Genomic DNA, 56,011 nt, shown 5'->3' with positions numbered 1-56,011 from the left:
CGTCTACCACGACAACTGGGTGCAGGATCTGTACGGCGAGGACGTGCTCGCGCCCGATCCCCCATTCGACGCCGACGTCGCCCCCCTCGGCCCCACCCCACCGGAGCCGCAGCCGCGCCGACGGCGCCGGCGCCACGATGCCTGAGGCCGCCCCGGCCTCACGGAGCCGCCGGGCCGGCCGCCCCACACGCGACGGGGAGGCCGGCTCGTCCCGGCCCTCTCGACAGCTCAGCCGCCCCCGCCCGCCAGGCAGTCCGTGACCCACTGGTGGAAGGCCCCGATGTGGTGCTCACTGGGGACCAGCACCCCGCCGTTGCGGTAGGCGCGGGAGCTCATGGCCGGCTGGGTGCGCTCGCAGGCGTCGAAGTCCTGGGCGTTGACCCGGTGGAAGAGTTCGACGGACTTGGAGACATCGGCGCCGGAGTCGACGATCTCGGGCAGGTACAGCCAGTCGCATTCGACGACGGTGCGGTCGGGAGCCATCGGGAACATCCGGTGGACGATGACATGGTCCGGGACGAGGTTGACGAAGACCTGCGGGCGGACGGTGATCGCGTAGTAGCGGCGGTCCTGGGTGTCCTCGATACCGGGGAGCCGGCCGAAGCCCTCGGTGCCGTCCACGGTGAATCCGGTGGCCTCGTCGGCGAACGCCGCACCGTGCCCGACGTAGTACTGGGCGGCGAAGCCGTCGGCGAACTCCGGGAGCACATCGGTGAGTTCGGGGTGGATGGTGGCGCAGTGGTAGCACTCCATGAAGTTCTCGATGATGAGCTTCCAGTTGGCGCGCACGTCGTAGGTGAGGCGCTTGCCGAGGGCGAGTCCTTCGGTGCGGTAGCGGTCGAGGGAGGCGGCGTCACCCAGCCGCTCGACGGCCGCGCCGATCACGGTGTCCTCGAAGGACGGCGGCTCGTCGGCCAGGCACACCCAGGCGTAGCCGAGCCACTCCCGGAGCGGCACGGTGACCAGGCCGCGTTCGGTGCGGTCGAGGTCCGGCATCTTCTGCAGGTTGGGGGCGGCCACCAGGCGGCCGTCGAGGTCGTAGGTCCAGGCGTGGTAGGGGCACTGGAGGTTGCGGCGGACCTCGCCGGACTCCTCGGTGCACAGCTGCGCGCCGCGGTGCCGGCAGATGTTGAGGAAGGCGCGCAGCTCACCGGCGCGGTTGCGGGTGATCAGCACGCTCTCCCGGCCGATCCGGACGGTGCGGAAGGCGCCGGGCTTTTCCAGGTCGGCGGCGCGTACCGCGCAGAACCACAGCCGCTCGAAGATCTTCTCCTGCTCCTGGCGGAAGATCTCGGGGTCGGTGTAGTGATGGCCGGCGAGGGTGGCGATCAGGCTCGGGGCGGCAGCGGTCGCGGGCGTGGTGGATGCCGGCGAGGACTCGGTGGGCGTGGTCGTCATCGTGTCTCCTTCGTGGATGCGCTCGGCTTCAGCTGGGTGAGGAAACGAAGCTCCCGCGTGAGCGGGGCAGGGAAAGCCGATTCGCCGTCAGGACGGATCGGCGTCCACCCGCAACGGTGGCGAGGCCGTCCACTTGGGCCAGGAGCTCTCAACTGTCAGTCCCCCCGGATAGGTTGCTGTTCATGGCGACGAAAGCGAAGGCAGCAGGTGCCGGGCACGCCCGGTTCGCCTACCGGCTTCGTGTGTCGTCCACGGCCCGCGCCGCACTCGAAGCGGAGTGGGACCGGTGCCGGTGGGTGTGGAACGAGTGCGTGGCCAAGTCCAAGCAGGTCGGCGCTTGGAACAAGACCCGTCCTGACGGGGTGGAGAAGCGTACGTGCGGACCGGTGCAGCTGGCCGCGATGCTGACCGAAGCCCGCGCCCGGATCCCGTGGCTGCGGGAGGGTGCGTGTGTGCCCCAGCAGCAGTTGGTTCGGGACTTCGGCAGGTCCCGGGCGAAGGCGCTCAAGGACATCAAGGCCCGGTTGCCGGTGCGGCAGCGGGCGGGGATGCCGAAGTACAAGAAGAAGCGCGAAGCGCTCCCCACCCTCGAATACACCAAGCGGGGTTTCTGTCTCAGGGATGGCCGCCTGCACCTTGCGGGCGGCACCGTGGTGAGGGTGGTGTGGTCGAGGGACTTGCCCAGGCCGCCGTCCTCGGTGCGTGTGTACCGCGACAGTACCGGCGCCTGGTACGTCTCCTTCGTCGTCCCCACCGTGCCCGAGAACCTGCCGACCACTGGGCGTGTGATCGGGATCGACTGGGGCGTTACGGAGACTGCGACCACCACCAGCGGCGACCATGACCTTCCCCATCCGCAGTACGGGAAGAGGGCCGCCCAGCGTCTGACGAAGTACCAGCGGATGATGGCGCGTCGCAAACCCGCGAAGGGGCAGGCCGCGTCGAAGGGCTACCGCGAAGCGAAGCGGCAGACCGCGAAGCTGCACAAGAAGGTGGCGCGGCAGCGTCAGGACACCGCGCGCAAGTGGGCCAAGCGCGTTGTCCGTGACCATGACGCTTTGGCGGTGGAGGACTTCAAGCCGAAGTTCCTTGCCAAGTCCTCGATGGCCCGCAAGGCGGCCGACGCCGCGATCGGCGCCACCAAGGCGGCGTTGGCCGAGATGGCCCGCAAGCATGGGCGGGCCGTGCATCTGGTGCACCCCGCGCACACCACGATGGACTGTGCGCAGTGCGGAGCGAGAACCAAGCACGCACTTCCTCTTTCCGAGAGAACCTATGCCTGCACCGCGTGCGGAGCCGTATCCCCCAGAGATAAGAACTCCGCCCGCATGATGCTGGTCCGGGCTGGTCTTCAACCCGGCTAGCGCTGATCGTGTAAGACCTGTCGGCCCGCCGGGCCGCAGGCGACGTGAGCCAGGAATCCCCCTCGTTCACGAGGGGGAGGAGTCAAGGAGGCTCTCCTCAAGCGGCCGCGGCGGCGGGCCGGCGGGGGTCGAACAGCTCGATGGGGTGCGCGGTGGCACCGGTCAGCGCGAGATCGGCGACGATCTCGCCGACCACGGGGACGAACTTGAAGCCGTGTCCGGAGAAGCCGCAGGCGACGGTCACCGTCTCCGGGTGCGCGGGGTGCCGGGTGATCACGAAGTGTTCATCGGGGGTGTTGGAGTACATGCAGGTGGCGGCCTTGAGGAAGCGGCCGGGGAGAGCGGGGATGCGCGGGGCGAGCTGGTCGGCCATGGCGCGTACCTCGTGGTCGTGCACGGTGCGTTCGATGGTCTCCGGGGTGCAGACGGTGCCCTTGCGGAAGAACGCGACCTTGGCGCCGCCGTCGGGTCCGTCGATCGACGGGAAGCCGTAGATCTGGACGCCCCGGTCGTCCTCCCAGATGTAGATCGGGTGCCGGTCGGGGACGAAGGGCGCGGTGCCGCCGTCCGGGGCGAACCAGTACATGACCTGTCGCTCGATGGTGAACGGCATGCCCAGGTCGGTGAGCAGCTGGGGCGCCCAGGCCCCCGGACAGATGACCAACTGGCCCGCGGTGTAGGTGCTTTCGGGGGTGTGGACGCGGACCCCGGCACCGCCGGGAAGCTCCTCCCAGCGGGTGACCGGCTCCTCGAAGTGCAGCTCGGCGCCGTCCTGGCCGGCGAGCTGGAGATGTGCGGCGACGGTGTGCTCCGGCCGGACCAGACCCGCCCGCGCCTCGTACAGCGCGACCTCGTCCGCGGCGGGGGTGAGGGTCGGGAAGCGGCGCCGGATCTCCTCGGGTTCGAGCATCTCGTGCGGGAGGTCCCACTGGCGGGCGGATTCCAGACTGCCGCTGACGGTACGGCTGTCGGGGCGGCCGAGCATCACCCCGCCGCAGAGGGTGGCGATCTCCCGGCCGGTGTCCCGCTCCAGCTTCTCGTAGAGCTCGTAGGAGCGCAGCAGCAGCGGTACGTAGGCGGGGTCCTCGAAGTAGGACTGGCGGGTGATGCGGGAACCGCCGTGGCTGGAGCCGCGGTGGTGTACCGGACCGAACTTCTCCAGGCCCAGGACCCTGGCGCCCCGGGCGGCGAGGTGGTGGGCGGCGGCGCTGCCCATACCGCCGAGGCCGAGAACGATGACGTCGTAGGTGGGAGCCATGCGGTTGCTCCTTCTGCGTACGGAGGCGAGCGGATCACCGGTGGACCACGGACGGGCTGCCCTGGTGCTATCGGCGGATGCGCTCCATCTGCGGGTCGAAGAGTGGCTCTTGGGCGACGGTGGCGGGGATCTTCTCGCCGAAGTACTCGATGTGTACGGCGGTGCCGGGGGCCGCCGCGGTGACCGGCAGCCAGGCGTAGGCGATCCCGCGGCCGAGGGTGTAACCGTAGGCCGCGGAGGTGACATAACCGGCCGGGGCGCCGAAGGGGGCACCTCCCGCTCGAGCGGAGTCGAGAGTGGGGGCATGGACCGGTTCCTTGCCGAGCACGACGGCCGCGGGGTCGTCGAGGGTGAGGCAGGTGAGCCTGCGGGAGACGGTCTCCTCGGTCACGCCCTCCAGCGCCGCCCGGCCGAGGAAGTCGCCCTTGGCGGGGCGGACCGCGAAGCCGACCCCGGCCTCGTAGGGGTTGTGCTCGGTGGTCATGTCATGGCCCCAGGCGCGGTACCCCTTCTCCAGGCGGAGGCTGTTGAAGGCGCTGCGCCCGGCGGCGATCACCCCGTGCTCCTGCCCCGCCTCCCAGAGCGTGTCCCACAGCCGCAGCCCCATGTCGGCGGTCGTGTACAGCTCCCAGCCGAGCTCGCCGACGTAGCTGAGGCGCATGGCGGTGACCGGGACATGACCGAGGTAGGTCTGCCGGGCCCGGAAGTAGCCGAAGGCCTGGTGCGAGAAGTCGTCGCGGGTCAGGGGCTGGACCAGAGCGCGGGCGAGCGGGCCCCAGACACCGATGCAGCAGGTGCCGGAGGTGATGTCACGGACCTGGACTCCCTCCTCGGGGGCGTGCCGCAGCAGCCAGTCGAGGTCGGATCCGCTGTTGGCGCCGACCTGGAAGCGGTCGGGGGCGAGCCGGGCGACGGTGAGATCGGAGCGGATGCCGCCGGTCTCGTCGAGGAGCAGGGTGTAGGTGACCGCGCCCGGCTTCTTCGCGAGGTTGTTGCTGGTCATGCGCTGGAGGAAGGCGAGGGCGCCGGGGCCGGTGACCTCCAGCCTGCGCAGCGGGGTCATGTCGTAGAGGGCGACCTTTTCACGGGTGGCTCTGGCTTCGGCGGCGGCGATCGGCGACCAGTAGCGGGCCGACCAGGCGTCGCGCTCGGGGAGCTGAAGCCCTTCGGCGAGCGGGGCGTTGGCCTCGTACCAGTGCGGGCGCTCCCAGCCGCCGCCCTCCAGGAAGTATGCGCCGAGCTCCTGCTGCCGTGGGTAGAAGGGGCTGGTGCGCAGCGGCCGCGGCGCTTCCATGGGCTGCAGCGGATGGATGACGTCATAGACCTCGATGAAGCTCTGGGCGCCGCGGTCGGCGACATAGGCGGGCGAGCGCTGGGCGTCCTCGAAGCGGTAGAGGTCGCACTCGTGGATGTCGATGGCCGGCCGGCCGTCGGTCATCCACTCGGCGACGGCGCGGGCGACGCCCGCGGAGTGGGTGACCCAGACCGCCTCGGCGAGCCAGAATCCGCGCAGTTCACGGGATTCGCCGAGGACCGGCATGCCGTCGGGGGTGAAGGAGAAGACGCCGTTGAAGCCCTCGGCCACCCGGGACGAGCCCAGTGCGGGCAGCAGTCCGACGCTGTCCTGCCAGCTCGGCGCGAAGTCGTCCTCGGTGAAGGGCAGGGAGGACGGCATCACGGGCGCATTGTCGAAGGCGGGGACGCCGAAGGGGTCGACGGGCATCGGGCGGTGGGCGTAGGAGCCGATGCCGATCCGGTCGATGTGCTCGCGGAAGTAGAGGTCGCGGTCCTGGAAGCGCAGGATCGGCTTGCTCGCCTCTGTCCGTGGGTCGTTGACACCGGCCAGTTCGGGCAGCGGTTCCGTGGTGGCGTACTGGTGGGCCAGCGGCAGGAGCGGTACGTCCACCCCGGCCATCGCGCCGATCACCGGGCCCCAGAAGCCGGCGGCCGTGACGACATGGTCGGCGGGGAAGGTGCCGCGGTCGGTGGTGACGCCGGTGACCCGGCCGTCCTCCCGCTCGATCCCGGTGACGGTGTGCCGCTCCAGGAAGCGGGCGCCGCGTTGTTCGGCCCGTGCGATCTGGGCGCGGCAGGCGAGTACGGCGCGGGCCAGACCGTCGTCGGGGGTGTGGAAACCGCCGTACAGCGCGGTCTCGTCGAGCATCGGCCACAGCTCCTTGCACTGCTGCGGGGAGAGCAGTTCACCGCGGACGCCCCAGGAGGCCGCGAGTCCGGCCTTGCGGTGCAGATCGGCCCAGCGGGCCTCGGTGGTGGCGATCTCCAGACCGCCGACCGGGTTGAAGCAGGGCAGTCCGTCCACGTCGAGGGAGCGGAACTTCTGGACGGTGTAGGCGGCGAACTCGGTCATGGTCTTGGACGGGCCGGTCTGGAAGACCAGGCCGGGGGCGTGCGAGGTGGAGCCGCCGGGGGCCGGCAGCGGGCCCTGTTCGAGGACGGTGACCTCGGTCCAGCCGCGGGCGGTCAGCTCATCGGCGAGGGAGCAGCCGACGATGCCGGCACCGATGACAACCACGCGGGAACTGTGGGCGGGCGTACGGGACATGTCCCTCCTCCTGCTGGTCGGGGTGGTGCACCGAGGGTGGCTGTGACGCCGTTACAGGACCACGACGGAGCGCAGTACCTGTCCGTCGCGCATCTTGTCGAACGCGGACTCCACCTCGTCCAGGGCGATCGTCTCGGTGACGAACCCGTCGAGGTCGAGCCGTCCACTGAGGTAGCGGTCGATGAGGACGGGGAAATCGCGGCTGGGCAGGCAGTCGCCGTACCAGGAGGACTTCAGGGCGCCGCCGCGCGAGAAGAGGTCGATGAGCGGCAGTTCGATGCGCATGTCCGGGTCGGGGACACCGACCTGGACCAGGGTGCCGGCCAGATCCCGCATGTAGAAGGCCTGTCGGTAGGTCTCGGGGCGGCCCACCGCGTCGATCACCACATCCGCGCCATGGCCGCCGGTCAGTCCGCGGACCGCCTCGATGGGGTCCGTACCGCGGGAGTTGACGGTGTGGGTGGCTCCGAAGCGGGTGGCGCCGTCCAGCTTCCGGTCGTCGATGTCGACCGCGATGACCCGGCGCGCGCCGGCGATCGAGGCACCGGCGATCGCCGCGTTGCCGACCCCGCCGCAGCCGATGACGGCGACGGTGTCCCCGCTGCCCACCCCGCCGGTGTGCACGGCCGCGCCGTACCCCGCCATCACCCCGCAGCCGATGAGACCGGCCGCTTCGGGACGGGCGTTGGGGTCGACCTTGACCGCCTGTCCGGCCGCGACCAGGGTCTTCTCGGCGAAGGCCCCGATGCCGAGCGCGGGGGCGAGCGGGGTGCCGTCCACCAGAGTCATCGGCCGGGTGGCGTTACGGGAGTCGAAGCAGTACCAGGGCCGGCCGCGGCGACAGGACCGGCAGCTGCCGCAGGGCGCCCGCCAGGCGAGGACGACATAGTCGCCCGGGGCGAGATCGGTGACGCCGGGGCCGACGGACTCGATGACGCCCGCCGCCTCATGGCCGAGCAGGAAGGGGAATTCCTCGCTGATCGCACCGTCCCGGTAGTGCAGGTCGGTGTGGCAGACCCCGCAGGCCTGCACGGCGACGAGCACTTCTCCCGGGCCGGGATCCGGCACCACAATCGTCTGCGGCTCGACCGGTGCGCCTCGTTTCGCCGCGACGACGGCAAGGACCTCGTGTGGCATGCCCTACCCCTCACTGTTGCGCACTGCACGACTGGTTGCGCGATGAGAGACATCGTGGAGACGCCGGATCGGCACCGTCAAGAGGTACGGGCCAGCTCTTGTAATTGGGCTCATGACGCACCCGGACACGCGGGCGGGGCCGGAACATCCGCTCCGGCCCCGCCTCCGCGCCCGCACTCGTCACCGGGTCAACAGGCGTACCCCATCCGCCGCGACAGCTCCTCAGCTGCGGCAACGGTGCCCTTGACGACCTCGGGCAGCCGCTCCTCGGCCAGCCGGTAGGCGGGCACCGACACACTGATCGCCCCGATCACCGCGCCGTCGTGCGCCCGCACCGGCGCCGCGACCGCACGCAGCCCGAGCTCCAGCTCCTCGAACGCCACCGCGTAACCGCGCTCGACCACTTCGGCGAGCTCCCGGCGCAGCGCGGCGGCCGAGGTGACCGTCCGCTCGGTGAGCCGCGGCAACTTCCGTGCCAGCACGGCCTCCTGGACCGGTGCGGGCTGGAACGCGAGCAGCGCCTTGCCGCTGGAGGTGGCGTGCAGCGGGGTGCGCCGGCCGAGCCAGTTCTGCGCGGTGACCGACGCCGGGCCGCGCGCCTGCATGATGTTCACGGCGGCATCGCTCTCCAGCACCGCGATGTTGACCGTCTCCCCCATCTCCTCGGCCAGCTCCCGGCAGACCACCGCGCCTTCCTGCGAGATGTCCAGCCGTACGGCCGCCGCACCGGCCAGCCGCAGCACCCCGGCGCCCAGGTAGTACTTGCCGCGCTCCTGCTCCTGCCCGACCAGCCCGCGGTTCTCCAGCACGCCCAGCAGCCGGAACGCGGTCGACTTGTGGACGCCCAGCTCATCGGCGACTTCGGTCACCCCGGCCTCGCCGTGCCGGGCCAGGATCTCCAGGACCGTCACCGCCCGGTCCACCGACTGCACACTGCCCGGCTGTTTCGGCGGCTTGTCCTCCGCCTGCCCCTCCACGATGTCCGTCATCTGTTGGATCTCACCACCTGGCACCCCGGCCGAGGCCCGGGATTCGAAGGATCGGCATTTCCGGGGATCGCTTGACGCATCCGCTCCCCATCTGGATTCTGTTGCGCATAGCGCTTCATCGTGCGCACCGCGAAACTCGATGATACCGAACAGTAACAGGAGGACCCGTGATTCCTGTCTGCCATCTCGCCGATCTGCCCGCAGGCGAGTCCGTACGCATCGACACCGCACCTCCGATCGCCGTCTTCCACGCCGACGGGCAGCTGTACGCCATCGACGACACCTGCACCCACCAGGACGCCTCGCTCGCGGACGGCTGGCTGGAAGGGTGTCTGGTCGAATGCCCGCTGCACGCCGCTTCATTCGATCTCCGCACCGGAGCGCCGACCTGCCTGCCCGCCCGCCGGGCCGTGCGCACCCACCACGTGACCGTCGAGGACGGCATGATCCACGTCCACCACCACGCCGCCGAGGAGGGCACCGCCGCATGAAGTCGGTCGCTGTCATCGGGGCCTCGCTGGCGGGCCTGTACGCCGCGCGGGCCCTGCGCGCCCAAGGATTCGACGGCCGTCTGGTGATCGTCGGGGAGGAACACCACCGCCCCTACGACCGGCCGCCGCTGTCCAAGGACTTCCTCACCGGCGCCACCGCTGACCAGGGTCAACTGGCCCTGGCCGACGCCGAGGAGATCGCCGAACTGGACGCCGAATGGCTGCTCGGCACCCGGGCCACCGGGCTCGACATCCACGGGCGCACGGTGCTCCTCGACGGCGGCCGGTCCCTGACCACCGACGGTGTGGTCCTCGCCACCGGCGCCACCCCGCGCCGCCTCCCCGGCCCGGCACCCACCGGAACCCACACCCTGCGCACCCTTGAGGACGCCCAGGCACTGCGCGCACAGCTGACCCGGGGCCCGGTCCGGGTCGTGGTGATCGGCGGGGGCTTCATCGGCGCCGAGGTCGCCTCGTCCTGCGCCCGTCTCGGCCATCACGTCACCGTGGTCGAGGCCGCCCCGCTCCCCCTCGTCCCCCAACTCGGCGACACCATGGCCGGGATCTGCTCCGCCCTCCACGCGGACCACGGCGTTACCCTGCTCACCGGAACCGGTGTCGCCCGCCTGCACGACGGCGGCGCGGGGAACCGTGTCACCGGGGTCGAACTGGCCGACGGCCGGATGCTCCCCGCCGACGTGGTCGTCATCGGCATCGGGGTACGCCCCAACACCGCCTGGCTGGAGGGTTCCGGACTCCCGCTCGACGACGGGGTGTGCTGCGACGCGGGCGGGGTCACCCCGCAGCCCCACATCGTGGCGGCCGGCGATGTCGCCAGGGTGGACGGCGTCCGCGCCGAGCACTGGACCAGCGCCACCGAACAGGCCGCCGTCGCCGCACAGAACCTGCTCGCCGGCGGCACCGTCGTCACCCACCGGAGCCTGCCGTACTTCTGGTCCGACCAGTACGGCGTGCGCATCCAGTTCACCGGCCGGCGACTGCCCACCGACACCCCGCGCATCGTCGAGGGCTCGCCCGACGACCGCAGCTTCCTGGCCTGCTACGAACGCGACGGGCGCACCACCGCCGTACTGGCCCTCAACCGCCCCCGCCCCTTCATGCGCCTCCGCCGCGAACTCGCCCGCGCCACCCAGCCGGTCACCACCTGACCTCCGTCCAGGAAGGCGCGACAGCGGAACGGGAGCCGGATGACGCCTGTGGAGTGATGCCTGTGGAGTGATGTCTGCGGAGGGACGACTGTGGCGCAGCAGACACTGAGAAGCGGATGACGGAGTTGCCTTGGGGTGTTCGGAACAGCGGAACGTCTGCCGGCCGGCGGCGTTCCGCGACCGCGTTCTCTTCCTAGGAGACCCACACGTGACTCCCAGCGCCTCCGCCACCCGAGCGGCCCAGACACTCTCCCGTCCCGTCACCCTGGGCGGCCTCACCGTGCCGAACCGGATAGCCATGGCGCCGATGACCCGCGAGTTCTCGCCGGGCGGTGTCCCGGGCGCCGATGTCGCGGACTATTACGCGCGCCGCGCCGCCGGCGGCGTCGGCCTGATCATCACGGAGGGCACCTACGTCCAGCACACCGCCGCCGGAACCAGCGCCGCCGTCCCCCGCTTTTACGGTGAGGACGCACTCGACGGCTGGGGGCGCGTCGTGGCGGCGGTCCATGCGGCGGGCGGGACGATCATGCCGCAGCTGTGGCACGTCGGCATGGCCCGCCAGGCGGGCGCACCGCCGTTCCCCGACGCCCCGCCGTCCGGCCCGTCCGGGATCGCCCTCGACGGCACACCCTCCGGGCATGCCATGACCCAGCGGGATCTCGACGATGTCATCGCGGCCTTCGCCGAGGCGGCGGCCGCGGCCGAGCGGCTCGGCTTCGACGGCGTCGAACTGCACGGTGCACACGGCTACTTGATCGACCAGTTCCTGTGGTCGGGCACCAACCGGCGTACCGACGCCTACGGCGGCAGCCCCACCGCCCGCACGCGGTTCGCCGCCGAGATCGTGGCGGCCTGCCGGGAAGCGGTCTCCCCGGACTTCCCGGTCCTCTTCAGGATGTCCCAGTGGAAGATGAACAACTACCAGGCCCGCCTTGCCGATTCGCCGGAGGAACTCCAGGCGGTCGTGGCGCCGCTGACGGAGGCCGGCGTCACCGCGTTCCACTGCTCGACGCGCCGCTACTGGCTTCCCGAGTACGAGGACTCGGACCTCAACCTCGCGGGATGGGTCAAGAAGCTCTCCGGCCGGCCGACCCTCACCGTGGGCTCCGTCGGACTCGACAACGAGTTCATCGGGACGTTCAAGGGCGAACAGGCGGGCGTCGCCGGCATCGACCGGCTGCTGGACAGGCTGGAGCGGGACGAGTTCGACCTCGTCGCCATCGGGCGGGCCCTGCTCGGCGACCCGGAGTGGGCCGCCAAGATCTTCGAGGGCCGCACCGACGCCCTCGTGCCCTTCGACGCCTCGATGCTGCGGACGCTCAGCTGACACCGGACGCACCGGGCGCGGCCGGTCCGTGCCGCGCCCGGCGCCACCGCCCGCACCGTTCCGCCGGGCAGCTTCCCGGCCCCGCCGGCCGGCGGTCAGACCGCGTTCAGCTGGGCGGCCGCGGCGTCGACGGTCTGGGTGAGCAGGGTGGCGATGGTCATGGGGCCGACGCCGCCGGGAACCGGGGTGATCAGGGCGGCGCGGGTGCGTGCCGAGTCGAAGTCCATATCGCCGACGTTGCCCGGGTTGGAGCCGGCGTCTATCACGACGGCGCCGGGCTTGAGGTGCTCACCGCGCAGGAACCGGGGCCGGCCGACGGCCGCGATCAGGACATCGGCCTCCTTGGTGAGCGACGCCAGGTCGGTGGTGCGGGAGTGGCAGTAGGTGACGGTGGCATTGCGGCCGAGCAGCAGCATCCCCACCGGCTTGCCGAGGATCGCGCTGCGGCCGACCACGACGGCATGCTTGCCGGCCAGGTCGACGTCATAGTGATCCAGCAGCCGGAGGATGCCGCCGGGCGTGCAGGAGGCGAAGCCGTCCAGGCCGAAGCTCATCGCGGCGAAGGAGTGGCAGGTGACGCCGTCGACATCCTTCTCGGGGGCGATCGCCTCGAACGCGGCCCGCTCGTCGATGTGCGGGCCGGCCGGGTGCTGCAGCAGGATGCCGTGCACGGTGGGGTCGTTCGACAGCGCGGTGATCGTGTCGACCAGCTCCGCGGTCGTGGTGGCGGCGGGCAGTGCGACATGCCGGGAGAGGATTCCGGCCTTGGCGCACCGGTTGCGCTTCATGCGTACGTACGTCACCGAGGCGGGGTCCTCGCCGACGAGGACGGTCGCCAGACACGGGGCCGTGCCGGTGCGTTCGGTGAGGTCGGCCGCGCGCCGGGCGGCCTGTTCGACCATGCTGCGGGCCAGTGCGCTGCCGTCCATGAGGCGGGCTTCCGGGGACATGAGCTGCTCCTGAGCGTCGTGTGGGATCGCCCAGGCGCGCGGCACGGACCGTGGATGGCCGAGCCGCTCCCCGGTGGTACTCCACCCAAGCGCCAGTCACGGCTCGGCGCCCACTGTAATCGACGTCTGATCACCCGCCCAGGGGCGGCATCGGCCCACGGCGGCCATGGCGCTACGGCGGCCACGGCAGGCGACGCCCTCGGCGGCCCGTATGCCTCCGGCGCGCGGCGGCTCAGGCCCCTCACCCCCCTCCCTGACCGGGTGCGGAGAGGGGTGGTTGAGGGGCGGCGGTGGCCTCCCATTGACTGAGGATGCCGTCCCAGTCGTGCTGGGCAGCGGTGATGGCGTTGGCATCCCAGGTGGGCTGGGTGGGCTGCTGATACTGCTGGTGTTCCTCGTACACCCGGTATTCCTGGTACTCCTGCGGGTCCGGGTAGTTCTGGTACGGCTGCTGCTTCCAGGGCTCTTGCTCGTAGTGCTCCCGTGGGGGCTGCTGTGGTCGCTCGCGCCAGGTCAGATGTGGGGTCTCGGGTTGTGGGGAGGGCGGGGGACTGACCATCCGGCGGTGCCGGCCCGCGCGGTCCGACGCCGGAGGCTGGACCGGGCGGCTCTCGGCGGACAGCTGTTGCGCGCGGGCCACCAGCAGCCGGACGTCGAGACCGAGTTCGGTGGCCAGGGCGGTGAGGTCAACTCCGTTGTGCCAGCTGCTCATCAGGACGGCGTCCAGCGCCGGTGCCCAGGCAGGCTCGGAGGGGGGCTGGGGCACGGCGACCGGGACCGCCTGTGGTGGTGCCGAGGGGCCCGGAGGGTGCACGGCGGCCCCTGGTGCGGCGGCCGTCTGCGCCGGCTGCGGTGCGGGGGCCTGCTGTGCGGGGGCCTGCTGCGCGGGCTGCTGCGGTGCGGGGGGCTGCTCGCACGCGGGCTGGGCGAGCAGGCTCTTGGCGACCGCGCGGGCGTCTTCCTTGCCCACCGTGCGCCGGGCCAGCCGCACTTCGCGTTCCTCCAGGCCGAGCAGCTCCGCCACCACCGCGTCACTGCCCACGGTCACGGCGAAGGCGGCCAGGGTCCGCGAACGGCGGGCCTCGGCCTCGTCGAGGAGTCCCTGCGTCCGGCGGACCTCGTCATCGCTGCTGCAAAACGCCTGTGCGAGTACCGCGTGGCGCTCCCACAACTCCCTCGGTTCCATGACTGCGACAACGTTCCTTCGTCCGGATTGGACCGCTTCCCGGCTATAGATCACTGCATAAGGTGATATTCGATGGAGACGCGTCCCTGCCTGCCTGGCAGAAGTACGGACGGCTGCAAAAATACGCAGTGACCCCAGCGTCGAAGAATCGTTTCTACGGCCATGAGCGTCCCCTCTTCCGGCACCGTCGCAGGTCACGGACAGACGTCCCTCCCCCGCCCCGGGCAGATGCCGCGGTGGATCACCGCGGAGGTCATCAGGCAGACACCGGTGTACGCCGGGCTGGTGAAGCAGTGGACCGAGCGTGCCGCCACGGTGCCCGGGGTCGCCGACCCCGAGTGGCAGCGCCTGGTCTCCTACCGTGCGCTGATGGAGGAGACCGAGAGCGCCCTCACGGCCCTCCGGCCCCATCGCGCGCCCGACGTACTGCCACCGAGAAAGCCGTCGGTCCCGTCGGCCCGGCCCGCCCGTCTGGACGCCGGAACCGGGTCCGCGGCGGCCGCCGGGCCGGCGGCGCAGACGGCACCCCGGCCGGAGTACCGTTGAGTTGTCGAGGATTTACCGCTGTCCGGCGACTGCGCCGGCAGCGGCTTTGACCAGCGACGGAGCCCGGGTGAGCGCAACGGATGACACGGACTTCAGCCCGATCGGGGTGATCGGGCGGGTGACCGTCTCGATCCCGACCGACGGCCCGGGAGAGGTGCTGCTGCCCGTACGCGGCGGCTCCGAAGCCTTCGCCGCCTGGTCCCGCGAGCCCATCGCCCGGCACACACAGGTCATCGTGGTGGAGCACACCTCGGCGCGGTCGGTGATCGTCGCGCCGCTGCCCGCGTGACCCGGCGGTCCCGCAGACCGTGCCCGCCGCCCCCGTGAGCACTTCCTTTTCCCGCGGCCGTCCCCGCGCCCCGACCGAGGCCGGTCGCACCGGACCAGGAGCCTTCCGATGTTGTTCTGGCATGTTCCGGCGCCGAACGAGGCGCTGTTGATCTCCGGCTCGAAGCGCCGGGCCGGGGACGCCCAATTCCGTATCGTCACCGGCCATGGCTGCTGGGTCCTGCCCGTCAAGCAGAAGGCGTCTCTGCTGTCGCTGTCGCTGCGGGAGGCGGAGATCTCCGAGGACTGCGTCACCCAGCAGGGCATCCGGCTCGGCGTCCGGGCGGTTGCCGTCTTCAAGGTCGGGGACGACCAGACGTCCATTGCCAACGCCGCGCGCCGGTTCCTGTCCGAGCAGGCCACGATGGAGGAGCTGGTGGGGCGGATCTTCGCCGGTCATCTGCGCTCGATCGTCGGCGGACTGACCGTCGAGCAGATCATCCGGGAGCGGGACCGGGTCGCCCAGGAGGTCAAGGACGGCAGCCACTCCGAGATGGAGAAGCTCGGCATCGTCGTCGACGCCCTGCAGATCCAGGAGATCGCCGACACCTCCGGCTACATCACCAATCTCGCCGCCCCGCACGCCGCCGCGGTCGCCAGCGCGGCCCGGATCGCGCAGGCCAAGGCCGACCAGGAGGCGACCGAACGGGAGCAGCAGGCGGCGGCGCTGAAGGCCGAGTACGAGCGGGACACGGCGATCAAACGGGCCGGGTTCCTCGCCGAGACCGAGCAGTACAACGCCCGTGCCGCGCAGGCGGGCCCGCTCTCCCAGGCCAGGGCCTCGCAGGAGGTCATCGAGGAGCAGACCGCGCTGGCCCAGCGGCAGGCCTCGCTCGCCGCCCAGCGGCTGGAGGCCGAGGTACGCCGCCCCGCGGACGCCGAGGCCTACCGGCTGCGCACTCTGGCGGAGGCCCAGCGTGACCAGGTCCGGTACGAGGCGGACGCCCGCGCCTACACCGAGCGGACCGTCGCCCAGGCGCGCGCCGACGCCAACACGGCCCTCGCGGGCTCGCTGCGGGACGGCAACCAGGAGCTGATCGCCGCCAACCGCACCGTCGAGAACCTCCCCGCCCTCACCGAGGCCGCAGCCGAGGGCCTCGCCGGCGCCCGGCTGACCGTCCTCAACGGCACCGACGGGATGAACGAGATCGTCTCCGGCATCGTCGGCCAGGGACTGGCCATTCTCGACAGCCTCAAGAAGGGGACCGGCGCGCCCGATGCCACTCCCCCGCTGGCCGACGGCGCGGGATCACTGCCGCGGAAGGTGACGAAGCTGAAGCAGGACGGCGCCGGGTCCGGTGCGTCCTGACCGGACATCCGTACGGGACCGGAACGGCGTGCCGGGCCGTGGCGGCCGGTCACCCGTCGAGGACGGCGAGGTCGAGTTCCCTGAGACGGGCGGGGTCGGCGATCACGTCGTAGGCGGTGATCCTGTCGCCCTCGACGGTGACGGTGAGGGCGAGGAGCAGCCGGCCACGCGGGGCCACCACGATCCCCACGGCCCCGTTCACCAGCGCCGGCGCCGCGAACCGTGCCTTCCGCCCGAAGACCAGGGTCCCCGCGGCCACCGAGTGCGCACCGCGGAGCTCCGTCGGCGCGCCCGGGGGCAGCGCAGCGGGGTCGGCCCGGCGCACGACGTCGGGGGCCAGCACCGCGAGCAGCGCGTCGAGGTCACCGTCGCGCGAGGCGGCGAGAAAGGCGTCGACGGCCTTCCGTTGCCGGGCGAGGTCGGCGGCGGGAACGGCGGGGGTGCCCTGGACCTTGTGACGCGCGCGGCTGGCGAGCTTCTTCGTGGTCACCGGCGAGCGTTCCACGAGGGGAGCGATCCGGTCGAACGGCACGGCGAACATGTCGTGCAGGACGAAGGCGATCCGCTCGGCGGGAGCCAGGGTGTCCAGCACCACCAGCAGGGCCCGGCCGACCGAGTCGATCAGCAGTGCTTCGGGTTCCGGGCCGATCCCGTCCGCGGCATCCCGGGCCGGGTCGGGCGGTTGCTGTCCGACCGGTTCCTCCCGTCGTGCGGTGCGGGAGCGCAGGATGTCGAGGCAGAGCCGCGACACGACCGTCGTCAGCCAGCCGGGCAGGTTCTCGACGGTTCCGCTGTCGACACGGCTGAGCCGTAGCCAGGCTTCCTGCACGGCGTCGTCCGCATCGCTGAGGGAGCCCAGCATCCGGTAGGCGACCGCGCGCAAATGGCCGCGCTGTGCCTCGAACCGTTCCGCCAGCCGGTCCTGCTCGTCCATCGGTCACCTTTCCTCGTCCCGCTCCGTCACCTTGATGACGCGCACCACCGGGCCGAGGTGACCGGACGCCCGTGATCCGGCCCGGATTCCGGGCCCGGCCACCTCCCTGGCCCGATGACCAGGAGGAACACACCATGAGCAGTACCCTGCCGACCACCGCCGACCAGCCGCTGCTGCGGCGCGCGGACCTCGGCGGCCTCTCCTTGCCCAACCGTGTGGTGATGGCCCCGCTCACCCGGGGCCGCGCGGCCAACGCCGCGCTCGTCCCGACGGAGTTGCACGCCGCCTACTACGGCCAGCGGGCCACCGCAGGACTGATCATCACCGAGGGGACCTGGGTCAGCGAACGGGCGGTCGGCTTCGTCCACGTCCCCGGCATCTACCGCGAGGACCAGATCGCCGGGTGGCGGCGGGTCACCGATGTCGTGCACGCCCTCGGCGGCCGTATCGTGCTGCAGCTCTGGCACACCGGCGCCGCCTCGCACCCCGACCACCTGGGAGGCGAGCTGCCCGGCGGGCCGTCGGCGGTCAACCCCCGTACGAGGGCCTTCACCGCCGGCGGGTTCAAGGAGACCGTCACTCCCCGGGAGATGACCACCGCCGACATCGCGGCCACGGTCACCGACTTCCGTACCGCCGCGGAGAACGCCCGGCGGGCGGGGTTCGACGGGGTCGAGATCGGTGCCCTCGGAGCCTTTCTGATCGCGCAGTTCCTCAACCCGCGGCTGAACCGCCGTACCGACGCCTACGGCGGCGACCGTACGGGCCGGCGGCGTCTGCTGCTGGACATCGTCGACGCGGTCGCCGTGCCATGGCACGGCCGGTGCGTCGGCCTCCGCCTGGCGCCCTACTGGACCGAGGGGGAGCATTTCCGGGCCGATGAGGAGATGCTCGCCGACTACGACGCGCTGGTGACGGAGCTCAACGACCGTCCGGTCGCCTACCTGCATCTGCGGGGCCGGGACCGCACCGCGGCGGACGGAACTCCCGACCTCGCGGCGCTCGCACGCTACCGGCGGCGGTTCGACGGCCCCCTGATCGCGAACAACGGCTTCGACCGTGAGTCGGGGAACGCCGTCCTCGACGCCGGGATCGCCGACGCCGTGTCCTTCGGCACGCACTTCATCGCCAACCCCGACCTCGTCACCCGGTTCGCCCTGCGGCAGGAGCCGGCCGTCGGCGACCCGGCCACGTACTACACGGGCGGGGCGGAGGGCTATGTCGACTACCCGGTGAGCGGGATGGGTGTTCCCCTGCTCGAACGGCGATGACTGCTGGGAGTTAGGGCGTGTCGTTCGGATCAGGGCGGATCAGGGAGCCCTGATCCGAACGACACGCCCTAACGCTCGCTTGACGGACCCGCCGCATACCGGGTCGCTCCACACGTCCATCGGCACGTAGCCGATGCGGCGCCCGTCCGCCCCCAGGAGCCGCCCCATCCGCTTCAGCGCCCGCAGTGCGACGGAGCGACGAGTGATCACCAGCTCCTGGACCCGGCGCAGCATCCGCACCTCCAGTTGCTGAATGTCGGCCGCAGACCGCAGCCACGCCGTCACCGCAAGGTTCGCCGGACCGGCGAGCGCCGCCACCGAGCGGACCCCTGGCAGTACCACCAGCTCCCGCGCGGCGGACTCCAGGCGGTTCGCCGGGCACTGCGCGGTGTAGAGCACCTGGACCGGCCACCCCGCGCTGTGCGCCGCAACCTCGCATCGGAAGGCGAGCGTTCCCTCCCGCATCATCCGGTGGACCTTGCGGCGGACCGTTGCGGCGCTGACTTTCGTACGCTCCGCCAGCTGCGTCCAGGAGCAGCGGCCGTCCGGACCGAGCACCGACAGGATCCGAAGCTCTTCCGGACCAGGTGACACCGTTCCGCCATGAGGCGCGGGGCTGATCGCGGTGAGCTGCCGCACCTGTTCCGCGTTGAGCGCGTCCAGCCGCCACTGCCGACCGTCCGCGTACTCCCGGGTGACCGGGTGTACCGCGATGCGCTCCACACCGGGCAGCCGGTGCAACCGATCGGTGACGTACCGCGAGAGCACCCCCAAGTTGCCCGCGCTCACCATCAGTTGCAGGTCACCACCGTTGTGCGTGAGGTCGACCGACACCACGTGCGGGTCGTGGACGAGGGCCTGCGCCACCGCGTCCACAGCTCCACCCGCGCAGTCGACCTCCACCCGGGCGCGGCACAGTCCGTCGTGCCAGGCGGGGTAGTACGCCATCAGCCACGCGCTGCCCTGCTCTTCCAGGCGGGCCCAGTGGTGAGCCACCGTCGTGTGGTCGACGCCCAGGACCTCGCCGAGTGTGTTCCAGGGCGCGCGCGGCGCCAGCTGCAGGGCGTGCACGATCGAGAGGTCCAGCTCGGTCAGATCCACGGACTTGTGCATGCGGGCCATTGTGCGTGACGTGATCGGGCGAATCGAGGGGTGCGCACGCCCTCAAGGGCATCATCGGGCGACGTCCTGGGCACCCGCGCAGCCGGCGGGTGCCCCCGCACCGCGCCCGTACGCCCACGGACGCGGCCTCGCCCCGGAGGCACCCCTTGCACACCCCTCCACAGCCCCGGACCACCGATACCTTCACCACGCGGATCTTCACGGCTGACCGGATGCACACCCTCGCAACCGGCACCGCCCTGCCCGCTTTCGCCACCGTCGGAGAGTGGATCGCCGCCGCCGGCACCGTCGAAGAGCTGCGCGCCCGCTTCCCCGAGGCACCCGTGCACGACTTCGGCGACCGCACCGTCGTCCCCGGTTTCAATGACGCGCATCAGCACCCGACGTCGATGGCGGAGGCGATGCTGCACGTGGATCTCTCCCCGGAACGGGTGTGCACCCACGAGCAGTTGGAGGCCGCGTTGCGCGGCCGCGCCGCCGAGCTGCCCTCCGGAGCATGGCTGATCGGTGCCCGGTACGACCATGGCAAGACCACCGGCGGCACGGTGATCAAGCGCCGGGACCTGGACCGTATCTGTTCCGACCGCCCCGTGATGGTGACGCACATAGCCTCGCACTGGGCCGTGTTCAACTCCGCCGCGCTGAGTGCCGCGGGCCTCGACGACGACAGCGAGCCCCCGGCCGGCGGCGCCTACGGCCGCGACGCCGAGGGCAGGCTCGACGGCGTCCTGTACGAACAGGCCATGATGCATCTGCGGAGCTCCCCCGCCCCCGGCCGCGACCCCGTCGTCCCGGTCAGCCCACTCGCCGACCGGATCGAGGCCCTGGGCCGCTACCAGCGGATGATGCACTCGGCAGGCATCACCTCGGTCGGGGACGCAGCCGTCGCCGGCGATGGACTGGAGCTCCTGCAGGCCGCCGACGCAGCCGGCGCGCTCACCCTGCGGGTCAATGCCCTTCTGCTCTACACCGCGGTCCCTGGCATGGAGTCGATCGGGCTGCGCACCGGCCTCGGCGGCACCCGGCTGCGCATCGGCGGAGTCAAGGCCCTGGTCGACGGCGCCGTGGCGGGTGGCACCTGCCTGCTGGAGGAGCCGTACGAGGGAACCTGCGAACACGGCATCCAGGCGATGTCCGAGGCCGAGCTGCACGATGTCGTCCGGCGTGTGCACGGTGCCGGGGGGACGGTCTGCGTACATGCCAACGGCGACCGTGCGATCCGCCTGGTCCTCGACGCCGTCGAGGCAGCGCAGGCGGCCGATCCGCGCCCCGGCACCCGGCACCGGATCGAGCACTGCAGCCTCGTCGACGACACGATCCTGCGCCGGATCGCCGCGCTCGGGATGGTCACGGTGCCGTTCGGGAGCTATGTCGCCTTCCACGGCGACAAGCTCACAGGCTGGTACGGCGCCAAGCGGCTGGAGCGGATGTTCGCACACCGCGACCTGCTGGACGCGGGCATTCCCACCGCGGGGTCGTCCGACTACCCCTGCGGGCCGTACGAGCCGCTCCTCGGGCTGCAGAGCTGCGTCACGCGGCAGACCGCGGACGGCACCGTGCTGGGCGGCAACCAGCGGATCACGGCGGGAGAGGCGCTCGCGCTGTACACCACGGGCGCCGCCTACGCGGCCGGCGAGGAGGCCGTGAAGGGACGTCTGGTGCCCGGCATGCTCGCCGACTTCACCGTCCTCGACGAGGACCCGCTGACGGCCGACCCGCAGCGGCTGGCCGCCATCGGCGTGAGCGAGACGTGGGTTGGCGCCCGGCAGGTGTGGCAGGCCTGACCGGGCCCGCAGCTGCCCGCCCCCGCTGCCCGGCCGGCAGCCGCCGTCCCCCTGCCCTCAGCCCGCCCCGTCCCGTCGCCATCGTCATCCGCACCGCCGCACGTTCCGCCTCCGCCGGCCGCGAGGCGCCCCACCCGACCACGACCCGTACGAGGACACCATGACCGGAAAGATCGCAGGCCCCCTGATCGGACTCGGCCTCCCCGCCACCGCTCTCCTGGTCGCGATGCCGCTGCTCGCCGACACCCCGGTGAGAGTCTTCGGCATACCCCTCCTGTTCTTCTGGATCTTCCTCTGGATCCCGCTCACCAGCCTGTGCCTGGGCACCTCCTGGTTCCTCTTCGACCGGCATCGGCCGGATCCGGATCACGACACCCCGCCGGCCCCGTCGCCAGACCTCGCCGCTACCGCCGGCACCGCCACATCCGCCGTGGGAAGGGACCACTGATGGCCATCGCCGTCTTCTGCATCATCGTGGCCGCCTCACTGGTGATAGCCGTGGCCGCCCGCCGCGGCTCCGGTAAGGGCGACGTCTCGCATTTCCTCGTCGGCGGTCGCTCCTTCAACGGCCTGCTGCTCTTCTTCCTCTCCGTCGGCGAGGTCTACAGCATCGCCACGCTGCTCGGGTTCCCGGCGGGCATCTACTCCCAGGGAGCCGGTTACGGCGTCTGGTTCATCGGCTACATCCTGTTGGCGTACCCCATCGGCTACTACGTCGGCCCGCTGATGTGGCGGGCGGCCAAGCGGTACGACGCCATGACCGTCCCCGACGTCATGCGGGCCCGGTTCGGCAGCCGGGCCCTGGAGATCACGGTCGCCCTCGCCACCGTCACCTTCCTGCTGACGTACGCCCAGTTCCAGTTCGCCGGGCTGCACGCGGCGCTGGCCGCGCTGGGATTCCACCTCACGCCGGAGATCACCGTGGTGATCACCGTCGCCATCTCCCTGGTGTACGTGACGCTGACCGGCATCAAGGCGCCCGCCATGGTGTCGGTGCTCAAGGACATCGCGCTGATCGTGGCCGTGGGGCTCGTCGGGCTGTTCGCCGTCTCCGGCCTGCGCGACTCCGGTGCCGGGCCCGGTGCCCTGTTCGACGCCGCCCGCGAGGCCGGCTCGCCCGCGACGCTCACAGGTGAGCCGCTGGTGCACGCTCTGACCACCATGGTGGTGCAGGCCCTGGGCTTCTACCTGGGCACGATGGGGCTGGCGTTCGTCGTCGCGGGACGCTCCGAGCGAACCGTCCGCCGCACCATCGTCGTCCAGCCGCTCTACATGCTGATGTACCCGCTGCTGGTCTTCGCGTCCTACTACAGCCTCGCGCATCTGAAGCTGGCCGATCCCAACCATGCCTTCCCCGCCGCCGCCCAGGCCACCGGAGCCGACTGGCTGGTCGGGCTCTCCGCGGGCGCCGCCGCCCTCACCGGACTGCTCACCGTCTCCGTGCTGGCGCTCGGCTTCGGCGGCGTTCTGTCCCGGAACCTGCTGCCCGCCGCCGACCCCGCCCGGCAGCGGCGCTGGGTCTCCGCCAGCACGGCCGGCTACCTGGTCGTCTCCGCCGTGCTCGCGGTCACGGTGCAGGGGCTCATGCTCGACGTCCTCGCCTTCGCCTACGTCATCGGCTCGCAGGTGGTCCCTGCCTGGCTGGTGACGCTCTTCTCCCGGCGCATCACCGCCCCTGCGGTCCTCACGGGCCTCGTCGTGGGGCTCGGGGTGGGCGTGGCACTGCAGGCGTCCGGACACCCGGTGGTGCACGGAGTCAACGGCGGTCTGATCGCCCTCACCGTCAACCTCGCCATCACCTTCGCCAGTGGGCTGTTCCTCGCCAGACGTACCCCCGCCCCCGCGGTCGAGCCCGCCCTGACCTGACGGCGGCGTGCCCGGCCCTGTCCCGCGGGGCTACCGCGGCCTGGCAAACGCATTCCCCGGCCAGATCAGCGCGCGAGTGGGGAAGCGCCCCGTCAGCCGGCACGGGCCGCCGGACACACGAAGGTGCCCGGCGGCCCGTGCGGGCCCCGGTCAGGTCATGGCCGCCGCCGGCGCACGGCCGGCCCGGATCACTTGGCGGGTTCCGTGGGTGTACCGCGCCAACGGGTCAGGACGAAGTGCGCGATGACGCCGAAGAGCAGCCCCCAGAAGGCGGATCCGATGCCGAAGAGGGTGACACCAGAGGCGGTGGCGAGGAAGGTGATCAGGGCCGCCTCGCGGTCCTTCTCCTCCTTGACCGCCCCGGTCAGCCCGCCGGCCAGCGCACCGAGCAGGGCGACTCCGGCGACCGCCGCCACCAGTTCCTTGGGCAGGCCCGCGAAGAGCACCACCAGCGTGGAGCCGAAGGCCCCGATGAGGAGATAGAACGCCCCGCAGGAGACTCCGGCCACATAGCGCCGCTTCGGGTCGCGGTGCGACTCGGGGCCGGTGCAGATGGCGGCGGTGATCGCCGCGAGGTTGATGGCATGGGAGCCGAACGGTGCCAGCGCCGTGGAGACCAGGCCCGTGGAACCGATCAGCAGGCGGTCCTTGGGCTGGTAGCCGGATGCGGTGAGCACAGCCATACCTGGTGCGTTCTGTGAGGCGAGCGTCGCCAGGATCATCGGCACCGCGATGCCGATGAGGGAGGCGAGCGAGAACTCCGGGGTCGTCAGCACCGGCTTGGCCAGCTCGATCCGGTCCAGATGGATGTCCAGCCGGGAGCTGACGGCACTGGCCGCGACACCCGCAGCCAGGGCGACCAATACGGCGTACCGGGGCAGCCACCGCTTCGCCAGGAGGTAGGCGACCAGCACGGAACCGGCAATGAGAGGTGCGGTCTTGAGTGAGGTGAACACCCCGGTGCCGAAGGAGAAGAGGATGCCGGCGAGCATCGCGGAGACCACGGCGGTGGGCACCTGCCGCATCAGCCATCCGAACACTCCGGTCAGACCGACCAGGGTGATCACCAAACCGGTGACGATGAACGCGCCGATGGCCTCCGCGTAGGAGTACGCCCCCAGGCTGGTGACCAGCAGGGCCGCGCCCGGTGTCGACCATGCGGTGATCACCGGCATCTTGGTGCGCAGGCTCAGCGCGATACAGGTGAGCCCGCTGCCGATGGAGATGGCCCATACCCAGGAGCTGGTCTGTGCGGTGTTCAGATGCCCGGCGGACGCCGCCGCGAGCACGATGACGAGCGGGCCCGAGTAGGACACGACGACGGCGACGAAGCCCGCCAGTACCGCGGACAGCGAGGCGTCACGGAACAGGCCGGGCCGGGTCCCCGGCGCCGGAGCCGGGGACCCCTCCGCCGCGTCCGCCGGCCCCGGTGGGGCGGAACCCCGCGGTGCGGCGTCGGGGTGGGGGGTGGGTGTCTTGGAACTCAACGGTCTTCCTTCACGGCCTTTTCCAGGGCCTGTTCGAGGTCGGCGACAAGGTCTGCGGGGCTCTCCAGACCTATGGACAGCCGCAGCATGTCCTTCGGCGAGGTACTACCCGGCCCTTCGAAGGTGTAGCGGTGTTCAACCAGACTCTCCACCCCGCCCAACGAGGTGGCACGGATGAAGAGTTCGCAGTGGTTCGCGGTCCGCAGGGACTGCTGCCACTCGCCGTCGACGTGCAGGGAGAGCATGCCGCTGAAGCCCCCCGTCATCTGCCGGGCGGCGACGGCGTGTCCCGGGTCGGTGGCGAGTCCCGGATAGGCCACCCGCCGGATCCGGGGGTGCTCGGCGAAGTGCTCGGCCACGGCCATCGCGGTCTCCGAGATCTGGCGCATCCGGGGGTAGAGCGTCCGTATGCCCCGCATCAGGAGGTAGGTCTCCATCGGGCCGAGTATCGGGCCGGTCAGCCGGCGGTGCAGCTGCAGACGCTCCCAGATCGTGTCCCGGGCCTCGCTGCTGCCCTGCGCCTTGACGAGCAGTCCGGCCACCACATCGGTGTGGCCGTTGAGGTACTTGGTGCCCGAATGCATGATCAGGTCAGCGCCGAGTGCGAACGGCCGGGAGTGCACCGGCGTGGGGACGGTGTTGTCGACGCCGAACAGGGCACCGGCCCGGTGTGCGATCTCGGCGCAGGCGGCGATGTCGGTCACCGTCCAGGTGGGGTTCGCCGGGGACTCCGCCCACACCAGCGCGGTCGGGGCGGCGGTCACGGCGGCCGCCACCGCGTCCAGGTCGTTCATGGGTGCCTGGACGACCTCCAGGCCGCGCTGCGGGCCGAATTCCAGCAGCCATTTGGTGAGCCCGAAGTACATGGTCTGCGGGACCACGACCCGCGCACCGGCCGGCAGCACCTGGAAGACGGCGGTGGCGGCGGCCATGCCGGACGAGAAGACCAGCGCGTCCGAGCCACCCTCCAGGCCCGCCACCACCTTCTCGACCTGCTCGTACCCCGGTGTCCCCTGGTCGCGCAGATACGCCAGTCCGGCCGGCGCCCGGTACTCGCTGTCGCGCGCGAAGGTCGCCCCCAGACCGATCGGGGGCGGCACGGCTCCGGTGGTCGGGCAGCGCCAGCCGTCGCCCTGCGCGGCGCGCGTCTCGGGCCGGTACTCCTGCGTCCAGGGGGTGAAGGTCTCGCTGTTGTTCATCGCTTCCTCGTCATCAGTTCCGGCAGAGCGGTGCTCAGGGCAAGTTCGGCGTCCAGCAGCGCACGGGAGGGCGCGCCGGGTGAGGGCACATAGTGGTTGTAGTAGCTGGACCCCTCGGTGTGCGGCCCGAGGAAGAACAGACGTGGCTGCGGGGTGCCCGTACGGTCGATCCCCTGGCCCTGCCGGGTCACGTCCAGCCCGTGCACCGTCCCTCCGCGGTGCGCGAGGGTACGGACGCGGCCCGCGGCGACGAGCGTGCCGAGCAGTGTCCCGGGTGCCCGGTCCGCGCCGGGCTCGGTCACATGCGCCTGCACCACATGGTCGACCTCCATCCGCAACGGCTCGGCCAGGCAGGTGGATTCCAGTCGCCAGGGTCCCTGTCCGACCGGTGCGACGATCTTCGGCTGCGGGCCGGGGCCGAGCCGGACGATCCCCGCGTCGATCAGCGAGAGCAGCTCGGCCGACCGGTCCAGCTGCGGGCCGATCACCAGCCGGTTCACCGTCGAGGCGAACTCCCCGAAGAAGGCGGCCAGCGACGCGTCGTCGACTCCCGGCGGGTCGATGACCGCGCGCAGGACATCACGGTGGTCCCGCAGGACCTCCAGGGCCTCCTTGAGCGGGCTCACCCCGAGGCCTTCGCGGGCCTCGGCCAGGTCGGTGGCGACCTCCGCGGTGAACCAGTCGCGGTAGGCGGAGTACTCCGTCCACTGCCGGTCCGCGAGGCCGGCGGACAGGATCCCGGGCACCGGGCCGGTGCCGAACCGGGCGCGCAGCTCATCGAGCAGGGGCTCATGACCGGTCCGGGCACAGCGCCTGGCCATCTCCAGCCCCGCGTCCGTGATGTCACCCATCTCCCGGCCCAACAGCACGCGGTAGTAGGCGAGTTCCATCTCGGCCTCGACGAGCGGCAGCACCTCGGCGGCGAAGTCGATCCGCCGGTCCGCCCGCCGGGTACGGATCTCGTCGAGGCGCTCCGTGGTCAGCGCCAGCGGGACGAAGCGCATCCGTCCCGGGTGGAGGCGCGGGCGGCTGCGCGAGGGCATCCCGGAGCGGTTGGTCAGCACGATCAACGGCTCCTGCCCGCTGGGCAGATAGCTCATCCCGTGCTCGCCCGTCGTGTGCGCGCCGCCGCGGCCGAGGGTCAGCGTGGCGATGACGTCCATGGCCGTCAGCCCCATGCCGAGGACGGCCACCCGTTCGCCCGGTCCGATGCTGTCGAGCGCCTCGGGCAACGGATAGGGGCGGGTGACGAGTCGGGGGTCGGGAGCGGGTGCCGCGGGCCGGTAGAGCGAGTGGTGCCCGACGGTGACGAAGACGGCCTCGGCGTCGATCCGGGTGCCGTCGGCGAGGACGACCGTTTCGGTGTCCGGCGTTGCGGGGTGGATGTCAACGGCCGTCGTACGGTGCCGCACCAGTGTGAGGTTCTCGGGCGCCGCGTCGATGATCTCCCCCGCCGCCCAGGTGAGGTACTCACTCAGCAGCCTGCGGGGCAGGAAGTCGTTCGGCTGGATCTCCCGTCCGGCACCCGGGCGCACGGTGTAGCCGTCGTCGGCCAGCCGCAGATCCCGGCGCCGGCACCATTCGTGCAGCGAGGGACCGGATATCGGTACGGGGCCGTCCACCATGTGCCGGTCGGCGAAGGCCGAGAGCTGTGCGCAGACGGTGTTGAGCAGCAGATGGTCGGGCTGCGCGGGCAGATGGAATCCGGCGCCGAAGGGCTGCGGGTCGATGAGGTGGACGGTGAGCGGGGCCGGCCGCGCCAGACAGTGCGCGACCAGCCGCTCGAAGACGCCCAGCCCCCGCGATCCGGCGCCCACGATCGCGACGGAGACGGGTCTGTGAGTCACCACCGGCGCGTCTCCCCGAAGAAGTTGGGCACCTCGATGGTGCTGCCGTCCTTGCGCGCCTCGCCGAGGACGAACGCCCCTACTGCGAGGTCCAGTACGCCCAGCCCGAACGGCGAGAAGATCACCGGACGGTCCGGGGAGGGCGTCACCTCCCCGTTCAGTACTCCGGCGAGGGTTCCGGTCACGAACTCGCGGGAGCCGGACAGCTGCTCGGCCAGGTGGGGTGACGTCTGGGCCTTCAGACAGTGCTCGACGTCGTCGAGGATGTTGTCCGCCCCGAGGACCACCTCGGGGGCCAGGTCACGCAGGGAGATGTTGAGAACCAGCTGACCGGGCTTGAACGGAGTGCTGACGTAGGGCTCCAGAGCCGTCGTGGCGAAGACGACGGTGTCGGCCCGCAGCGCCTCGTCGAGGTCGGCGGTGAAGGTGGCCGGACGGTTCTGTGTGCTGCGCACATGCTCGGCCAGGGCCTGTCCGGAGGCCTCGTCGAGATCGTGGACGAGGTAGGTGTCCGGGGCGCAGCCCGCGACGTTCAGGTAGTCGCAGATATTGCGGGCGATGACGCCGCCGCCCACAACGGCGATACGGGTCCCCGCGAAGCCGTCCGGGCGCAGCGCGGTCGCCGCGACGGCCGCGGAGGCGGCGGTGCGTGCCGCGCTGATGTTGGCGGCTTCGAGGCAGGCGATCGGGTACCCGGTCTCGTAGTCGTTCAGGAGCAGGACCGCCGAGGCGCGCGGGGCCCCGCGGCGCGTGTTGCCCGGGAAGCTCGCGATCCACTTGATGCCGGCGAGCTGGACATCGGCGCCCAGGAAGGCCGGCAGCGCGATGATCCGGGAATCCGGCTTCTCCGGGAAGCGGAGAAAGTAGCTGTCCGGGTTGACGGAGTCTCCGGATTCATGCGCCCGATAGGCACTGCTGACAATGCCGAGCACGTCTCCACGCTTTTCGTGAAGAACTTGACGAACCGTTTCTCCGGCCACTATCTCAAAATTGAACATCAGGCGTTCCCCCCACTCAGGCCGGTGCCTGAGATATTTTGTTGCCGACGGCCTCGGGCCAGCGTTGCGCCACCCATGCGTCGTTGTAGATGGTCTCCAGGTAGCGGTCCCCGAAGTCGGGTGAAATCGCCACCACGACACTTCCGTCCGGGATTCCCTTCGCGGCGTCCTGTACGGCGCACAGCACCGTGCCGGACGAGCCCCCCAGCAGCAGCCCGCGTTCTTCGGCCAGCGTCCGGCACATCTCGACGGCGGCCGACTCGGAAATGAGCACGACCTCGTCGATATTCCCGGTGTCCAGAATTTCCGGCCGTCTGCTCGTCCCCAGGCCGGGAATGTGGCGGCGGGCCGCGGGCCCGCCGAAGGTCACGGAGCCCTCGGCGTCCACCGCGATGATCCGGGTGGCGGGGCTGTGGCGGCGCAGGTACTCCGCGCAGCCCATCAGGGTGCCGGTCGTTCCGGCCCCGATGAAGGCGTAGTCGATGTGGCCGATCTCCTCGAGGAGCGCACGGCCCGTGCGGTCCCGATGGGCCTGCGGCCCGGCCGGGTTGGCGTACTGGTTGAGCCAGAACAGGTCGGGCTCGTGGCGCAGCCGCTCGTCGATGTAGTCGATGCGCGACTGCAGATAGCCGCCGTGGGCGTCCCTGGTATCGATGACCACCACTTCGGCGCCGAGAACCTCCATCAGGCGCCTCGACTGGACGGTGGCGTTGGGATCCGTGACACAGGTCAGCCGGTAGCCCTTGGCCGCGCACACCATCGCCAGGGCGACGCCGAGATTTCCCGACGTCGACTCGATCAGCCGGGTCCGCGGAAAGCAGCGCCCGGAATCCTCGGCCGCGGCGACCAGTGCGACAGCCGTTTTGAGTTTTACCGAACCGGCAGGATTGAGGCCTTCCAGTTTGAGGAAGACTGAACTGCCGGGAACTAATTGGTCAAGCCGGATGAAGAGATCATCCAGCACGAGATCATAAACTTCTTCCGCTATCACCAGAATCCAAACCGTTGAAAATGGGCAGCGCAAAGCAATTGCGCTCGCCGAAGCGAGGAGCCCACGGGCTTGTTGGTCGGCGCACGGGTCAGGTGCGCGCTACGCAGAAGGGACTCTTCCCCCGTCCCCCGATGTCACAAATCCCCCATTCGCGATGCGACAGAACAATCCTGCCACTACGCAAGGCCGATGACAACGATTATATGGACGCCAAAACCGTTGAATCGTGAAATGTGGCCGGATCCCGGCCATGGGCACCGCTCCTGACCTGCCGTTACTCCTGGTGAGGTCAGCGGGTGAGGAACTTCCGCAGGACCCGGACATGCGGTGGGCCCGGGGTCATGCCCCCGGGCCCACCGCGCACTGTCCGACGGGTACTAGAGGAGGCCGAGCAGGCCGAGGTTGAGCAGGCCATTCCTGCCCAGACCGGAGCCGTCACGCCCATTGCCGTCGCGGTATCCGTCGCGGTATCCGTCGCGGCCGTAGTCGTCGCGCCCGTAGCCGTCGCGCTCGTAACCGCCGTCGCGGCCATAGCCGTAGCCGTCGCGGCGGTCGCGGCCGAAGCCGTCATAGCCGTCGTGGCCACGGTGCCCGACGCGGCCCTGGTGGCGGTTGTTCTGCTGCTTGCCGTGGTGGCCCTTGACACAGCTGTGCGAGGCGCACTTGGTGTCCTGGGAGCTGCTGGGAGGCGCGGTCGCGGCGGTGGCGGCGCCTGCCGTCGGCACCACGAGGGCAGCCGCGGTCAGGCCGGCCACTGCAAGGCCGCGCGGGATCGAACGGAGCATGTTTCCACCTTCACTCGACTCTGCAGAAAATGAATATTTCCTGCAAAGGCGACGATAAGCGGGCATTTGTCCACCGACTTGCGACCCGCCGCAGAGTCACTGGAACGCAGCACGCACGGCAACGACCCACACCGCTGTCCGGCTGTTCACTCCGGAATGCCGCCGCTTTCCGCGTCCGTCGGCCCGTTCGTCGACCCGTCCGTCGGCCCTTCCACCGGCAGGCTCTCCAACAGGTTTCCCAGGGCGCCCGCGACGAGTGCGCAGACCGTGTCGGGGTCGGCGCTCGCCAGCGGCTCCTTGGCGACGACCACTCGCATCAAGCCAATTCCCAGCAGCCAGGACAGTGCCAGATCGGCGCGCAGGCTGCCGGTCTCGGACGCGGAGAGCGTGGCGAGGACCTCCGCGTACTCCTCCCCCAGCCCGCGCAGCGCCTCCGCTATCTCGTCGCTGCCGCCGATGGAGCGCAGACACACCTCCAGCGAGCGGTCGGCGCCCTCCCCGCCGCCGGCCAGCATGCCGCGCAGCGCGACCTCGAACAGCCGCTCGGCGGGAGTGGTCCGCAGCTGCTCGTGGCCGCCACGCGCCATCACCTCTCCGAACAGGGCTTTCTTCGAGCCGAAGTAGCGGAACAGCAGGGCCTGGTTGACCCCGGCCCGGGACGCGATGTCGCGTACCGTCGCCCGTTCGTAGCCGCGCTCGGCGAACAGCTCCGATGCGGCGTCGAGCAACCGCAGTCGGGTGCCCTGCGCGTCCCGCCGGGAGGCGTTCGCCGTGCCCTGCTGCGGGGTCTTTGCCATCGCCACGCTCCTCTCCGTTGGCCCGTCACGATGACGGCCACAATGCGTCGTTGACCGCCTCCGGGGGGCGGCTTACCGTGATGTAAGCAGGTGCTTACACAAGGGAGGTCGCCTTGACCGCAGCCGACACAGCACCCCTCTCCTACCCCTTCAATGTCCCCGAGAGCCTTGAGCTTTCCGAAGAGTACGAACAGGCCCGCAACCGTCCCGGGCTGCTGAAGGTCCGCATGGCGTACGGCGAGCCGGCCTGGCTCGTGACCCGGTATACCGAGGCCCGGTTCGTCCTCGGAGATCAGCGCTTCAGCCGCGCCGAGAGCGCGCGGCACGACGAGCCCCGGCCGTCCGAAGGACGCCGGGACAGCGGCATCCTGGGGATGGACCCACCCGATCACACCCGGCTGCGGACGCTGGTGGCCAAGGCCTTCACCGTCCGTCAGGTCGAGAAGCTCCGGCCGCAGGTCAAGCAGCTGGCGCATGAGCTGCTCGACGAGCTGGTGGCGGCCGGGCCGCCCGCCGACCTGGTGGACCGTTACGCCCTGCCCATCCCCGTCGCCGTGATCTGCCGGATGCTCGGGGTGCCGGCCGAGGACCGGCCGCGGTTCCGGGTGTGGAGCGATGCCGCCTTGTCGACAAGTTCCCTCACCACGGCGGAATTCGACGCCAATATGGAAGAACTCCGCGCCTATATGCGGCAGTTGATCGAGGAACACCGGCGCGCCCCGCGGGACGATCTGATGACGGCGCTGATCGACGCCCGGGACGTCGGCGACCGGCTGTCCGAGCTCGAGCTGGTGGACCTGTGCGTCGGGATTCTGGTCGCCGGGCACGAGACCACCGCCACCCAGATCCCCAACTTCGTGCTCGCACTGCTGGACCACCCGGGCCAGCTCGCCCTGCTGCGCAAGCAGCCGGAGCTGATCGGCGGTGCGGTGGAGGAGTTGCTGCGTTTTGTTCCGCTGGGCAGTGGCGCGAGCCAGCCCCGTTATGCGACCGAGGACGTCGAGGTCGGCGGGACGCTGGTGCGGGCCGGGACCCCGGTCCTGGTGGCGGTGGGCGCCGCCAACCGGGATGCGCTGCGCTTCGACACACCCGGCGCGCTGGACATCTCCCGGACCGGGAATCAGCACCTCGGATTCGGCCACGGCGTCCATCACTGTCTCGGTGCGCCCCTGGCCCGCCTGGAACTCCAAGAGGCGATCGGCGCCCTGATCACCCGCTTCCCGGAACTGCGGCTGGCCGGTGACGTGGTGTGGAAGAGCGAGATGCTGGTGCGCGGACCGCGGGTCATGCCGGTGGGGTGGTGAGCGGATGACCTGGGAGGTGGAGATCGACCCGCGGCAGTGCATCGCCTCGGGGTCCTGCGCCGCCATCGCACCGGACCTCTTCGTCGTGGACGGCGCGCATGCCCGCCCGCTGAAGGACCGGATCGAGGAGGACGAACGCGCCCTGGACGCCGCCGATGTCTGCCCGGCCATGGCCATCACTGTCCGGGACGGTGCGAAGGTCCTCGGACCCCGGCCGTAGGGCACCGCGGAGGTGACGGGGCGTGGCGGCCGCCACGCCCCGTTTGCGACATCGTCCCTGGTCAGGCGGTAACTCCCCGTCTCCGTACGGCAGTTGGCCGTCCGCGTCGACCCTTCGTGCGCAGCCACCCCGATTGCTCACCCTCAGTGTCGGAGCACAAGATCACTTCATGTAGGCTTACTGACTGGTAACGACCTATTTTTCGACCAGAGGGGGATCTCATGCGTCGACGTATTTCCGTACTCGCCGTGACGGCGGCCGTGGCCGGAGGCGTGCTGTTTGCGGCGCTGCCCGCGCAGGCCGCCACCACGGCCGCCGGCCGGCAGAGCGTGGCGGCCGGGGGCGGCATCAGCGTCAACATCGACGAGCTGCGCCAGCAGTCCGCCGACCTGAAGGCCAAGGCCGCGCGTCTGGACCACGAAGGCGAGCACGAGGCCGCCAAGCGCGCCCGTGCGCAGGCCAATGCGCTGGACAAGAGGATCAAGGCGTACCTCGACGCCGAAGAGAACATGTCCTGACCCGCGTCAGCGTCCCACCGTCGCCCGCCCCGGAACCATCGGGGCGGGCGACGGTGCTGTGTACGGACGGCCCGCGGGCAACTGCCCGCGGCCCCGCCGAAGACCCCCCGACAGCACGGGAAACGGCAGGTCGGGCCCCCTCTCGTTCCCCCGTGAAACCGGGGTGCGACGATAGGCCTGTCATGGATGCGGGGCAGGTTCTCAGGGGGCTGCGTGCCGCGGTGTTCGCGGCGGTCTGTGTGCTGCTCGCTGCGCTGGGCCACGTGGTGATGTCGGATGCCGTGATTCCCGGCTGGGTGCTGCTCGCTGCCGGTGCCGGGACCGCGGCCGCTGCCTGGTGCTGTGCGGGCCGTGAACGGGGCCCGCTGCTGGTGGGGTTGCTGACCGTCGGTACCCAGGCCGCCCTGCACACCGTCTTCTCGCTCGGCCAGGCGGTCGCCGGTTCCGGTGGCGGCGGACGGTCGCTCGCGCGCCAGTGGGCGGAGAGCTGGCTGTGCGGCGCTCAGGGGATGCAGTCCGCCGGCCGTGACCACGCCGAGCTGACGCGGCTGATGCATCAGCAGATGGCGGCCATGCCCTCGACGGGGCACGGGTCCTCCATGCAGGGCATGGACCACATGGGAGACATGGCCGCCCCCATGCACCAGATGCCGGGGATGCACGGCAGCGCGACCGGCATGCTCGCGGCCCACCTGCTGGTCGCACTGCTCAGCGCCGGATGGCTGTGGGGCGGCGAGCGGGCCGCCTTCCGGCTCGTACGGAGCGTGTCGGTCTGGCTGTTCGCGCCGTTGGTGCTGGTCCTGCGGATCGCGCTGCCCGAGGCGCGGCCCGCCGTACGCACCGCCCGGCAGGAGCCGCGGCACGCGGTGCGGCAGGCGTTGCTGGCGTATACGAGGTCGTTGCGGGGTCCGCCGCAGGAGCCGGCTGTCGTCTGACAGCGCGGTCGAATTCCCGAGCCGGTGGACGGACGGGCGCCATTGGCATGCGCCCGGGGTCCCGGCTCCGACTTCACCGGTCCCCGCCGGAGCGCGGTGACCGGATCATGCGAAGGACTCCAGATGATGATTCCTGTCCGGATGCCGGTGGCACCGCTGCCCGCGTCCGATTCCGACGCATCGGCCGAGGGGGGCGGGCGCCCACGGGCCGCCGCGTCAACCGGCTCGTTTGCCACCGGTGTCCGCCGTGCCGGGAGAGACCGGGCCCGGCATGACGGAGGCCGACCGCAGCCGGGCGAGCAGCGCATCGGCGGCCGCCCGGTCGTCTTCGCGGTGCGCGGTGGTGCGGTCGAGGCCGGCCGTCAGGGCGAGTGCCTGCGCGTTCCACCGCCGGCAGTCCTGACAGCCGGCGAGATGGCCGTCGAGCCGGCGGGCGGTGAGTCCGGGGGGCAGTTCCTCGCCGTCGAGGCGGGCGGAGAGAGCCGTACGGATGCGCGAGCAGAGCATGTGTCCATCCTCCCCGAAGCCGGGCTGTGCGGCGAGGGGCGGTCGCGGGATGCGGGATGACGAGGCGGTGACGGGCTGGGCGCTGGCCGCCCGTACCGGTGACGAGCGGTCCGTCGAGCAGTTCGTGCGGGCCACTCAGCTCGATGTGCGGCGCTATGTGACGCATCTGAGCGGTGATCCGCAGGCGGCCGACGATCTGGTGCAGGACACCTATGTCCGGGCGCTGCGCAGTCTGCCGCGGTTCGAGGGCCGGTCCTCGGCGCGGACCTGGCTGCTGACGATCGCCCGGCGGGTCGTGGCGGACCGTATCCGGTCCCATGCGGCCCGGCCCCGGCTGGCCGCGACGGACGACTGGCAGACGGCCGCGGAACGGGTGCAGCCGCGTGGGGTGCCCGGCTTCGACGAGGGTGTCGCGCTGGCCGAACTGCTGGCGGCGCTGGTGCCGGAGCGGCGGGAGGCGTTTGTGCTCACCCAGCTGCTGGGGCTGCCGTACGCGGCGGCGGCCGGGGTGATGGGCTGTCCCATCGGGACCGTGCGGTCCCGGGTGGCGCGCGCCCGGGAGACGCTGGTCGCGCTGCTGACGGACGCGGAGCGGCCCGAGCCGGCCGAGGGGCCGCGGGTCTACGCGGATGCCGTGGCCTGACGGGCCGCTCGCGCACCGGCGGCGGGGCTCATGGGCGGGTAAGGGCCCGGTCCATGAGCCCCGTCGCGGCTCCGGTTCCCGCTCCCGCTCCGGCTCCGGCTGATTCCTCACTCGTCGCCGGGGCGTACCGCCCGGGCCCGTACGGTCTGCGGTGGGCTGTGGCGGAAGTGCAGGGTGAAGGTGAGCCGGTCGCCGGGCGCGAGCCGGGGCGGCGGGCTGACCATGACGTCCAGGGTGCTCGGCATCATCGTCAGTGCGGCGCCGGCCGGGACGGTGACGGTGCGGACCATCGCCATGCTCCGGGCGTTGTTCCCGATGTCGACGCTGCGGCTGAGCATCGCGCGATGGCCGGCCGGACCGGTGACACCCGTCAGGACGTCGTCCGCGCCGCCGGTGTTGCGGATGGTGAAGAACGCGGCGGTGGCATCGGATCCGCCGGCGATCAGCACCCGCCCCTCGGGGACGCTCAGCGCCGCGGGGGTCCCCGCGTTGCCGGTGACGGTCCAGAGGGCGAGGGCGTTGAGGGTCACCAGACAGGTGAGCAGCGGTACGGCGACGGCCGAGAGGGGCAGCCGTTTCATCGGGTCTCCCAACGTGCTTGCGCCCGGGGGCTGTGGGGGCGGCGGGCGGACGTGCCGGCGCCGCCCGGCCGCCAGGCGCGCAGCCGGAGGCTGTTGCCCACGACGAGCAGCGAGCTGGCGGACATGGCGGCGGCCGCCACCATCGGACTGAGCAGGCCGACGGCGGCGAGCGGCACGGTGACGAGGTTGTAGCCGAAGGCCCAGACGAGGTTGCCGCGGATGGTTCCCAGGGTGCGGCGGGCCAGGTGCACGGCGTCGGCAATGGCCTGGAGGTCCTCGCGTACGAGGGTCACATCGGCCGCGCCGATCGCGGCGTCGGTGCCGCTGCCCATGGCGATCCCGAGGTCGGCGAGCGCGAGGGCGGCCGCGTCATTGACCCCGTCGCCGACGACGGCGACCCGGCCGCCCTGTTCCTTGAGCGTGGTGACGAGGGCGGCCTTGTCCTCGGGGCTGGCCTCGGCATGGATCTCGGTGATGGTGAGATGGCCGGCCACCGCGCGGGCGGTGGCGGCGCGGTCGCCGGTGGCCAGCACCGGCCGCAGTCTCAGGCGGCGCAGGTGGTCGACGGCGCGATAGCTGTCGGGACGGAGCGCGTCGCCGACCGCGAGGACGGCCTCCGGGGTGCCGTCGACGGTGACCAGGACGGCGGTGTGGCCGGCCGCCTCCGCGGTGTGCACCGCGTCCGGCAGCGGGGCCGGCAGACCGGTGAGGTCGCCGGGCCGGGTGACCTCCACCCGGCGCCCGTCCGCGGTGCCGCGTACGCCGTACCCCGGCGTGGCGCTGAAGTCCGCGACGGGCGGCAGCGGTTGACCCGGCTGCCGTTCCTCGGCGTGGGCGGTGACCGCACGCGCCAGCGGATGCTCGGAGCCCTGCTCGACGGTGGCGGCCAGCCGCAGCGCCGCCGAGGCGTCGAGACCGCCGGTGCGCGGGGTCAGGGCCGTGACGCTCATCCGGCCGGTGGTGAGGGTGCCGGTCTTGTCGAGGACGACGGTGTCGATACGGCGCAGTCGCTCCAGCGCCTCCGGCCCCCGGACCAGGATGCCCAGCTGGGCGCCCCGGCCGGTGGCGGCCAGCAGGGCGGTCGGGGTGGCCAGCCCCAGCGCACAGGGACAGGCGACGACGAGGACGGCCACCGCGGCGGTGATCGCGGCCTGCGGCTCGGCCCCGGCGCCGAGCCAGAAGCCCAGCACGCTGACGGAGACGGTCATTACGGCGGGCACGAAGACGGCCGCCACCGCGTCGGCGAGCCGCTGGACCTTGGTCTTGCCGGTCTGGGCGTCCTCGACGAGCCGGGTGATCCGGGCGAGTTGGGTGTCGGCGCCCACCGCGTCGGCCCGTACCTCCAGCAGACCACCGGAGTTGACCGCGCCGCCGACGACCGCCGTGCCCGGACTTGCCTCCACCGGGCGGCTCTCGCCGCTGATCAGGGACAGGTCCAGGGCGGAACTGCCCTCGACCACGGTGCCGTCGGTGGCGACCCGTTCGCCGGGCCGGACCAGGAAGTGGTCGCCGACCCGCAGCCGGCTCACCGGGATGCGCCGCTCGCCCTCCGGCGTCCGTACGGCGACGTCCTTGGCGGCGAGTTCGGCCAGGGCGCGGAGTGCGGCGCCGGTGCCGCGCCGGGCCCTGGCCTCCATCCGCCGTCCGGCCAGCACGAACAGCGGTACGCCGACGGCGGCTTCGAGGTAGAGGTGGGCCGCCCCGTCCCCGGCGGTGGGCAGCAGGCTGAACGGCATCGTCATACCCGGCGCCCCAGCCCCGCCGAAGAACAGCGCATAGGCGGACCAGAGGAACGAGGCGGCGACGCCCAGGGAGACCAGGGTGTCCATGGTGGCCGCGCCGTGCCGCAGACCGCGCAGCGCACGGGCGTGGAAGGGGGCGGCGCCCCAGACGGCGACGGGTGCGGCGAGCACGAAGCACAGCCACTGCCAGTCACGGAACTGCCAGCCGGGCACCATCGACAGGACCAGGACGGGGAGCGAGAGCAGGGCGGTCACCAGCAGCCGGTGCCGCTCGGCGCGGGCACCGTCGTCCTGGGAGCCCTGGGAGCCCTGGGAATCCTGGGAGCCCTGGGCGTCCGGGGCGTCCGGGCGGTCGGTGGGCGACAGCCGGTCCTCCGGGTCCGCCTCCGGGGCGGGTTCGGGGAGCTGTGCGGTGAAGCCGGCCGCCTCGACGGTGGTGATGAGGTCGGTGACGGAGACCGTCGCGGGGTGGCTGACCGTGGCCCGGCCGGTGGCGAGATTCACCGTGGCGGCGACGCCGTCCAGCCGGCCGAGCTTCTTCTCGACCCGGCCCACACAGGCGGCGCAGGTCATCCCGCCGACCGTGAGGGTGGTGCTGCGGGCCGGTGCGGGAGCGAGGTCCGGCGACGGGGTACCGGGCCGGGGTTCCGGCGTCATCGCGGCGCTCCCAGCGGCACCGGGCGGGGGGCCGGGGCGCCCATGCCGTGCATCCCGCCCATGTCCCCGTCATCGGCGGGCGTGGACTCTCCCGTACGGACCCCGTCGGCCGGGCGCAGCCCCGGGGCCACCGGCCCGGCGGCGGTCCCGGCCGCGTACGACAGCATGCCGAGCACCACCAGCAGCGCGAGGAAACCGATGACCGACCGTGCGGGCAGCAGCCGTGTGACGGCCTGGCGAAGAGGGGGCCGACTGCGGTCGGCCGAAGAGCTGGACATCGCGTCATCGTGGCAGCTGACGGCGGCGTCGAGCGGGCGATCGGGGTCTTGTGAGCACGTGAGGTTTGTCCCGTTCCGCCGCCGGAACTCACCGGGCGCCGGGTCCGACTAACTGGGTTTGGGCGGTGTCCCCCGCGCCGCCGCGTTTCTCCCGCGTCCGGCCGAAATCACCTTCCCCGACGGGAACTCGGCACGCCCGCTGCCCGACCTCTCCAACGCCGCGCCAACCGGGCGCCGCACCCCTGCCGTTGAGGAGGCCGTCGTGTCACCGTCGTCCGAACCCGTCGCACTGTACGGGCCGGAGTACAAGCGCAACCCCTATCCCCTGTACGCCGAGCTGCGGGAGCGCGGCCCGGTCCACCGGGTGCGCTTCCCCAGCGGGGTGTGCGCCTGGCTCGTCACCGGCTACGACGCCGCGCACCAGGCGCTCACCGACCCCCGGCTGGGCAAGCACCACTCGCGGGGCAACGCGGCCTGGCGGGCCCGCGCCTCGATCATGCCCGAGCCCCAGCACTCCCAGCTCCAGGTGCATCTGCTCCACCAGGACCCGCCGCGGCACACCGCGCTGCGCCGGCTGATCACCGATGCCTTCGCACCGCAGCGCGTCGAGTCGCTGCGCCCCCGCTTCCAGGGAATGGCCGATGCCCTGCTCGACGGGCTCCCGGACAGCGGCGGCACCGACCTGGTCGAGGTCTTCGCCGCCCGCTTCCCCTTCCAGGTGCTGGCCGAAGTCATCGGACTGCCCGAGGAGTTCGCGGACCGCTTCGACCGGGACTGGGGGAAGGTCGTCCAGCCCGTGGGACCCGAGGACCCGGGCCGGCCGGCGTACGAGGCGCGGCTGCGCGGGCTGCAGCAGTACATCGCCGACCTGGTGCGCCACAAACGCGCCGAGTGCGGCGAGGATCTGCTCTCCCGGCTGGTGGCCGCCCGCGACGCGGAACGGCTCGGAAAGGAGGAGCTCGATTCGATGGTCTTCCAACTGCTGGTCGCGGGACAGGAACCGGTCACCAACCAGATCACCACGGCACTGGTCACCCTGCTGCGCCACCCCGCCCGTCTCGCCGAACTGGCCGCCCGGCCGGAGCTGCTGCCCCGCGCCGTCGAGGAACTCCTGCGCCATGACAGCGCCTTCGAGCTGACGACCTGGCGGTTCTTCGCCGAGGACACCGAGCTGCACGGTACCCGGATCCCGGCGGGCGACTCCGTCATCGTCTCGCTGAGCGCGGCCAACCGCGACTCCCGGCGGTTCCCCGATGCGGACGCCCTGCACTTCGACCGCACCCCCAACCCCCATCTCGCCTTCGGCCACGGCATCCACTTCTGCCCCGGCGCCACACTCGCCCGTATCGAACTCCAGATCGCCCTGGGCACCTTGCTGAGACGGCTGCCCGACCTGCGGCTCGCCGTCCCGGAGGACGAGCTGGAATGGACCCCGGCGGTCCTGGCGCGCGGCGTCGGCCGGCTGCCGGTGAGCTACGGCCGCTGCCCGTATGCGGGTTCCGGCGTGAACGGGCCCGATGCCGCGTGCTGACCAGCCCGGCGCCACCGCGTCCGGTGGCGCCCTCCGACGACCTCGCCCGCTGTGCCGAGGTGCTCGGCGCGCTTCTGCCCTACCGGCGCACCCTGGACACCGGCCACGGGGACACCCCCGACTGCTTCCCCGCCCAGCTGGGGCAGCTCGCCGTGCCGGTGACGGCGGGCGAGCCGATCGTCTTCACCCTTCCGGGCTTCCCCTGCAAGTCGCCCAACCCGGCCAAGGTGTTAGGCCACCTCCCCGACGAGGGCGAACGGCTGGCACTGCGCTTCCTGGACGCGCTCTGCGCCCGCATCGCGGCTCACCACCCGCCCGGCGCCCGGGTGGTGATCTGCTCGGACGGACATGTCTTCAGCGACCTCATCCAGGTACCCGACCGTGACATCGACGCGTATGCCGACGCGCTGCGCGCACTGATCCACGACGAGGGCCTGACCCGGCTCGACGTCTTCGATCTGCGGGATGTCTACGGGCAGCGGCTGTCGCACGACGCCAAGCGGTCCCTGGTCCACGAGCGCTACGCCCCCGGCCTGGACACCCTGCGGTCCCTGACCCGCAGCGACGAGCCGACCCGGCGGCTCTACCAGGGCATCACCCGGTTCCTCTTCGAGGACTCCGTCGCCTTCGCGGGGACTCGTTCGGCGCTACAGCGCAGCTGCCGCCGGCGCGCCTACGGGGTGATGCAGCGCAGCCGCGCCTGGGGCGAGCTGATCGCCGCGCACCATCCGGGGGCGTTCCGGCTCTCCATCCATCCGCAGCCGCGGGGCTCGGCCAAGTTCGGCATCCGGCTGCTCGAAGCACCCGATGCCTGGCTGACGCCCTGGCACTCCTGTGTGCTCGAACATGCCGACGGGCGGCGGGAGTTGCTGCACCGGGCGGATGCCGAGCGGCTCGGCCGGCTGGTGTATCGCCAGGGGCGGCCGAGCCACTTCATGGCCGGGTGAGGGGGCGCGGGGTGGGCGTCACCCGCCGTCGGCGGGCAGCGGCTCCCGGTGGTCGAAGGCGATCAACGGGTCCCCGGTGAGCGGATGGTCGGTCACCGCGGCGCGCACCCCGAACACCTCGGCCAGCAGCTGCGGTGTCAGCACCGCACGGGGCGTTCCGGACGCCACCACCCGTCCGGCGTGCAGCACATGCAGCCGGTCGCACAGGGACGCCGCGGCGTTCAGATCGTGCAGCGAGATCAGGGTGGTACGGCGCTGCGCGCGCAGCAGCGCGAGCAGCTCCACCTGGTGGCGTACATCGAGGTGATTGGTGGGCTCGTCCAGCACCAGCACCTCCGGGCCCTGGGCGAACGCCCGTGCCAGGAGCGCCCGTTGACGTTCACCGCCCGACAGGGTGGAGAAGCGGCGGGCGCCCTGTCCGGCCATGCCGACGGCGGCCAGCGCGCGGGCCACCCTCTCCCGGTCGGTGCGGTCCTCGCCGGCGAAGGCCCGCTTGTAGGGCGTACGGCCCATGGTCACCACTTCGCGTACGGTCAGCTCGAAGTCGCTGCCACGCTCCTGGGGCAGCGCGGCGACCTGTTGTGCGGTCCGGCCCGGTGAGAGCGTGCGGATATCGGTCCCGGCCAGCAGGACCCGACCGGCGGTGGGCCGCAGATGCCGGTAGACGGTGCGCAGCACCGTGGACTTGCCGCTGCCGTTGGGGCCGACCAGCCCGGCGATCTCACCGGCCGCCGCCATCAGCCGCACTCCGGCGACGACATCGCGTCCCGCGTAGCCGACGTGCAGCTCCTCGATCTCGACGTTCACCGGTCCGCCTCCAGCCGCCGGTCCAGGATGAAGAGCAGGGCGGGCGCCCCGATCATCGCGGTGACCACGCCGATCGGCAGTTCCTGGGTGTCCATGGCCGTACGGCACACCAGGTCCACGACCACCAGCAGCAGTGAACCGGTCAGCGCGGACAGCGGCAGCAGCCGGCGGTGGTCGCCGCCGATGAGCAGCCGGCACAGATGCGGGACCATCAGGCCCACGAAGCCGATGGCCCCGGAGACCGCGACCAGTACACCGGTCAGCAGACCGGCCACCACGAACAGCTCGCGACGCAGCCGGGTGACGTCCACGCCCACCCCTGCCGCGGTCTCATCGCCCATGATCAGCGCGTTCATGGCGCGGGCCCGGGCCTGCAGGGCCAGCAGACCGGCGGCGACCGCGAGCGCCGGCAGCCACAGCACCCGCCAGGTGGCCCCGCTCAGGCTGCCCATCAGCCAGAACAGCACGCTACGGGTCTGCTGTTCATCGCCGGCCTGGAGCACCAGGTAGCTGGTGAAGCCGGACAGGAACTGTCCGACCCCGACACCGGCCAGCACCAGACGCAGCGGGGAGAATCCCCCGCCGCGCCGGGCCATCCACCACACCAGCGCGAACGAGCCGAGCGCACCGGCGAACGCGGCCCCCGAGAGCCCCAGCCCCAGGCCGCCACCGGCCGTGACGCCCAGCACGATGGCGGTGACCGCGCCCAGCGACGCGCCGTTGGAGATCCCCAGCAGATACGGGTCCGCCAGAGGATTGCGCACCAGTGCCTGGGTCGCGGTCCCCACCAGGCCGAGCCCCGCCCCGACCAGTGCCGCCAACAGGGCGCGGGGCACGCGCAGTTGCCACACGATCAGGTCGTCGGTGCCCGGCCGGGGCGGCGCACCGCCGAGCCGCCGGAACACCACCGACCAGACATGGCCGGGCGCGATATCGGTGGCGCCCAGGGAGACCGCCGCCGTCAGGGCCACCACCAGCGCGACACCGAGCCCCACGGCCAGCAGCCCGGCGAGCGGGGTCCGTCGCCCGGCCCCCTCGGCCCGCTCCTCGCATCCGTGCGGATCGGCGACCGTCGCGGCCACTAGCGCGCCGCCTTGAAGCGTGCGGGGTGGAGGGTGTGCGCGATCTCCTCGACGGTGTCCGCGTTGCCGACACCGGCGATCGTCGTCCGCTCCGAGCCGATGCGCAGGAACTTCCCGTTCCGCACCGCCGCGAGCCCCTTGGTGGCGGGGAAGCTCTTCAGGAACGCCGCGGCCTCGTCGTACGCCTTGGCGTTGGCCGCCGCATCGCCCCGGTTGCGGACCCCGAGCTGGATCCAGTCCGGGTTCTTGGCGACCACGTCCTCCCAGGAGACCGGCTTGAAGTCCCCGTCACAGCCCTCGAAGACATTGCGCGCCCCGGCCTGGCCGATCACGGCGTTGGCCACCTGCTTGCGGCAGACGGCGACCGGCTGCTTGGTTCCCGCGTCATAGTCGAAGAAGAAGTACGTCGGCCGCTTGCCGGGCGGGATATCGCCCACGGCCCGGCGCACCTTGTCGGTCTTCGCCCGCATCCCCGCGACGAGGGCGTCCGCCCGCTCGGCGGTGCCGGTCACCGCGCCCAGCCGCTTGATGTCCCCCTCCACACCGGACAGATCGCGCTGCGGCTTCTTGGCCATCGGCGCACAGGCGGTCGACGCCAGGTAGAGGTGCTTGATCCCCGCCGCCGTGAACTCCTCCGCGGTCGGCGCGTCTCCGGCCCCGCCCATGGTCTTCATCGCCGCGAAGGAATCGATGTACAGATCGGCGCCCGAGCCGAGCAGCTTCTCCTTGGGGATGACGGACTTCGACAGCACCGGCACCTTCCGCGCCTTGGCGTCCAGACCACCGGGCAACGTGCCCTTGCCGGGCGGGAATCCGGTCCCGATGACCCGGTCGCCCGCGCCCAGCCGCAGCAGCATCTCCAGGGCGGCGGCATTGCTGGTGACGATCCGGCGCGGCGCGGCGGCGAACGTGGTGGTGGCGCCCTGGCAGTCGGCAACCCGTACGGGAAAGCCGGCCCCGCCGCGTCCCGGCGCGCCCTGGTCCGTACCCGGCCCGCCGCCTTCTCCGCTGCCGCACGCGGTGGCGGCCAGCGCGACAACTACCGCGACACCGCACAACTTCCAAGGACGCATGGCGCTTCTCCCCTATGCCTCACCAGCCGGTTCACCGGCCGTGTCACCGGCCGCCGCGGCGTCCGGCGGGCCGCAGACGCGACCCGGCACAGGTAGTCGGCCGGGCACCGGGGGCGGTTCCAGGACGACCGCGCCCTTTTCGGCCGGAGGAATCCCCGTACGCGCACCGGCAGTCCCCACCGGGCGCCCACGGGCGGCCGCACTCGTCGCCGCCGCGGGAGCGAACTAAGGTGACGCGTCACCACAGCACCGGAAGGCTGGTTGATGACGACGGATGCGACGGGTGTGACGGAGGTGGCCGATGCGGACGATGCAGGGGCGCCGGGCCCGGAGCTGTCAGCGGGCGGGAGCGTCTAGGGAGTGTCCGCCTTGGCGTCCTCGTCCGCATCGTCGTGAGGCAGCGCGTCGTGGCGGACGTGGAGGAACTCCCAGGCGCCACGCAGCCGGGTGCGTAGGTGCCGCTGGGTGGCGCGACTGTCGAGGCGGACGTCCAGGGCCCCGGGCATGCGGGTGTCGGCCCGGCGTCCGGCGGGCAGCCGGGTGGCGTCGAGTCCGTCGCGTCGGGCGATGAGAACGCCGAGTTCATGGCGGCTGAGGGCGTCGGCTCCGGCGAGGTGGCATATCCCTGGCCGGTCGGACAGGGCGAGTTCCCGCAGCGCGGAGGCCAGGTCTGCGACATGCACGGGGCAGCGGATGTCGTCGGTGAACAGGACGCCGTCACGTGTGCCGGCAGCCAGGGCGTGCACCAGCCGCTCGTGCACGGAGCCGCCGTTTCCGATGATCAATGAGGTGCGGGCGACCGCGGCGGCCGGTGCCAGGAGCCGCACAGCGGTCTCAGCGGCGGCCTTTGCCGCGCCGTACGGGGTGACAGGGTCGGGCAGGCAGGACTCGTCGTAGTGAACACGGGAGCCGGAGAACACGGCGTCGCTGGAGACATGGACCAGCCGGCAACCGCGTCTCGTCGCGGCCATCGCCACGCGGATCGAGCCGTCGGCGGTCACCGCCCAGTTGCTCCCTCCGCTCGTGACGTTGATGACGGCGTCAGGGGCAACCGTGGCCAGTACCTCGTCGATGTGCCCGGAGGCACGAAGGTCGAGCCGGTACCACGCGGCTCCGGGGATGCTGCCGGGGCGGGAGTGGTACGTCGCTGCCGTCTCCCAGCCCGCAGCCGTCGCCTGCCGCACGAGTTCCGTCCCCAGGAACCCGCTGCCGCCGATGACCAGGACCTTCATCGCGCCCATGCCGGTGTCCATGTCGCGTCGTCGCGGTGGGCGGGCCGGGTGGCGCCGACGTAGGTGCGGAGTGTGGTGAGGGCGGGGTGCGGGTTGTCGCTGCGCCAGATCAGGGAGTGCGGGTAGACCGGTGTGGGGTCGTGTACGGGCACGCGCCGCAAGTCCTGGTCGGCGGGCCAGACCAGGCGGGTCTGTGCGCCGACGAAGGTTGCCAGCGAGGCGGAGTCGGCGATCGTGTCGAGGAGCGGCTCGGTGCCGAAGTCGGGGCCGGTCGCCTCGATGGTGAGGCCGAACTCCGCGGCGAGTTCGTCGTAGTAGGCGGCCCACTCGGTACCGGCGATGACGCCGGGCATCCAGATCCGGTGCCCGGCGAGCTGCGTCAGGCTGACCGCGCGGGCGGCGGCGTGCTCATGGGCCGGCCCGGTGAGGAGTTGGATGGGCTCATCGAAGACCCGGGCGGCCTCGACGCCGTCGGGGAGTTGCCGCGCGGGCAGGGTGACCGCGCGGAACGACGCGTCGATCGTGCCCGACCGGACCGCGGCGAGGGCCGCGTCGGCGTCGAAGAGGGTGGTCACCACGTCGAGTGCGGTCCCGGGATGCGCGCGGTGGAAGTCACGCAGCAGAACCGCCGGCCCGAGCCGTCGGCCGATCACATCGACGCGCAGCGCACGGCTTCCGGGCCGCACCGAAGCGGCGGCCCGCTCCTCGACACGGAGGAGTTCGCGGGCATGCGGCAGGAACGCCTGCCCGTCGATGGTGAGCCGGGCGCCGCGTGCGGTGCGGGTGAACAGCCGCACACCGAGGTCCTTCTCCAGCGCGGCGATGCGCTTGGAGACGGCCTGCTGGGTGATCGACAGGGTGGCGGCGGCTTCCTGGAACTGTCCCGCGTCCGCGACGGCGACGACGGTGCGCACGGCAGTGAGATCCACGCCCGTCATCCTAGAGGCACAACGTCTGGTTGTGGCTCCCCGGGCCCATTGGTTGTTTGATCAGCTGACTCGCTGCTGGCTTTGATGTCTCCGGTCAACGTGACGTTGTCCGGCCGCGGGAGCGAGGGGTGTGGTGTGCATGGGGGTCAGGCGGTCGCTGGGGCGGCAGTTCGGGTGGCTGTGGGCGTCGTATGCGGTCAGTACGTTCGGCACCCGGCTCGCGTTCGACGCGTTCCCCCTGATCGCGATTCTGGTGCTGCACGCCGGGCCGGCGGAGGTGTCGTTGCTGGCCACCGCGGGGCTTGCGGTGGGGGCGGCGGTGGCGGTGCCGCTCGGCCCGTGGGTGGAGTTCCGCCGCAAGCGGCCGGTGATGGTGGCGATGGACCTGGTGCGGTGCGTGGCCCTGATGAGCGTCCCCGCCGCGTACGCACTCGGTCTGCTCGGTTTCGTCCAGCTCCTGGTCGTGTCCGTCGTCGTAGGTGCGGCCGACATCGCCTTCAACGCGGCCAGTGGCGCGTATCTGAAGGCGCTCGTACGGCCGGAGGAACTGCTCGTCGCGAACGGGCGGTTCGAGTCCACGAATTGGACCGCCACCGTGCTCGGGCCGCCGGTCGGCACGGCAGCAATCGGGCTGTTCGGTCCGGCGATGACCATCGTGGCCGATGCGGTCAGCTATCTGCTCTCAGCCGCAGGGCTCGGTGCGATCGGCGGCAGTGAGCCGCGCCCCGTGCGCACCGGTGCGCACGGGGCGCGGCTCCGCCCCGGAGACCTGCTCGAAGGGTGGCGGTACATCCTGACCCACCCAGCCCTGCGCCCCCTGTTCTTCAACACGGTCCTGGTCAGTGGCCTGATCATGGCGGCCTCGCCGCTGCTCGCCGTCCTCATGCTCGGTGACCTCGGGTTCGCGCCCTGGCAGTACGGCCTCGCGTTCGGCCTGCCCTGCGTCGGCGGCCTCATAGGATCACGGCTGGCCCGCCCACTCGTCGCGCGGTTCGGACGGCACAAGGTCATGCTCACCGCGGGGGCACTGCGCGCGTGCTGGTCGCTCGGGCTAGCCTTCATCGGGCCAGGCGTGGCCGGGCTCGTGCTCGTCATCGTCGTCGAGCTCGGGCTGATCACCTGCATGGGCGTGTTCAACCCGGTGTTCGCCACCTACCGGCTCGAGCACGTCCCGACGAACCGGATCGCCCGCACTCTGTCAGCGTGGTCGGTCACCAGCAAGGCCACTGTCGCAGCCATGACCGGCCTGTGGGGCCTGCTCGCCGGCCTCACCGGCCCCCGCACCGCGATCGCGCTCGCCGGTCTCCTCATGCTGACGACCCCGCTGCTGCTCCCCCGCCATGACCACATGCCGCGCCGCGATCCGGGAGCCGCTCCTGACACGCCGCTGATGGCGGCTGACTGAGAGGGGTGTGGTGACGCCGCTCAGCGCCGGTGCCCCCCTTGTTCGCCTCCGCGTTGGTCATGGCCGCGATTGTGGTGCGGCCGTGGACCGCGGTGCACGGTGATAGGGCACAGAGCCGGCAGTCACCGCTCACAACCCGGAGGGCGGGGCGGGCGCTCAGGGGTTGACGCCGCTGCCCTGGGGCCCGTACAGATCGAGCAGGCGGGTGCGGGTGCCGTGCAGCCGGTCGGCCACTGTCTTGGCCACGTAGCGGTAGACCGCCCGGCCGAGGACGGGGTCGGATTCGCACAGGTCGCGGACCGCCCTGGCGTCGAACTCCACGGCCTCGACCGGGCCGACGGTCTCCGCTCCCAGGTGCCACAGATAGGGCGGGAACAGCCAGGACCAGCCGAGCAGTTCGTCACGGCCGAGAGTTTCGACGATCGCCGCCCGGCGCCCGGGGACGTGCTGGTCGAGACACACCTGTCCGCTGCGGATGATCCAGAACCGGTCCGCCCGCCGGCCCTCCTCGAAGAGCCGGGTGGCCCGCGGCAGCGACACCTCGACGGCGATGTCGGTCAGCCGCCGTCGCCGGTCGGGCGGCAACTCGTCGAACATGTCTTTGATCGTGGTCATGCGTCCTCCGCTCGCTGATTGCACGATATGCGGAGCTTTGCGGGGATCGGGGGAATGGCTCGGCCCGCCGGGCGCCCGGCGGGCCGGAACCAGGGCCCGTCTCAGGTCAGCTGACGTCGCACCAGGTCGTGCAGCCGGCCGCCGGTGTCGGCGAGCAGTTCGGCCGGGGCGCCCTGTTCGACGATCCGGCCCTGCGCCATCACGATCACACGGTCGGCGTCCATGACCGTGGACAGCCGGTGGGCGATCACCAGCCGGCTGGCGCTGAGCTTGCGGGTGCTGTCGATGACGATGCGCTGGGTCTCGTTGTCCAGGGCGCTGGTGGCCTCGTCGAAGAACAGGATCCGCGGGCGGCGGACCAGCGCCTGGGCGATCATCAGGCGCTGCCGCTGACCGCCGGAGATCGCGCCACCGCCGGAGATCATGGTGTGCAGACCCATCGGCATCCGCTTGATGTCCTCGGCCAGGCCCGCCATCTCGGCGGCCGCCCAGGCCTCTTCCTGGGTGAAGGCCTCGGCGCCGCAGATGCAGTCCAGGATCGATCCGGTGAGCGGCTGTGCGTTCTGCAGGACGACGCCGCACTGACGGCGCACCGCCGCCTGGTCCAGGGCGGCCAGGTCCTGGCCGTCGTAGAGCACACTGCCCGAGGACGGCTTGTCGAAGCCGATGAGGAGCCGCAGCAGGGTCGACTTGCCGCAGCCGCTGGGGCCGACGACGGCCACGAACTCGCCCGGCTGGACCCGCAGCGAGACATCGTCGAGGACGAGCGGGCCGTCCTCGGTGTAGCGGAACGAGAGCTTCTTGGCCTCGATGCCGCCGGCCAGAGTACCGGGCTGGGCACTGGCCCCCCGCACTTCCGGCTTCTCGTCCAGCACCGGCTTGATCTGCTCGAACATCGGCAGTGCGGCGGCGGCCGAGACGAAAGCGCCGGTGATCTGGGTGACCGCGGTCAGCAGCATGGTCACCGAGGTGTTGAAGGTGAGGAAGGAGGCGGCCGACATGGTGCCGCGGGCCGGACCGGCCAGCAGCATGAAGAGGGTGAGCGAGCAGAGCGGCAGATAGACCGCGTTGAGGACGGTGGTCAGATTCTTGATCCGGCCGGCCTTCTGCTGGAGTTCACGGGAGCGGGCGAACTCCCGGGCCCAGGCCGCGTACGCAAAGCTCTCGGCCGCGGCGACCCGCAGTTTGGGCAGTCCCCGCAGGGTCTGGAACGCCTGGTTGTTGAGCTTGTTGCCGAGCTTGACCAGCCGTCGCTGCCAGCGCAGCTCCCACAGGCCCATGGCGAGGAACACCGCCCCGATGACGATCAGCATGGCGACCGCCGCCAGCGCCAGCGGCACGCTGTAGAGGAGCAGCAGCACCAGATTCATCGCACCGATGGTGGTGGACTGCACGGCCACCGGGCCGAGGCCGGACAGCACCCGCCGGATGCTGCTGATGCCCATCGCGGCGCTGGCCAGCTCTCCGGTGGAGCGTTCGGTGAAGAACTTCGTCGGCAGCCGTAGCAGCCGGTCCCACACGGCCGGCTGCAGGGCGCTCTCGATGCGGCCCTCCATCCGCAGGACGGTGAGGTTCTGCAGCAGCATGAAGGCGGCGGAGACAATGCTGGTGATCATGACGGCCAGGGAGACCTGCACGATCAGGCTCTTGTCCGCGGCCGGTACGTACTCCCCCAGCACCTTGCCGGTCGCGATGGGGACGAGGGCGCCGAGGCCGACGGTCACCAGTCCGCTGAGGGCCAGATTGCGGAGGTCCATACGGGTGCCGCGCAGGCTGAAGAGCATCAGCCGCCACAGGCTCATGGGCCGCTCCGGCAGCGGGCGGTAGAACATCACGGCGCGCGCTTCGAATTCCTCGGCGTTGTCCTTGCCGATGCGCATCCGCAGACCGGAGACCGGGTTGACCGCCTCGTAGCGGCCGCGGCGCCACAGCAGCGCCACCGGGGCACCGGACTTGGCGCGGTGGCCCACCAGGGGCCCGGTGTTGGTGCGCCACCAGCGGCCCTGGAGCCGGACCGCGCGGGTCCGGATCCGCGAGCTGACCGCGATCCGCTCGACCGGGGTGATCCGGTCGTTGACGGCGCCGCCCTTCGGTGGCTCGGTGAGCGTGATGCCGGCCGCCTCCGCGACCGTGCGGCAGATCGCGAAGGTGGTGTCATCGCCGGTCCGGTCGGTCCCGGCGCCGCCCCGCCCGGCCCGGTCCTGCCGGCCGATGGACGCCAGCAGCGCCTGGTCGGCGCGCTCGCGGACGGTTTCGCCCGCCTTGATACCGGCCGCCGTACGGTCCTCGTGGGCGCGCTCCAGCTGCTCGATCCAGCGGTCGACGGCGGACAGCAGCCGGTACTGCTGATTGACCATCTGCTGCCATAGCTCGGGGTCGACCAGCAGATCGCCGGCCGCCTCCGCGCTGTAGGAGGCGCCGTACTGCACGCTGCCGGGCGGGACCGGCATCCACAGGATGTCGTCGTCGGCCACCGCGTCATCGCCCGGCCGGCCGTCGAGCGGTGCCTCGAACAGCACACCGAGGCTGCGGGCGGTGCCCAGCGCGAAGGCGTGCTCCAGCGGGGAGGGCGCCTCGCCCTGGACGTCGTACGCGGGGTCGTAGCCGTAGCCGCCCTGCGTGCCGTACTGCGGATACGACCCGGTGTCGCCGTACTCGGGACGGGGCAGTTCGCGCAGGGGGATGCGGCGCACCAGGCAGTCCTGGGAGGGCCGGCCGAGCAGGGTGTGCTGCGGGCCGGCGACCGGGCCGAGCAGCAGAGTGCCCGCTTCGAGCCGGCCGAGGAAGTGCCAGTGCCCTTCCTGGGCGGCGTCGACCGCGAAGAGATCCAGCGAGCCGCTCGTGACGAGCCACAGCACATGCGGGCCCTCCAGGGGAACGCTGCGCAGCCCGGTGCAGTCGACCGGTGTGCCGAGGCTGCCCAGCGCATGGGTCACGGCGTCGGTGTCGCCCGGTCCCACGACCGCGGGCGGGGGTACGGACACGTCAGTGCTCCTTGACCAGCTCGGCGTACGGGCCCCCGGCGGCGACCAGGTCCTCGTGCCGGCCGCGTTCGACGACCACCCCGTGGTCTAGGACGACGATCTCGTCGCTGTCGCGGACCGTGCTCAGCCGGTGGGCGATGACGACGCAGGCACAGCCGCGCCGCCGCAGGTTGTCCATGATGATCTGCTCGGTCCGGGCGTCCAGTGCGCTGGTGACCTCGTCGAGGACCAGGATGCTGGGGCGCCGGACCAGTGCGCGGGCGATCTCCAGCCGCTGCCGCTGCCCGCCGGAGAAGTTGCGGCCGTCCTGCTCGACCCGGCTGTGGATGCCGTCGGGGCGAGGGGCGATCACCTCGTCGTAGAGCGCGGCGTCCTGGAGGGCGGTGATCACCGCGTCGTCCGGGATCGACGGGTCCCACAGCGCCACGTTGTCGCGGACCGTGCCCTCGAACAGGAAGATGTCCTGGTCGACGAAGGAGACGGAGGCGGCCAGCGCGCTGCGGGAGAGGTCCTCCAGCCGCTGTCCGTCGATGCGGATGGTGCCTTCCCAGGGGCTGTAGAGGCCGGAGATCAGCCGGGAGACGGTGGACTTGCCGCTGCCGGAGCCGCCGACGAGGGCGACCTGCCGGCCGGGGCCGACGGCCAGGGAGAAGCCGGTCAGCAGCGGTTTGTCGAGCGGGCTGTAGCCGAAGGTGATGTCTTCCAGCGTCACATGGCCCTTGAGCCTGCGGGTGTCGGCGTCCGGCTCGGGGCGTGAGTAGAGGGTGTCGACGGGGAAGCTCTCGACGTCCTTGAGGCGGGCCACATCGGCGGCGAAGTCCTGGATCCGGCCCGCCACTCCGTTGAGCCGGGTGAGGGGCGCGGTGAAGCGGGTCACCAGCGCCTGGAAGGCGACGAGCAGACCGATGGAGATATGGCCCTCGACCGCCCGCAGCCCGCCGATCCACAGGATCAGTGCGCTGTTGAGCGTGGCGAGGGTAGGGGCGACCACGGCCAGCGCGGCGCTCGGCACGCCCAGGCGCTGCTGCACCTCCAGGGTGGTGGCGTGCTGGCCGGCCCAGCGGCGGAAGTAGCCGTTCTCCCCGCCGGTGGCCTTCATCGTCTCGATGAGCTGGAGACCGGTGTAGGAGGTGTTGGTCAGCCGCGCGGTGTCGGCGCGCAGCTTCTGGGTGTGGGTGGACCGCAGCCGGATCACGATCCGCATGGCGACGACATTGAGCAGCGCGATTCCCACGCCGATCACGGTCAGTTGGGGGTCGTACGTCCACAGCAGGAAGGCATAGAGGACGACGACGATCCCGTCCACGCCCGCGGCGGCGAGGTCACGTGCCAGCGTTTCGGCCACCGCGTCGTTGGACTGCAGCCGCTGGACCAGGTCGGCCGGGCTGCGCTGGGAGAAGAAGGTGACCGGGAGTCTGAGCAGATGGCGCAGGAAGCGGGCGCTGGTGAGGGTGGAGGAGATGATGCGGCCGCGCAGCAGATTGGCCTGTTGCAGACCGGTCAGTACGGCGGTCAGCGCGACCATGGCGCCCATCGACGCGAAGAGCGGCCCCAGCAGCGAGGTCTGGTGGCCGATCAGGAACATGTCGATGTACGTACGGCTCAGCGCGGGCACCGCCGCGCCGACCGCGACCAGCAGCAGGCTGGCGAGCAGCGCGGCCAGCAGGGTGCCGGTGGTGCCGCGCATCCGGGCGGGCACGGCGCTGAGGACGCCGGGCTTGCGGCCGCCCTTGTGGAAGGATTCGCCGGGTTCGAGGACCAGGGCGACACCGGTGAAGCTGGTGTCGAAGTCCTCCATCGCCACGAAGCGACGGCCCTTGTCGGGGTCGTTGATGTGGACGCCGCGGCGGCCCATGCGGCGGCCCGTGCCGTCGTAGACGACGTAGTGGTTGAACTCCCAGAACAGGATGGCGGGCGCCTGCACCTCGGCGAGCGCGGCCGGTTCCATCTGCATGCCCTTGGCCTGCAGCCCGTAACTGCGGGCCGCCTTGAGCAGATTGCTGGCGCGTGAGCCGTCGCGGGAGACACCGCAGGCGATCCGCAGCTCTTCGAGCGGCACATGCCGTCCGTAGTGGGCGAGCACCATGGCCAGCGAGGCGGCGCCGCACTCCACGGCCTCCATCTGGAGGACGGTGGGGGTGCGGACGGTCTTCGTCTTCCTGGGCTTCGGGGCGGGCGCGGCACGGCGGGTGCGGCGGGCCCCGGGCGCGGGCTCCGGGCGGTGCCGGCCGCGGACGGGCGGCGGCAACTGCTGCTGCGGTGCGGCGGAGTCATGGGGGGCGGTCACGGCAGCAGCCAATCGATCGGGTGCTGCGCGGCCAGGTGGACGGCGCCACTGGCCGGCGTCATGGAGTCGACGGCGTACGGCGGGCCGTCGGAGGTCGACCAGGCGTAGCCGGATTTGCTGTGCGGGGCGGCGTCGAGCTGTACCAGGACCGCGACGGGCTGGCCGTGCCGCGAGAACTCCTCGCCGAGCTGGCCGCTGCCCAGGAAGGTGCTGATGCGCTGGCGGGACTGTGCCGTCCTGCCGACCGCTTTGACCCGCCCGCGCAGGACGCCGTACTGCTGGGACGGCACGGACTGGACGGTGAGGTCGACGGACGCGCCGACGGGGACGGTGGCGCCGCTCTCGGCCGGTACGTACAGCGTCGCCGTCAGGGGGTCTCCGGCACGGGCGATGCGTTCCACGGAGGCCACATCCGCTCCGGTCGTGACGACGGAGCCGATCGTGGCGACCATCGTGGTCAGCCGGCCGGCGGCGAGCGTACGGACGACGGTGGTGCCCTGTGCGGTACGGACCCTCAGCACGGGGGTGTGGGCGGCCACCCGCTTGCCCTCTTCCGCGAGTACGGCGGTGACCTGGCCCGCGACGGGGCTCTGCAGGACGTAGCTGCCCTGGCCGTGGGTGAGGATTCCGGGTGCGTTCAGGGTGGACGTCACGGTGCCGGTCACCGCCCATACGGAGGCGGCGACCACGAAGAGGACCGTGACGATCAGTACGAGCCAGCCCTGGGGGCGGGCGAAGCGCACCGGAAGGTCGATGTCCTCGGGCGATTGCAGCTTGGAAAGGGCCTGTTGGCGGAACTGCACGACACTCTTCCCTCAACTGCAACGTTCTGGTGCGGACGGGTGGTGGCCGGAGCCCCGGGCGCCCGGATGGAGTCCGGGCGGACGGGGCAGCCGGCCCGGCATGTCGGCAAGGAGGGGGCGCCGACCTGCCGTTGTCACCGTTCAAAGCCGGCTGTGCCGCTCAGCGGCACAGAAGGGGCTCAGAGACCGGCGACCAGGCCCGAGGCGGTGCCGACGACGCCCGCGGTGTCGGTGCCGGCGACACCGTCGACCAGGCCGGTGGCGGTGCCCACGGCGCCCGAGACCGGGGCGATGGAGTCAACGGTGCTGGTGGCGGTGCCGACCACGCCGCCGACGAGGCCACCGGACACGTTGTCCAGGTCGCTGTCGGAGATTTCCTGCGTCTGAACCTGGGGGGTGGAGTTCATGATGATTCCCTTCGGATGAATATCTCGAAAAAGCTGCTTCCGAACCGTCCGGTGGGGGCCCGTCCGCAGCAGCGGCAGTCGGGTTCCCGAAATCGGGAACCGGGGGGTGACTCCCGCAGTGCGAAGGATCAAAGCATGCAGGCGCGTTGCGCTGCTAATCGGGTAGCCGCGGATCCGGGCGCGATCGCCCCTTTGAAATACCTGACGTGCACGCACGTCCATGACTTGGTGGCAGCTTCTTCACATCTCCTTCGGTTTCTTTTCCGGGCCCTCGGCAAGCGCCCGTTCGGCGAACTGGACATTCCGTCACCAAAGCGCTAAGTCGCAGGTCAGCGTGGGGGTGAGTCACAGGAGACCGTGTGTCGACTGCACATTCGGTGTGCAGATTCCTTGAAGGCCGCCGATTTTTGCGGCACCTCGGCGCGGTGTGGGCAGGCAACTCCGGCGCGCGCTTCCGGCGGAGCCGCGCCGAATGTTGCATGGGCATTAAGTGTGCCCGATTCGCCCGGAGTTCATGGGCGCCATTGAAGGTCTTGAACGTATTGAATGGGCGCATCGGCGCTATCCGTATGCCATTTCCATGAAAATGGATCGAGTGACCGGAGAACGGACATAACCGCATAACGGAGTGCCTTCGGACCCGTCGGTAATGGGCGATTACCGCCGGAAACACCGGCACCCCGGTGGCAGCCGCTCAGCGGCTGGGGCACCGTGAGAAAGGACGCTGCGGGGCCGGCGCCCCGGGAAGGAGCCGTACGTGGAGCCCGTCGAGGCGCTGGAGCGGATCGCCTTTCTGCTGGAGCGGCAGGGGGCGGTGAGCTACCGCGTCCAGGCGTTCCGTACGGCCGCGACGGTGATCGGCGCGCTGTCCGCCGACCAGCTGCGCACCCGCGCCCGGAACGGTTCGCTGGGGCGCCTCAAAGGGCTGGGGCCCAAAACCACCCGGGTGATCGAGGAGGCGCTCGCGGGCGCGCGGCCCGAGTATCTGACGCACCTTGAGGAGGAGGTGGGCGGGCCGCTGGTGGAGGGGGACCAGGGGCAGCGGCTGCGCCGGGCGCTGCGCGGTGACTGCCATCTGCACTCGGACTGGTCGGACGGCGGCAGCCCGGTCGAGGCGATGGCGCGGGCCGCCCGCGGCCTGGGACACGACTGGTGTGTGCTGACCGACCACTCCCCCAGGCTCACCGTCGCCCGCGGACTGACCGCCGAACGGCTGCGGCAGCAGTTGTCGCTGGTGGCGGAGGTGAACGAGCGGCTGGCGCCGTTCCGGCTGCTGACCGGGATCGAGTGCGACATCCTCGACGACGGCTCGCTCGACCAGGAGCCGGAGCTGCTGGAGCGGCTCGATGTGGTGGTCGCCTCGGTGCACTCCAAACTGCGGATGGACAAGGCGCCGATGACCCGGCGGCTGCTGGAGGCGGTCCGC

The 56,011-nt window shown here is 71.5% G+C and carries 51 protein-coding genes and 1 riboswitch (2 of these 52 running past the window's edge); of the genes, 21 read left to right on the top strand and 30 right to left on the bottom strand.

All coding sequences use genetic code 11. The features are described from left to right. On the top strand, positions 1 to 145 hold the end of the coding sequence (gene sbnA / locus SLV14N_RS36140; RefSeq protein ID WP_263272627.1) for a 2,3-diaminopropionate biosynthesis protein SbnA. The gene continues 899 nt to the left of window position 1, outside the view; 145 of the gene's 1,044 nt are visible here — the last part of the coding sequence; the start codon falls outside the window, past its left edge; its stop codon occupies positions 143 to 145. A gap of 83 nt (positions 146 to 228) precedes the next feature. Here the strand turns inward: sbnA (SLV14N_RS36140) and SLV14N_RS36135 are convergent, their stop codons facing one another. After that, a complete protein-coding gene (locus SLV14N_RS36135; protein ID WP_208686920.1) occupies positions 229 to 1,398 on the bottom strand; it encodes an aromatic ring-hydroxylating dioxygenase subunit alpha in 1,170 nt (389 codons plus the stop codon). 182 nt (positions 1,399 to 1,580) lie between these two features. On the opposite strand from SLV14N_RS36135, the gene SLV14N_RS36130 reads away from it, so the two are divergent. Next, positions 1,581 to 2,762, top strand: a complete 1,182-nt coding sequence (locus SLV14N_RS36130) for an RNA-guided endonuclease TnpB family protein (protein ID WP_208686918.1) — start codon at positions 1,581 to 1,583, stop codon at positions 2,760 to 2,762. Between the two features lie 97 nt (positions 2,763 to 2,859). Here SLV14N_RS36130 and solA read toward each other — a convergent pair whose 3' ends face one another. The 4 genes from solA to SLV14N_RS36110 form a co-directional block, all read right to left on the bottom strand. After that, positions 2,860 to 4,020 (bottom strand): N-methyl-L-tryptophan oxidase, encoded by a 1,161-nt coding sequence (solA, locus tag SLV14N_RS36125; RefSeq protein WP_263272626.1) that lies wholly within the window; start codon positions 4,018 to 4,020, stop codon positions 2,860 to 2,862. 67 nt (positions 4,021 to 4,087) lie between these two features. Beyond that, positions 4,088 to 6,583 (bottom strand): FAD-dependent oxidoreductase, encoded by a 2,496-nt coding sequence (locus SLV14N_RS36120; RefSeq protein WP_263272625.1) that lies wholly within the window; start codon positions 6,581 to 6,583, stop codon positions 4,088 to 4,090. 51 nt (positions 6,584 to 6,634) lie between these two features. Then, on the bottom strand, positions 6,635 to 7,720 hold the full coding sequence (locus SLV14N_RS36115; RefSeq protein ID WP_208686912.1) for an S-(hydroxymethyl)mycothiol dehydrogenase: 1,086 nt from the start codon (positions 7,718 to 7,720) through the stop codon (positions 6,635 to 6,637). A 188-nt stretch (positions 7,721 to 7,908) separates the two neighbouring features. Then, positions 7,909 to 8,709: an IclR family transcriptional regulator gene (locus SLV14N_RS36110; protein WP_174857592.1), complete on the bottom strand. Its 801-nt coding sequence runs from the start codon at positions 8,707 to 8,709 to the stop codon at positions 7,909 to 7,911. A 167-nt stretch (positions 8,710 to 8,876) separates the two neighbouring features. Here SLV14N_RS36110 and SLV14N_RS36105 point away from each other — a divergent pair, with 167 nt between their 5' ends. The 3 genes from SLV14N_RS36105 to SLV14N_RS36095 all read left to right on the top strand — a co-directional run bounded on the left by SLV14N_RS36105 (position 8,877) and on the right by SLV14N_RS36095 (position 11,699). Next, positions 8,877 to 9,200, top strand: coding sequence for a bifunctional 3-phenylpropionate/cinnamic acid dioxygenase ferredoxin subunit (locus SLV14N_RS36105; RefSeq protein WP_208686910.1), 324 nt, complete (start codon positions 8,877 to 8,879; stop codon positions 9,198 to 9,200). Then, entirely contained in the window at positions 9,197 to 10,369 is a 1,173-nt protein-coding gene (locus tag SLV14N_RS36100) for an NAD(P)/FAD-dependent oxidoreductase (RefSeq protein WP_263272624.1), read from the top strand. The genes SLV14N_RS36105 and SLV14N_RS36100 overlap by 4 nt, the downstream gene beginning before the upstream one ends. Before the next feature lie 208 nt (positions 10,370 to 10,577). After that, entirely contained in the window at positions 10,578 to 11,699 is a 1,122-nt protein-coding gene (locus tag SLV14N_RS36095) for an NADH:flavin oxidoreductase (RefSeq protein ID WP_208686906.1), read from the top strand. A 95-nt stretch (positions 11,700 to 11,794) separates the two neighbouring features. Here SLV14N_RS36095 and SLV14N_RS36090 read toward each other — a convergent pair whose 3' ends face one another. Further along, the gene (locus tag SLV14N_RS36090; protein WP_208686904.1) at positions 11,795 to 12,649 is read right to left on the bottom strand and encodes a bifunctional 5,10-methylenetetrahydrofolate dehydrogenase/5,10-methenyltetrahydrofolate cyclohydrolase; all 855 of its coding nucleotides are present in this window, start codon (positions 12,647 to 12,649) and stop codon (positions 11,795 to 11,797) included. A 21-nt stretch (positions 12,650 to 12,670) separates the two neighbouring features. After that, positions 12,671 to 12,759, bottom strand: a riboswitch (ZMP/ZTP riboswitch). Between the two features lie 131 nt (positions 12,760 to 12,890). Next, complete coding sequence (locus SLV14N_RS36085; protein WP_263272623.1) at positions 12,891 to 13,835, bottom strand: hypothetical protein; 945 nt, start codon at positions 13,833 to 13,835, stop codon at positions 12,891 to 12,893. 162 nt (positions 13,836 to 13,997) lie between these two features. On the opposite strand from SLV14N_RS36085, the gene SLV14N_RS36080 reads away from it, so the two are divergent. The 3 genes from SLV14N_RS36080 (at position 13,998) to SLV14N_RS36070 (ending at position 16,017) form a co-directional block, all read left to right on the top strand. Beyond that, on the top strand, positions 13,998 to 14,381 hold the full coding sequence (locus SLV14N_RS36080) for a hypothetical protein (protein WP_241746210.1): 384 nt from the start codon (positions 13,998 to 14,000) through the stop codon (positions 14,379 to 14,381). A gap of 67 nt (positions 14,382 to 14,448) precedes the next feature. Then, positions 14,449 to 14,670, top strand: a complete 222-nt coding sequence (locus SLV14N_RS36075; RefSeq protein WP_317633727.1) for a hypothetical protein — start codon at positions 14,449 to 14,451, stop codon at positions 14,668 to 14,670. Between the two features lie 108 nt (positions 14,671 to 14,778). After that, the gene (locus SLV14N_RS36070) at positions 14,779 to 16,017 is read left to right on the top strand and encodes a flotillin family protein (protein WP_208686900.1); all 1,239 of its coding nucleotides are present in this window, start codon (positions 14,779 to 14,781) and stop codon (positions 16,015 to 16,017) included. A 49-nt stretch (positions 16,018 to 16,066) separates the two neighbouring features. Here the strand turns inward: SLV14N_RS36070 and SLV14N_RS36065 are convergent, their stop codons facing one another. Beyond that, on the bottom strand, positions 16,067 to 16,951 hold the full coding sequence (locus SLV14N_RS36065) for a sigma-70 family RNA polymerase sigma factor (RefSeq protein WP_263272622.1): 885 nt from the start codon (positions 16,949 to 16,951) through the stop codon (positions 16,067 to 16,069). 134 nt (positions 16,952 to 17,085) lie between these two features. On the opposite strand from SLV14N_RS36065, the gene SLV14N_RS36060 reads away from it, so the two are divergent. Then, positions 17,086 to 18,222: an alkene reductase gene (locus SLV14N_RS36060; protein ID WP_263272621.1), complete on the top strand. Its 1,137-nt coding sequence runs from the start codon at positions 17,086 to 17,088 to the stop codon at positions 18,220 to 18,222. 39 nt (positions 18,223 to 18,261) lie between these two features. Here the strand turns inward: SLV14N_RS36060 and SLV14N_RS36055 are convergent, their stop codons facing one another. After that, positions 18,262 to 19,335, bottom strand: a complete 1,074-nt coding sequence (locus tag SLV14N_RS36055; protein WP_263272620.1) for an Lrp/AsnC family transcriptional regulator — start codon at positions 19,333 to 19,335, stop codon at positions 18,262 to 18,264. Between the two features lie 221 nt (positions 19,336 to 19,556). On the opposite strand from SLV14N_RS36055, the gene SLV14N_RS36050 reads away from it, so the two are divergent. The 3 genes from SLV14N_RS36050 (at position 19,557) to SLV14N_RS36040 (ending at position 22,994) form a co-directional block, all read left to right on the top strand. Continuing rightward, entirely contained in the window at positions 19,557 to 21,128 is a 1,572-nt protein-coding gene (locus SLV14N_RS36050) for an amidohydrolase (RefSeq protein ID WP_263272619.1), read from the top strand. A gap of 160 nt (positions 21,129 to 21,288) precedes the next feature. After that, positions 21,289 to 21,576 carry a DUF3311 domain-containing protein gene (locus SLV14N_RS36045; RefSeq protein WP_208686891.1) on the top strand — a complete coding sequence of 96 codons (288 nt, stop codon included), beginning with the start codon at positions 21,289 to 21,291 and terminating at the stop codon, positions 21,574 to 21,576. After that, entirely contained in the window at positions 21,576 to 22,994 is a 1,419-nt protein-coding gene (locus SLV14N_RS36040) for a sodium:solute symporter (RefSeq protein ID WP_263272618.1), read from the top strand. Before SLV14N_RS36045 ends, SLV14N_RS36040 begins: the two co-directional genes overlap by 1 nt. 188 nt (positions 22,995 to 23,182) lie before the next feature. Here the strand turns inward: SLV14N_RS36040 and SLV14N_RS36035 are convergent, their stop codons facing one another. The 7 genes from SLV14N_RS36035 to SLV14N_RS36005 form a co-directional block, all read right to left on the bottom strand. Beyond that, a complete protein-coding gene (locus tag SLV14N_RS36035; protein WP_263272617.1) occupies positions 23,183 to 24,481 on the bottom strand; it encodes a benzoate/H(+) symporter BenE family transporter in 1,299 nt (432 codons plus the stop codon). Beyond that, entirely contained in the window at positions 24,478 to 25,680 is a 1,203-nt protein-coding gene (locus tag SLV14N_RS36030) for a PLP-dependent aspartate aminotransferase family protein (protein WP_208686884.1), read from the bottom strand. Before SLV14N_RS36030 ends, SLV14N_RS36035 begins: the two co-directional genes overlap by 4 nt. Further along, the gene (locus tag SLV14N_RS36025; RefSeq protein WP_263272616.1) at positions 25,677 to 27,527 is read right to left on the bottom strand and encodes an FAD/NAD(P)-binding protein; all 1,851 of its coding nucleotides are present in this window, start codon (positions 27,525 to 27,527) and stop codon (positions 25,677 to 25,679) included. Before SLV14N_RS36025 ends, SLV14N_RS36030 begins: the two co-directional genes overlap by 4 nt. Continuing rightward, complete coding sequence (gene sbnB / locus SLV14N_RS36020; protein ID WP_263272615.1) at positions 27,524 to 28,525, bottom strand: 2,3-diaminopropionate biosynthesis protein SbnB; 1,002 nt, start codon at positions 28,523 to 28,525, stop codon at positions 27,524 to 27,526. Before sbnB ends, SLV14N_RS36025 begins: the two co-directional genes overlap by 4 nt. A 16-nt stretch (positions 28,526 to 28,541) precedes the next feature. Next, positions 28,542 to 29,489 (bottom strand): 2,3-diaminopropionate biosynthesis protein SbnA, encoded by a 948-nt coding sequence (gene sbnA, locus SLV14N_RS36015; protein WP_263272614.1) that lies wholly within the window; start codon positions 29,487 to 29,489, stop codon positions 28,542 to 28,544. A 404-nt stretch (positions 29,490 to 29,893) separates the two neighbouring features. Further along, entirely contained in the window at positions 29,894 to 30,301 is a 408-nt protein-coding gene (locus SLV14N_RS36010; protein ID WP_263272613.1) for a hypothetical protein, read from the bottom strand. Between the two features lie 146 nt (positions 30,302 to 30,447). Next, entirely contained in the window at positions 30,448 to 31,098 is a 651-nt protein-coding gene (locus tag SLV14N_RS36005) for a TetR/AcrR family transcriptional regulator (RefSeq protein ID WP_208686875.1), read from the bottom strand. Between the two features lie 113 nt (positions 31,099 to 31,211). Here SLV14N_RS36005 and SLV14N_RS36000 point away from each other — a divergent pair, with 113 nt between their 5' ends. The 4 genes from SLV14N_RS36000 (at position 31,212) to SLV14N_RS35985 (ending at position 34,075) form a co-directional block, all read left to right on the top strand. Next, positions 31,212 to 32,402: a cytochrome P450 gene (locus SLV14N_RS36000; protein WP_263272612.1), complete on the top strand. Its 1,191-nt coding sequence runs from the start codon at positions 31,212 to 31,214 to the stop codon at positions 32,400 to 32,402. Positions 32,403 to 32,406: 4 nt separating this feature from the next. Continuing rightward, positions 32,407 to 32,622, top strand: coding sequence for a ferredoxin (locus tag SLV14N_RS35995; protein WP_263272611.1), 216 nt, complete (start codon positions 32,407 to 32,409; stop codon positions 32,620 to 32,622). 221 nt (positions 32,623 to 32,843) lie between these two features. Continuing rightward, a complete protein-coding gene (locus SLV14N_RS35990) occupies positions 32,844 to 33,140 on the top strand; it encodes a hypothetical protein (RefSeq protein WP_208686869.1) in 297 nt (98 codons plus the stop codon). Positions 33,141 to 33,322: 182 nt separating this feature from the next. Continuing rightward, positions 33,323 to 34,075 (top strand): PE-PGRS family protein, encoded by a 753-nt coding sequence (locus tag SLV14N_RS35985; RefSeq protein ID WP_263272610.1) that lies wholly within the window; start codon positions 33,323 to 33,325, stop codon positions 34,073 to 34,075. A 216-nt stretch (positions 34,076 to 34,291) separates the two neighbouring features. On the opposite strand, the gene SLV14N_RS35980 is transcribed toward SLV14N_RS35985, so the two are convergent. Further along, positions 34,292 to 34,582, bottom strand: a complete 291-nt coding sequence (locus SLV14N_RS35980) for a zf-HC2 domain-containing protein (RefSeq protein ID WP_263272609.1) — start codon at positions 34,580 to 34,582, stop codon at positions 34,292 to 34,294. 49 nt (positions 34,583 to 34,631) lie between these two features. Here SLV14N_RS35980 and SLV14N_RS35975 point away from each other — a divergent pair, with 49 nt between their 5' ends. Further along, complete coding sequence (locus SLV14N_RS35975; protein WP_208686863.1) at positions 34,632 to 35,225, top strand: sigma-70 family RNA polymerase sigma factor; 594 nt, start codon at positions 34,632 to 34,634, stop codon at positions 35,223 to 35,225. A gap of 107 nt (positions 35,226 to 35,332) precedes the next feature. Here the strand turns inward: SLV14N_RS35975 and SLV14N_RS35970 are convergent, their stop codons facing one another. The 3 genes from SLV14N_RS35970 to SLV14N_RS35960 all read right to left on the bottom strand — a co-directional run bounded on the left by SLV14N_RS35970 (position 35,333) and on the right by SLV14N_RS35960 (position 38,483). Further along, on the bottom strand, positions 35,333 to 35,806 hold the full coding sequence (locus SLV14N_RS35970) for a copper chaperone PCu(A)C (RefSeq protein WP_208686861.1): 474 nt from the start codon (positions 35,804 to 35,806) through the stop codon (positions 35,333 to 35,335). Beyond that, entirely contained in the window at positions 35,803 to 38,121 is a 2,319-nt protein-coding gene (locus tag SLV14N_RS35965; protein WP_263273393.1) for a cation-translocating P-type ATPase, read from the bottom strand. The genes SLV14N_RS35970 and SLV14N_RS35965 overlap by 4 nt, the downstream gene beginning before the upstream one ends. Before the next feature lie 80 nt (positions 38,122 to 38,201). Continuing rightward, positions 38,202 to 38,483 (bottom strand): hypothetical protein, encoded by a 282-nt coding sequence (locus SLV14N_RS35960; RefSeq protein ID WP_208686857.1) that lies wholly within the window; start codon positions 38,481 to 38,483, stop codon positions 38,202 to 38,204. Positions 38,484 to 38,745: 262 nt separating this feature from the next. Here SLV14N_RS35960 and SLV14N_RS35955 point away from each other — a divergent pair, with 262 nt between their 5' ends. Next, complete coding sequence (locus SLV14N_RS35955) at positions 38,746 to 40,014, top strand: cytochrome P450 (protein ID WP_208686855.1); 1,269 nt, start codon at positions 38,746 to 38,748, stop codon at positions 40,012 to 40,014. Beyond that, positions 40,008 to 40,961 (top strand): isocyanide synthase family protein, encoded by a 954-nt coding sequence (locus SLV14N_RS35950; RefSeq protein ID WP_263272608.1) that lies wholly within the window; start codon positions 40,008 to 40,010, stop codon positions 40,959 to 40,961. Before SLV14N_RS35955 ends, SLV14N_RS35950 begins: the two co-directional genes overlap by 7 nt. 18 nt (positions 40,962 to 40,979) lie before the next feature. Here SLV14N_RS35950 and SLV14N_RS35945 read toward each other — a convergent pair whose 3' ends face one another. The 5 genes from SLV14N_RS35945 to SLV14N_RS35925 all read right to left on the bottom strand — a co-directional run bounded on the left by SLV14N_RS35945 (position 40,980) and on the right by SLV14N_RS35925 (position 46,084). Then, positions 40,980 to 41,768, bottom strand: a complete 789-nt coding sequence (locus SLV14N_RS35945) for an ABC transporter ATP-binding protein (RefSeq protein ID WP_263272607.1) — start codon at positions 41,766 to 41,768, stop codon at positions 40,980 to 40,982. Then, positions 41,765 to 42,772, bottom strand: a complete 1,008-nt coding sequence (locus SLV14N_RS35940; protein ID WP_262371188.1) for an iron ABC transporter permease — start codon at positions 42,770 to 42,772, stop codon at positions 41,765 to 41,767. The genes SLV14N_RS35945 and SLV14N_RS35940 overlap by 4 nt, the downstream gene beginning before the upstream one ends. Positions 42,773 to 42,849: 77 nt before the next feature. Further along, positions 42,850 to 43,923: an ABC transporter substrate-binding protein gene (locus SLV14N_RS35935; RefSeq protein ID WP_263272606.1), complete on the bottom strand. Its 1,074-nt coding sequence runs from the start codon at positions 43,921 to 43,923 to the stop codon at positions 42,850 to 42,852. Between the two features lie 353 nt (positions 43,924 to 44,276). Continuing rightward, complete coding sequence (locus SLV14N_RS35930) at positions 44,277 to 45,155, bottom strand: sugar nucleotide-binding protein (RefSeq protein WP_263273391.1); 879 nt, start codon at positions 45,153 to 45,155, stop codon at positions 44,277 to 44,279. Further along, positions 45,152 to 46,084 (bottom strand): LysR family transcriptional regulator, encoded by a 933-nt coding sequence (locus SLV14N_RS35925; protein ID WP_263272605.1) that lies wholly within the window; start codon positions 46,082 to 46,084, stop codon positions 45,152 to 45,154. The genes SLV14N_RS35930 and SLV14N_RS35925 overlap by 4 nt, the downstream gene beginning before the upstream one ends. A 139-nt stretch (positions 46,085 to 46,223) precedes the next feature. Between SLV14N_RS35925 and SLV14N_RS35920 the strand changes: the two genes are divergently transcribed. Continuing rightward, on the top strand, positions 46,224 to 47,489 hold the full coding sequence (locus SLV14N_RS35920; protein ID WP_263272604.1) for an MFS transporter: 1,266 nt from the start codon (positions 46,224 to 46,226) through the stop codon (positions 47,487 to 47,489). Between the two features lie 156 nt (positions 47,490 to 47,645). On the opposite strand, the gene SLV14N_RS35915 is transcribed toward SLV14N_RS35920, so the two are convergent. The 5 genes from SLV14N_RS35915 to SLV14N_RS35895 form a co-directional block, all read right to left on the bottom strand. Continuing rightward, positions 47,646 to 48,104, bottom strand: coding sequence for a Crp/Fnr family transcriptional regulator (locus tag SLV14N_RS35915; RefSeq protein WP_263272603.1), 459 nt, complete (start codon positions 48,102 to 48,104; stop codon positions 47,646 to 47,648). Between the two features lie 101 nt (positions 48,105 to 48,205). Beyond that, complete coding sequence (locus tag SLV14N_RS35910) at positions 48,206 to 51,088, bottom strand: NHLP bacteriocin export ABC transporter permease/ATPase subunit (protein ID WP_263272602.1); 2,883 nt, start codon at positions 51,086 to 51,088, stop codon at positions 48,206 to 48,208. Between the two features lies 1 nt (position 51,089). Further along, positions 51,090 to 53,375 carry an NHLP family bacteriocin export ABC transporter peptidase/permease/ATPase subunit gene (locus SLV14N_RS35905; RefSeq protein ID WP_263272601.1) on the bottom strand — a complete coding sequence of 762 codons (2,286 nt, stop codon included), beginning with the start codon at positions 53,373 to 53,375 and terminating at the stop codon, positions 51,090 to 51,092. Continuing rightward, complete coding sequence (locus SLV14N_RS35900) at positions 53,372 to 54,178, bottom strand: HlyD family efflux transporter periplasmic adaptor subunit (RefSeq protein WP_208686838.1); 807 nt, start codon at positions 54,176 to 54,178, stop codon at positions 53,372 to 53,374. Before SLV14N_RS35900 ends, SLV14N_RS35905 begins: the two co-directional genes overlap by 4 nt. 179 nt (positions 54,179 to 54,357) lie before the next feature. Then, positions 54,358 to 54,585 (bottom strand): hypothetical protein, encoded by a 228-nt coding sequence (locus tag SLV14N_RS35895; RefSeq protein ID WP_042152485.1) that lies wholly within the window; start codon positions 54,583 to 54,585, stop codon positions 54,358 to 54,360. Positions 54,586 to 55,342: 757 nt separating this feature from the next. Between SLV14N_RS35895 and SLV14N_RS35890 the strand changes: the two genes are divergently transcribed. Next, on the top strand, positions 55,343 to 56,011 hold the 5' portion of the coding sequence (locus tag SLV14N_RS35890) for a PHP domain-containing protein (protein WP_263272600.1). The gene runs 363 nt beyond the window's last position; 669 of the gene's 1,032 nt are visible here — the first part of the coding sequence; it begins with the start codon at positions 55,343 to 55,345; its stop codon lies beyond the right edge, outside the window.

It is taken from the genome of Streptomyces sp. Je 1-4 4N24, assembly GCF_026239515.1.
In the GTDB taxonomy this organism is placed as follows: domain Bacteria; phylum Actinomycetota; class Actinomycetes; order Streptomycetales; family Streptomycetaceae; genus Streptomyces; species Streptomyces nigrescens.
Note: the sequence above shows the minus strand (reverse complement) of the source record. Positions and strands in the feature narration are given on the sequence as shown.

Bases quoted from the DNA above. Each gene is read 5' to 3' on its own strand.
- SLV14N_RS35920 (WP_263272604.1), top strand. From the start codon at position 46,224: ATGGGGGTCAGGCGGTCGCTGGGGCGGCAGTTCGGGTGGCTGTGGGCG.
- SLV14N_RS35935 (WP_263272606.1), bottom strand. From the start codon at position 43,923: ATGCGTCCTTGGAAGTTGTGCGGTGTCGCGGTAGTTGTCGCGCTGGCC.
- SLV14N_RS36055 (WP_263272620.1), bottom strand. From the start codon at position 19,335: ATGCACAAGTCCGTGGATCTGACCGAGCTGGACCTCTCGATCGTGCAC.
- SLV14N_RS35930 (WP_263273391.1), bottom strand. From the start codon at position 45,155: ATGAAGGTCCTGGTCATCGGCGGCAGCGGGTTCCTGGGGACGGAACTC.
- SLV14N_RS35915 (WP_263272603.1), bottom strand. From the start codon at position 48,104: ATGACCACGATCAAAGACATGTTCGACGAGTTGCCGCCCGACCGGCGA.
- SLV14N_RS36130 (WP_208686918.1), top strand. From the start codon at position 1,581: ATGGCGACGAAAGCGAAGGCAGCAGGTGCCGGGCACGCCCGGTTCGCC.
- SLV14N_RS35895 (WP_042152485.1), bottom strand. From the start codon at position 54,585: ATGAACTCCACCCCCCAGGTTCAGACGCAGGAAATCTCCGACAGCGAC.
- SLV14N_RS35985 (WP_263272610.1), top strand. From the start codon at position 33,323: ATGGATGCGGGGCAGGTTCTCAGGGGGCTGCGTGCCGCGGTGTTCGCG.
- SLV14N_RS35960 (WP_208686857.1), bottom strand. From the start codon at position 38,483: ATGTCCAGCTCTTCGGCCGACCGCAGTCGGCCCCCTCTTCGCCAGGCC.
- SLV14N_RS36090 (WP_208686904.1), bottom strand. From the start codon at position 12,649: ATGTCCCCGGAAGCCCGCCTCATGGACGGCAGCGCACTGGCCCGCAGC.
- sbnB (WP_263272615.1), bottom strand. From the start codon at position 28,525: ATGTTCAATTTTGAGATAGTGGCCGGAGAAACGGTTCGTCAAGTTCTT.
- SLV14N_RS36065 (WP_263272622.1), bottom strand. From the start codon at position 16,951: ATGGACGAGCAGGACCGGCTGGCGGAACGGTTCGAGGCACAGCGCGGC.
- SLV14N_RS36010 (WP_263272613.1), bottom strand. From the start codon at position 30,301: ATGCTCCGTTCGATCCCGCGCGGCCTTGCAGTGGCCGGCCTGACCGCG.
- SLV14N_RS36040 (WP_263272618.1), top strand. From the start codon at position 21,576: ATGGCCATCGCCGTCTTCTGCATCATCGTGGCCGCCTCACTGGTGATA.
- SLV14N_RS35970 (WP_208686861.1), bottom strand. From the start codon at position 35,806: ATGAAACGGCTGCCCCTCTCGGCCGTCGCCGTACCGCTGCTCACCTGT.
- SLV14N_RS36120 (WP_263272625.1), bottom strand. From the start codon at position 6,583: ATGTCCCGTACGCCCGCCCACAGTTCCCGCGTGGTTGTCATCGGTGCC.
- SLV14N_RS36030 (WP_208686884.1), bottom strand. From the start codon at position 25,680: ATGAACAACAGCGAGACCTTCACCCCCTGGACGCAGGAGTACCGGCCC.
- SLV14N_RS36045 (WP_208686891.1), top strand. From the start codon at position 21,289: ATGACCGGAAAGATCGCAGGCCCCCTGATCGGACTCGGCCTCCCCGCC.
- SLV14N_RS35990 (WP_208686869.1), top strand. From the start codon at position 32,844: ATGCGTCGACGTATTTCCGTACTCGCCGTGACGGCGGCCGTGGCCGGA.
- SLV14N_RS36080 (WP_241746210.1), top strand. From the start codon at position 13,998: ATGAGCGTCCCCTCTTCCGGCACCGTCGCAGGTCACGGACAGACGTCC.
- SLV14N_RS36060 (WP_263272621.1), top strand. From the start codon at position 17,086: ATGAGCAGTACCCTGCCGACCACCGCCGACCAGCCGCTGCTGCGGCGC.
- solA (WP_263272626.1), bottom strand. From the start codon at position 4,020: ATGGCTCCCACCTACGACGTCATCGTTCTCGGCCTCGGCGGTATGGGC.
- SLV14N_RS35995 (WP_263272611.1), top strand. From the start codon at position 32,407: ATGACCTGGGAGGTGGAGATCGACCCGCGGCAGTGCATCGCCTCGGGG.
- SLV14N_RS35980 (WP_263272609.1), bottom strand. From the start codon at position 34,582: ATGCTCTGCTCGCGCATCCGTACGGCTCTCTCCGCCCGCCTCGACGGC.
- SLV14N_RS36110 (WP_174857592.1), bottom strand. From the start codon at position 8,709: ATGACGGACATCGTGGAGGGGCAGGCGGAGGACAAGCCGCCGAAACAG.
- SLV14N_RS36115 (WP_208686912.1), bottom strand. From the start codon at position 7,720: ATGCCACACGAGGTCCTTGCCGTCGTCGCGGCGAAACGAGGCGCACCG.
- SLV14N_RS36085 (WP_263272623.1), bottom strand. From the start codon at position 13,835: ATGGAACCGAGGGAGTTGTGGGAGCGCCACGCGGTACTCGCACAGGCG.
- SLV14N_RS36050 (WP_263272619.1), top strand. From the start codon at position 19,557: ATGCACACCCTCGCAACCGGCACCGCCCTGCCCGCTTTCGCCACCGTC.
- SLV14N_RS36070 (WP_208686900.1), top strand. From the start codon at position 14,779: ATGTTGTTCTGGCATGTTCCGGCGCCGAACGAGGCGCTGTTGATCTCC.
- SLV14N_RS36005 (WP_208686875.1), bottom strand. From the start codon at position 31,098: ATGGCAAAGACCCCGCAGCAGGGCACGGCGAACGCCTCCCGGCGGGAC.
- SLV14N_RS36100 (WP_263272624.1), top strand. From the start codon at position 9,197: ATGAAGTCGGTCGCTGTCATCGGGGCCTCGCTGGCGGGCCTGTACGCC.
- SLV14N_RS36135 (WP_208686920.1), bottom strand. From the start codon at position 1,398: ATGACGACCACGCCCACCGAGTCCTCGCCGGCATCCACCACGCCCGCG.
- SLV14N_RS35975 (WP_208686863.1), top strand. From the start codon at position 34,632: ATGCGGGATGACGAGGCGGTGACGGGCTGGGCGCTGGCCGCCCGTACC.
- SLV14N_RS35965 (WP_263273393.1), bottom strand. From the start codon at position 38,121: ATGACCTGCGCCGCCTGTGTGGGCCGGGTCGAGAAGAAGCTCGGCCGG.